Below are 54,863 nucleotides of genomic sequence, written 5' to 3' on the forward strand. Positions count from 1 at the left end.
CCATCATGACCATCATGGCAAAGATAATGTTAATCCGTGAGCCGGATCCAGGGGCGGGTTTCAGGCGCCGATCAGCCTTGGAAGGGCACGGTGCGGCCGGGCTGGCGCACCTGCTCGCGCGTATAGGCGACGCCGTGGACCTTGATGCCGCGCTGATCCAGCAGGCTGATGATGCCGCCACGATTGGACAGCGCCACCGGCGCGGTGACGCGGCAGCGCAGGGTCTCGCCCGGCGGCAGCCTGCCCGACAGCGGCATGGCGTTCTTCAGCCGGTCGCGGATCGTCCAGCCGGTCAGGTCGATCGCCACATCCGAGGTGTTGAGCAGCGTCACCCATTCGCGTTCCGGGCTGGCGGTGTCGTTGACCAGCGCCGCGATGATGCGCACCAGCCCGTCGGGCGTGTCGAAGGGCGGGATGGCATCGCCATCCACCGGCGCATCGCCCGCCACCCCGGGATTGGCCTCGGTGTCGTCGGAATGCCAGGCTTGGGTCTGGAACTTCAGGAACACCCCGACCCATTGCCTCTGGGCCGGGAACTGGAAGATCAGCCCGCCGTCCTGATAGGGTCCGTTGTCCTTGGCGAACTTGCCCGGCGGGTTGCCCTGGTTCATGTGGATGTCGTGGATGCCGCGGCCGGGCCGGAAGCCGAAATACTTGTCCGCCTTGTCCTCTTCGGGGCCCCAGGTCTCGCCGAAGGCATAGATCCAGGCATCCTCGTCGGCCATGGCGCGCTGGACATAGGCGTCGATCTTCTCGTTCAGGTCGTTGTCGGGTCCGGCGGCCGAGATCGGCAGCGGCTTCAGCTCCCATGGCTGCATCAGATTGCCGCGGATGAAGTCCAGCGCCAGGCCGCCGGGCCGGCTGGGCACGACATGCAGCCCCTCGGGCAGGTCCTGCAGCTGTTCGGTGATCGGATGCTGAAAGCGCGAACGCACGAGGAACTCGACCTCGCTGCCGTCCTGCGAGCGCACGTTGATGGCGATACGGTGCAGCGTCCCGTTCTGCGAGACGAGGACCTGGTAATGCGGGCTTGCCCCGGTGGCCAGGCGGTTGTTGATCGGGCGACCCTTGAGCACGGAATAGTTCTGGAGAGGCATGGCGAAACTCCAAAAACGCTTGCTGCATGAAATCGGCGGGCGGCAACAAATGCCGGTCCGCGGCCGGTGTCGGGTCCCGGCCTGGCCAAGGACCCGGCCCGATTATGTTTTCGGGACCGGGCCGGGGTCAAGCCCGTGCCGGCGGGGGCCGCGCATTGAAAAGGCGACCGCGGCATGGCCGCGGTCGCCTGTCGGTTCTGTCTTGCACCGGTCAGGGCGCGATCAGCAGCCCAGCTGGCTGCCGGCGGCAGCGCCGCCCACCGTCCCGGCGGCCGTGGCAATGGTGCGGCCCGAGCCGCCGCCGATATTGCTGCCCACACCGGCACCGATGGCCGCGCCGCCAGCGGTCGCGGCACCGCACTGGATGGCGGCCTGCTGCTGCGGGGTCGGGTTGCACGCGGCCAGCGCCAGGATGGCACCCAGGCCGATGATGGCGGTTTTGATCATGATTTCGGCTCCTGCCTGTCTGCTGCTTTCATACCCATGCTTGGTGCACGACCGGCATGACCGTTGTCAGTTCGTTCACGATTTCTTGTCGGCCGGGCGCCGGCGGGCCGGAACCCGGCCCGCCGCCGGCCTAATCGGCAAGGATGGTGCCGATACTGTCGAAGGTCACTCCGACCGCATCGAAGACAAAGCCCCCGGCGCGCCTGACACCGGTCACCGGATTGTTGGCATAGCTGGGCTGGTCGAGCCGCGGGTAAAGCGCGATCAGGCCGACAAAGCGGCTGTGCGCGATGCTGTCAGGCTGGATCGAGGAAATGTCGATCACCCGCATGCCGGATTCCTGAACCGCCTTTTGCACCCTTGGGTTGTTCAGGTCGATCGCGCCAACCCTCTGGCGCCGCGCCGAGAGCTTGGACGAAAGCGCCAGCGCCTTGTCATCCGTAGCGACCAGAACCGTCATCGGCTCGCGCATTGGGCCGATGACATTGGCCTGGCGGCGGAACACGTCCACGTCGATGTCGGGCGCGGCCAGGATGACCTCGAGCCGGTCCAGCACGTCCCCCCTGCCTTCCAGGCGCAACTGCCGCAGCGCCTCCATCGTCAGACGCGCGCCCATGCTGTGTGCCAGCACCCGCACCCTTCCGCCGGCCGGCCGCGAGCGGGCCAGCAGCGTCAGCGTGTCCACCAGACCGTCGCGGGCGAAATCCGCCGCATCCCGGTCGGCCAGATAGGACGAGAGATGGCCCTCGGAGGACCAGGAAAACAGGATCGGCTGCGCGCCAAGCGAGGAATCCGCGCCCATCTGCGCGGTGCGGAACAGCGCCTCCTGAAAGCTCTGGTTGAAGCCGTGGATGAAGATGCCCACGTTCTTGGCCTCGACCTCCTTCTTGAAGGTCTGGCGCGGCAGCACCTCCTGGCGCAGGGTGATGAAATCCTTCGCGGGATCGGGTTCGCCCTCGGCCCATTCGATTTCGCCACTGCGATGCGTGGGCGGGATCGAGATGTCGAAGCTGGCGAAAGTCAGCTCGGGCGCGCGGCCGGCGCCAAAGGCATAGGGCTGGCCCGGCTGACGTTGGCGCGTGGTCACGGCATGGACCTGCACGATCCGCGCCCCGGCCTGCGGGGCGGCGTTGGTCGGGGCCAGCACGCTGGCCGGCATGCGGTCCGAGCAACCCGCCGCGGCCGCGCAAATTGCCAGAATGAGAAGGCTTTTCCTGATCATGGAACGATTCCACCCGCAATCGGGGTCATGCCGGCGGGCCGCCCGCCCAAGGGACAGGCGGCGCCAGCCTGCCCCGACACCCGGCCGGGGCAGAAATTGCCGGACCCCGGTTGCGGTCAGCAGGCCATGTTGTGGCCGACGACCGCGCCGCCGACACCGCCGGCCGCGGTGGCGATGGTGCGGCCCGAGCCGCCGCCGACGAGGCTGCCCAGCCCGGCACCGACCGCGGCGCCGCCGGCGGTTCCGGCGCCGCAGCGCATGGCGGCCTGCTGTTGCGGGGTCGGGTTGCAGCCGGCCAGCGCCACAAGGACGCCAAGGCTGATGATGGCCGTTTTGATCATGGTTTTTGCTCCTGCCTCTTTGCGGTGATCGCGGCAAGGCCGCGCTCACTTGCCAAGTGCCGCAGCGGGGGCCTCTTGTCAACGAATCCCGGCGGCGGCCGGGTCAAAATCCCGGCAACCTCAGCCCAGCCGCGGGATCGCCTCCAGCAGCATGCGGGTATAGGGCTGGCGCGGGGCGGCAAAGATCTGCGCCGCCGGGCCCTCTTCGACGATCTCGCCGTGGCGCATGACCACCACCCGGTCGCAGAGGTGATGAACCACCGACAGGTCGTGGCTGATGAACAGAAGCGTCAGGTTCAGTTGCCGGCGCAGCTCCATCAGCAGGTTGATGACCTGCGCCTGGATCGAGACATCCAGCGAGGCCACCGGCTCGTCGCAGACGATGACCTCGGGCTGCATGGCCAGCGCGCGCGCAATGGCGATGCGCTGGCGCTGCCCGCCCGAGAACTGGTGCGGATAGCGGTTCGCCAGCGCCGGATCGAAAGCCACGGCGCGCAGCCAGCGCTCGACATAGGCGCGGGCCTCGGTGCGGGTGCACAGCCCATGCGCGATGGGCCCCTCGGCCACCGACTGAAAGATCGTGCGGCGCGGGTCGAGCGAGGCGAAGGGATCCTGAAAGATCATCTGCACGCGGGTGCCCAGCTTGCGCGCGCCCTCCATCACCGGCTGGCCGGCAACCCGGACCTCGCCGCCCGAAGGGGGGGTGATGCCGCACAGGATCCGCCCCAGCGTCGATTTGCCGGAACCGGATTCGCCGACCAGCCCCAGGATCTCGCCCCGCGCAATGGTCAGCGAGGCCGATTTCACCGCATGGACCTGCGCGGGTTCCCGCGCCAGCCCGGCCCGGATCGCCAGCCTGCGCAGCCTGCCGATGCGCGGCAAGAACCATTTGTCGACGTGGCTTGCGGTGACGAAACCGGGATCGGCGGGCGCACCCAGTGACGCCCCGCCCAGCTCGGCAAGCTCCAGCGCCCCCGCCGCTTCGGTGGCGCCCGAAGCCAGCAGTTCCCCCGGCTTTGAGCGCGACGGCAGCGCATCCAGCAGCGCCTGCGTATAGGGATGCTGCGGCGCGGCCAGGACCGCGCGCGCCGGGCCGGCCTCGACGATGCGACCCTGGCGCATCACCGTGATCTGGTCCGCGATCGAGGCCACGGTGGCCAGATCATGGCTGATCCAGATCAGCGAGGTGCCCATCTCGGCCACCAGCGCCTTGACCTCCTTGAGGATCTCGGCCTGAACCGAGACATCCAGCGCCGTCGTCGGCTCATCGGCGATGACCAGCCGCGGCCGGTGCAAAAGCGCAATGGCAATCGCCACGCGCTGCCGCATCCCGCCCGAGAATTCATGCGGATACTGGTCGACCTTGTGTTCGGGGTCGAGGATGCGGACGCGGGCGAGTGCATCAATGGCGCGGTGGCGGACCTCGGCATCCGAGGCCGGCTCATGCGCGCGGATCGCCATGCCGATCTGGTCGATGATCTTGACCACCGGATTGAGCGTCATCATCGGGTCCTGAAACACCATCGAGATGTCCTTGCCCCGGATCTCGCGCAAGGCGGGCGCGTCCATGCCGACCAGCTCGCGCCCGTCGAAGCGGATCGAGCTGCCTTCCTCGATCCGGCCGGGGCGGTCGATCAGCCCGATCAGCGAAAACCCGGTGATCGACTTGCCCGAGCCGGATTCGCCGACCAGCCCCATGACCTCGCCGCGTTTCAGCGAAAATGAGATGCCATCCACCGATTTCACGATGCCGCGGTCGGTGTGGAACCATGTGCGCAGGTCGCGCACCTCAAGCAGATCGGTCATTTGCGCAGCCTCGGGTTCAACTGGTCGCGGACCTGATCGCCGACAAGGTTGATCGCCATGATCAGGATGATCAGCGCCACCCCCGGATAGATCGCGATCCAGTAGCGGCCGGACATCAGGTATTGAAAGCCGTTGGCGATCAGCATGCCCAGCGAGGGCTCAGTGGCGGGCAGGCCGACGCCAAGGAACGAGAGCGTCGCCTCGAGCGAGATCGCCGAGGCCACCTGCACCGTCGCCACCACGATCAGGGGCGGCAGGGCATTGGGCAGGATGTGGCGGGTGATGACGAACCAGCCGCTCATCGGGACCGAGAGCGCGGCCTGCACATAATCCTTGCGGCGCTCGGCGGCGGCGGCGCCGTGGGCGGTGCGCACGAAATAGGCGTATTGCGCAAAGACCAGCGCGAGGATCAGCTGCTCCTTGCCCTGTCCAAGGATCGCGGCGACGACAAAGGCCAGCAGGATCGCGGGAAAGGACAGCTGGATATCGACGATGCGCATGATCAGCGCTTCCAGGCGTCCGCCGACATAGGCCGCCGAACAGCCGACCACGGCCCCGATGGCGAAGGCGATCGCCCCGGCCATCAGGCCCATCTGCAAGGAAATCCTGAGCCCGTAGATGATCGCAGAGAGCAGATCGCGGCCCTGACTGTCGGTGCCCAGAAGATGCAGCATCCCGTCGCGCCCGACATAGCCCGGCGGGCGGCGGGCGTCGCGCAGCACCAGCGATTTCAGATCGTAAGGGTCCTGCGGCGTGATCAGCGGCGCGAAAATCGCGGCCAGCAGGATCGTGACCAGCACCACCAGCGCCACCATGGCGACCTTGCTGCGGCGGAACTCGCGCCAGAACTGCGCGGCGGGAGACACCGACCCGGATGAAAGCGTTGTGGTCATCTCAGTGCCCCCCATGGCGCAGGCGGGGATCAAGGAAGGCATAGGCCAGATCCACGCACAGGTTGATGACCACGAACAGCGCCGAGACCAGCATCAGATAGGCCACCATCACCGGCCGGTCGAGCGAGGTGATCGAATCGACGATCAGCTTGCCAAGGCCGGGCCAGCTGAAGATGGTTTCCGTCACCAGCGCGAAGGCCAGAGTCGAGCCCAGTTCAAGCCCAAAGACCGTGACCAGCGGGATCGAGATCAGCTTCAGCACATGGCGGCGCAGGATGGTGCGCTCGGAAATCCCGGCGGCGCGGGCGAATTTGATCGTGTCGGTCAGCATGATCTCGCGCGTGCCGGCGGCAGCAAGGCGGCACATCATCGACATCTTGAAGAGCGAGAGATTCAGCGCCGGCAGGATCAGATGCGACCAGCCGTCCAGCGTCAGGAAGGAAAACGGCACCCCGAACAGATCGCGCGTCGCGCCGCGGCCGCCAGCGGGCAGGATGCCCAGCTGCACGGCAAAGACCATGATCAGCATCAGCCCGATCCAGAAGGTCGGCACCGAAAAGCCAAGGATCGACAAGGCCATGATCGCCCGCGCCGGGATGCTGTCGGGCCGGTAGCCGGCATAGACGCCCAGGGGGATGCCCACGGCGGAGGCGAAGAACACCGCGATCAGCGTCAGTTCCAGCGTGGCGGGCAGTTTCTGCGCGATCAGCGTGCCGACCGGCATGTTGAAGACAAAGGAACTGCCCAGATTGCCGGTCAGCAGCCTTTGCAGGAATTGCAGATATTGCTGCCAGATCGGCAAATCGAGGCCGTATTGCTCGATCACCTGCTGGCGGATGGCCTGCGTCGCATCGGGCGAGATCAGCACATCGACCGGGTTGCCGATCACATAGACGCCGGCAAAGACCAGCACCGACATGACCAGCAGCACGACCAGCGCCTGCGCAAACCTGTGGATGATGAAAGATGCCATGGCTGTCCTCCCCGATCAGCTGAGGCGTTCAGTGCCAGCCCTGTTCGATCTCAAGGCGGGTCTCCTCGACGCCGACCTGCCAGATCGCCAGCATGTCGGCGTCGGGGCGCTGGAACACGCCGTGGTAATTGCCCTCGGCGATGCGCTCACGCTTGCGCCAGGCATCGACCCGGGCCACGGCGGCGAAGTCGATCCGCTGCTTGGCGAAATTCGGCACCGGCGCATCGGCCAGCCGTGTCCAGGGGAAGTTTTCCATCCAGCTGGCGTGCGAGGCCGCCGGGTCGATCTCCATGACCTTGGCCATGGTGCGGGGCGCGCGCCACCAGTCATGCAGTTTCACGGAACTGTCGCGGTAATCGTTCAGCCATTCGCCGATCAGCGGCGCCACCGGCGCATTGCCGCCATGGCCGTTCACGATCAGGATGCGGCGGAACCCGGCGCGGTAAAGGCTGTCCAGCAGATCCTCGATCACCGCCAGATAGGTGCGCAGCCGCAGCGTGACCGTGCCCGGATAGGCCGCAAAGCCCGAGGCCATGCCATAGGGCAGACAGGGAAAGACCGGTACGCCCAAGGGTTCGGCGGCCTCGACCGCGATGCGCTCGGCCAGAATCATGTCGGTGGCGAGGCTCAGATGCGCGTGCTGCTCGACCGAGCCGATGGGCAGAACGCAGCGGTCGTCCAGCGTCACGCGCTGCTCGACCTGGCCCCAGTTCATGTCCTGAATGCGCATGTCGGCTGTCCTTTCGGGCTGGGGCCGTCGCGGCGGTTCCCCTTGGGTGAATCGCTGGTTGTTCGTTCCATAAGGGACCAAAATATTATTTGACGCAAGATAATTCTTTGTCATACCGTTCCAGATGGAACCGATGCCCGAATGAAAGGCACAGCAGATGCAAGCCGCGACAGATCAGGCGCTGCTCGAGGCGCGGGCCGGCAGGGACCGCGGCAGCCTCGATCGGTGGCTCGCCGATGACAGCCCGCTGCGCGCCCGGCTCTGGGACAATCCCTGCTGGCTGTCCTTCCGGCTGAACTATCTGACGCTGCGCTTCAACAACCCGGTTTACGGCCATGTCCAAAGCCGGCTCGACCTGCTGCGCCCGGATTTCGTGGTGCTGTGGTCGCTGTATCTGGGCGGCGAGATGGCGCAGACCGATGTCGTGCGCAGCTCGGGCTTTCCCAAGAACACGCTCAGCCGCGCGGTGAACAAGGTGCATCGTCTTGGCATGATCGCGCGCGAGACCGATCCCGCCGACCAGCGCCGGGTCATGCTGCGCCTGACCGACAAGGGCCGCGCCGCCGTCGAGGCGGTCAAGGGCGCGATGCTGGCGCAGGAACGGCTGATGCTGGACTGCCTCAGCCCGGCCGAGCGGCTGATCCTGTCAGACATCCTGACCAAGCTGGTCACCGCCTCGGCCGCATGGCCCGAGGCGCTGGAGGACCTGCCAGACTGACACGGCCATCCCGGGGAGGGGGCGGCCCGATTTCAACCAAGGAGGAGAGACATGAACCTGAAATCCACGCTGAAGGCGGCGCTGCTGGCCAGCGCGCTGGCGCTGCCGCTGTCCGCGCTGGCCGAGGATCTGGTGATCGCCACCAAATCCGGTCCGGCCTCGATGGACCCGCATTACACCGCCACCTCGGCCAATGCCGAGGCTACCAAGCAGATCTATGACACGCTGCTGCGCGCCGACAACAACCTGCAGGTGCAGCCCTCGCTCGCGACCGAATGGAAGGCGATCGACGACACCACCTGGGAATTCAAGCTGCGCGAGGGGGTGAAATTCCACGACGGTTCCGACTTCACCGCCGAGGATGTGAAGTTTTCCATCGAGCGCATCCCGAATGTGACCGGCCCCAACCCGACCACGATCTATGTCCGCCGCGTCGATGGCGTCGAGGTGGTCGATCCCCATACCATCCGCATCAAGACCAAGGGTCCGGCGCCGACGCTGCCCAACGACTTCGTGCGCCTGTTCGTCGTCTCGCATCAGGCGGCGGCGGATTACTCGACCAAGGAAACCTCTGCCGAGGGCTTCAACTCGGGCAAGGCGGCCATCGGCACCGGGCCTTACAAATTCGTCAGCTGGGCACCGACGCAGGATCTGGTGCTGGAAAAGAACGCGGATTACTGGGGCGGCGCGCAGCCCTGGGACAAGGTGACGCGCAAGGAGATCCCCAATGACGCCGCCCGCGTGGCGCAGCTGAAGGCCGGTCAGGTCGATCTGATTTCCAAGATCCCCGCGACCGATCTGGCCACGGTCGAGCAGGACAGCGCGCTGAAGGTGGTGAAGGCGCCCTCGGTCTTCATCCCCTATCTGGAGTTCGACTTCCGCGAGGATACGCCGCAGGTCTGGGACAATGCCGGCAAGAAGATGGCGAAGAACCCCTTCCTTGATCCGCGCGTGCGCGAGGCCTTCGACCTGGCGCTGGACCGCGAGACCATCATCGAATTCGCGCTGGAAGGCATGGGCGAGGTGGCGACGCAATTGGTGACGCCGAATATCTTTGGCTACAACCCCGACATCCCTGCCCCGGTCTTTGATGAGGACAAGGCCCTCGCCCTGATGGCCGAGGCGGGCTATCCCGACGGCTTCAAGGTGACGCTCGCCTATGCCAATGACCGCATGCCCACCGAGCTTGGCCCGACCATCGCGCAGATGCTCTCGGCGATCAACGTCACCGTCGATGTGCAGGGGGTGCCGGCGACGGTCTTCAACCCGGCCAAGACGCGCGGCGAATATTCGCTTTACATGGCGTCATGGGCCACGCTGACCGGCGAGGCGAACTATACGCTGTCCTCGCTCATGCACAGCAACGACCCGGAAAAATCGCTGGGCGCCTTCAACGTGCGCGGCTACTCGAACCCCGAGATGGACAGGCTGATCGAGGAGGCCGCCGCCGAGATGGACGAGGGCAAGCGCAAGGCGCTCTTGGAACAGGCCAACATGCTGGTCGCCACCGACCGCCCCGACCTGCCGCTGGCGGTGAACGTCTCGGCCTGGGGGATGAAGGCCGACAAGGTGACCTATGATCCGCGCGCCGACGAGGACACGCTGGCCATGGACATCCACCCGGTGAAATGACCGCTTCGGGCGGCGCGTCCCAAGGGTGCGCCGCCCCCTTTGCAAGGAGAGACCCATGGGCTTTGCCCCCCCCGAGACCCCGCCCCATGACTGGGACGAGCCGACCTGGCGCGGCCTGGTCGATTTCGTCCGCGCCGGCCGCTCGCTGAAACCCAAAAGCTGGCCGGGCGGCGCGCGCTGCGCCGTTGCGCTGAGTTTCGACAGCGACCATGAAACCAACGAACTCCGCGACGGCGGCCGCTCGATCGGGCGGCTGTCCTGGGGGCAATACGGCAACCGCCGCGGGTTGCCGCGCATCCGCGAGGTGCTGGACCGCTTTGGCGCCAAGGCCAGCTTCTTTGTCCCCGGCGTCGCCGCCGCGCTTTACCCCGATGAGCAGCGCTCGCTGGTGGATGACGGCCACGAGGTCGCCCTGCATGGCTGGATCCATGAGGTAAACACGCAGGTTCCCCCGGCGCAGGAACGCGAACTGATGCTGCGCGCCGCCGACACGCTGGAGCGCATCACCGGCACCCGCCCCGTCGGCATGCGCACGCCGTCATGGGATTACAGCCCGACCACGCTTTCCATCGCCGAGGAACTGGGGCTGGTCTATGACAGCTCGCTGTTTGCCGATGACGACCCCTATGAGATCGTGACCGAGGGCCGCCCGACCGGCATTGTCGAGCTGCCGGTGGAATGGATCCGCGACGACGCGCCCTATTTCATGATGAACCGCTTTGGCGGGCAGCGGCCCTATACGCCGCCGACCGCCGTTCTGGACATCTTCCTGCGCGAATTCGAAGGCGCCCATGCCGAGGGCGGGCTGTTCTTGCTGACCATGCACCCGCATGTGACCGGCTACCGCTCGCGCATCTTCATCCTCGAGGAGCTGCTGCGCCGGATCATGGACAAGGGCGATTGCTGGGTCGCCACCCATGCCGAGATCGCCCGCCATTGCGCAGACGCCGCCGGCCTGCCCGCGCGCGGCTAGGCACGGCACCAGGGCCTGCCCGATGGGCGGAATCGCGGCAGGCCTTGAAATCCCGAGGACAATCGCGATATGCAGCCATGCGCCGCCGCGCTGCCGGGCCCGCTGCATTTTGTCGAATTCTTATAACTGGATTAAAGAAATTCGATAAAGTCTTTCCACGATTTTGCCATTAGGTTCTGCCAACTCGTCGAGGAGGACAGATTTTTGGCGATCGGAGGGGAGATGACATTGAATTCTACGGACAATCCGCCGCAGGTGGCCGCGAGGCCCGAAGATGAAATGCTGAGCATCGGGGCGAATATCGTCTACGGGCTGCAACACATCCTGACCATGTATGGCGGCATCGTGGCGGTGCCGCTGATCGTGGGCCAGGCCGCGGGCATGAACCCGGCCGACATCGGCCTGCTGATCACCGCCTCGCTGTTTGCCGGGGGTGTGGCGACGATCCTGCAGACCATCGGCATTCCCTTTTTCGGCTGCCAGCTGCCGCTGGTGCAGGGCGTGTCCTTTGCCGGCGTGGCGACGATGGTCGCCATCTCGGGCAATGGCGGCATCCAGGCCATCCTGGGGGCGGTGATCACGGCCTCGTTCATCGGCTTGCTGATCTCGCCGCTGGTCTCGCGCATCACGCGCTACTTTCCGCCGCTGGTGGCGGGCATCGTGATCACCACCATCGGCCTGACGCTGATGCCGGTGGCCGGCCGCTGGGCCATGGGCGGCAATTCCAAGGCCGAGGATTTCGGCAGCGTTGCCAATATCTCGCTGGCGGCGGTGACGCTGGCCTTCGTGCTGCTGCTCAGCAAGATCGGCAATGCCACGATCTCGCGGCTGTCGATCCTGCTGGCGCTGGTGATCGGCACGGCCATCGCCTATGCGACCGGCATGACCAATTTCTCGCAGGTCACGAACGGGGCGGTCTTTGCCCTGCCCAGCATCTTTCACTTCGGCTGGCCGACCTTCAGCGTGGCCGCGACGGTCTCGATGACCATCGTCGTCCTGGTGATCCTGGTCGAGACCTCGGCCGACATCTTTGCCGTGGCCGAGATCGTCGATACCAAGGTGGATTCGCGCCGTCTGGGCGACGGGCTGCGCGCCGACATGCTGTCGAGCATGCTGGCGCCGCTGGTGGGGTCGTTCACGCAAAGCGCATTCGCCCAGAACGTGGGCCTGGTGGCGGTGACCGGCGTGAAAAGCCGCTATGTCGTGGCCACCGGCGGTCTGATCCTGCTGACGCTCAGCCTGTTTCCGGTGATCGGCCGCGTCGTCGCAGCCATCCCTCCCCCGGTTCTGGGCGGCGCCGGCATCGTGCTGTTCGGCACCGTGACCGCAAGCGGCATCCGCACCCTCGCCAAGGTCGAATACGCCAACAACATGAACCTGATCATCGTGGCGACCTCGATCGGCTTCGGCACGCTGCCGATCGTGCTGCCGACCTTCTATCACCAGTTCCCGGGCTGGGTTGAGACGATCTTTCATTCGGGCATCAGCTCGTCGGCGATCATGGCGATCATGCTGAACATCCTGTTCAACCACTTCACGGTGGGCAATTCCGACCAGCAGTCGGTGTTCGCGGCGGGAACCGAGCGCTCGATCCGCTACAAGGACATCGCCCTGATGCAGGACGGCGACCATTTCCGCGGCGGCAAGCTTTACGACGCCGAGGGCAACGAGCTGAAGCTGATCGCCTCGGACGGCCACTGAACCGGCAACCGGCTCTGCCGGATCGCAGCGCCGGCAATGAAAACGGCCCGCCCCCAAGGGGCGGGCCGCTTTTCTTGCTCTGCCGCGATCAGACCAGCTGGGCGCGCAGCTTGGTGTATTCCTCGGCCGAGATCTTGCCCTCGGACTTGAGCGCCTCGAGCTTGGCCAGCTCATCGGCGACGCTGAAGCCGACCACATGGCGCAGATGGTCGCGCGCCTCGCGGGCGGCCTCGACATCGCGCCGGCCCATGCCCGAGCCCTGCGACAGAAGATAGGCGAACACCCCCAGATAGGGCAGCAGCACCAGCAACACGATCCAGATGACCTTGGCGCCACCCCCGATGTCCTTGCGCCGGAACAGATCGGCAAAGACCGAGATCAGCAGCCATATCCACATGATGAACAGGAAGATGACGAAGACATCCACCAGAAAGTTCCAGAACGAGAAGCCACTGCTCATGACCATATCCAACTCCTTGCTACAACCTGCATCCGCGCCGGCTCCGCACCATCATGTGCCGACAATGACCCGGGCCGCAAGCGGTCCCCGGCAGGATGCGATCATATCGCGCCATTTGCCGCAGCACACATGCGTGAGGCGCTCAGCCCTTCTTGCCGATGCGCGGCTCGGTCCCTGCCAGGATGCGGGCGATATTGGCGCGGTGGCGCAGAAAGATCAGCGCCGCCATGAAGGCAGTCACCGCCGCCATGCGCCCGCCTTCCAGCCCTAGCGCCAGCAGCGGCGTCAGCGCCGCCGCGACCAGCGCCGACAGCGAGGAAATGCGCCCGACCAGCGCCGCCAGCAGCCAGATGCCGCAGGCGGCCAGCCCCAGCCGCCAATCCAGCGCAATCAGCGTGCCTAGAAAGGTCGCGACCCCCTTGCCGCCCTTGAATCCCAGCCAGACCGGGAACAGATGCCCCAGAAAGGCCGCGGCCCCGGCGATCAGCGCCGCCTCGGGCCCGGCCAGCCAGCGCGCCAGCAGCACCGCGACAGCGCCCTTGCCCGAATCCAGCAAGAGCGTCGCCAGCGCCGCCGGCCTGTTGCCGGTGCGCAGTACATTGGTCGCGCCGATATTGCCCGAGCCGATCTGGCGCAGGTCGCCCAGGCCCAGCGCCCGGGTGATCACCAGCCCGAAGGGGATCGCGCCCAGAAGATAGCCGATGCCGGCCCAGAGGATCAGGCTCATGCCGCGTCTCCATGGACGCGCCGGCCCGCGACCCAGGTGCCCAGCACCCGGCCCTGCATGCGCGCGCCGTCAAAAGGGGTGTTCTTGGATTTCGACAGCAGCCCGAAACGGTCCAGCACGAAAGGCGCGTCGGGGTCGAACAGCACCAGATCCGCCGGCGCACCCGCGGCGATGCGCCCGGCCGCCAGCCCCAGCCGCTTTGCCGGATTGAGCGACATCGCCCGCCACAGCTGCGCCAGGCCAAGCCCGCCCTGATGATGCAGGCGCATGGCGGCGGGCAGCAAGGTCTGCAACCCGACCGCGCCCGGCGCCGCCTCGGCAAAGGGCAGGCGTTTCGATTCCTCGTCCTGCGGCGTGTGAAAGCTGGCGATCACGTCGATCTCGCCCTCGGCCACCGCGGCGACCATGGCCATGCGGTCGTCCTCGGACCGCAGCGGCGGGGTAAAGCGGAAGAAGGTGCGATAATCGCCCACGTCGAATTCGTTCAGCGTCAGATGGTGGATCGAGACCCCCGCGGTCACGTCGAGCCCCGCCTTGCGCGCCCGCGCCAGCGCCGGCAGGCTGGCCGCGACGGTGATCTGGTCGGCGTGATAGCGCGCCCCGGTCATCGCCACCAGGGCAAGGTCGCGGTCCAGCCCCATGACCTCGGCCATGGGCGAGACCGCCGGCAACCCGTAAAGCGAGGCGAACTTGCCGCTGGTCGCCGCCGCGCCTTTGGACAGGCCGGGGTCCTGCGGATGCCCGACGATCAGCGCGCCAAGGCCGCGGGCATAGGTCATGCAGCGCGACAAAAGCCGGCTGTCCGCGACCACGCGCACCCCGTCGCTGAAGGCCACCGCACCCGCGTCCTGCAGGAATGACATCTCGACCATCTCGCGCCCGTCACGCGCCCGCGTCAGCGCCGCCATGTGGCGGATGTGCACCGGCGCATCCGCCGCGCGGCGGGCGGCAAAGGCCAGGGATTCCGGCGTGTCGATAGGCGGCAGCGTGTCGGGGCGCGCGATCAGCGTGGTGACGCCGCCCGCCGCCGCGGCCAGCCCGGCGCTGCGAAAGCTTTCCTTGTGCCGCTCGCCCGGCTCGCCCACTTTCACGCCCCAGTCGACCAGACCCGGGGCAAGGCACTTGCCGCCGCAATCGATCAGCTCCGCCCCTGCGGGGGCGTCAGTGCCCACGCCCGCGATCACGCCGTCGCGCACGGTCAGGCTGGTCTCCTCGACCACCTGCGCCTCGGGGTCGATCAGGCGGGCGTTCTGGAATTGCAGGATCATGCGATTTCCTCCAGTTCCAGGCGGCTGACGCGAGGACGAAATACACGGTCAAAGGCCAGAAGCTGCACCAGCAGCCAATCGTGCTGGCGCGGCCAGTCGGCCTCGTCGGTCGGATCGGCATCGGTCAGCGTCAGCCCGATCCGGGCGGATTGCCGATTCGGCATTGGATCCCAGTCCAGCGAAGCACCGATTTCGGCCTCGATCTGCGCCCGCTCGGCCTCAAGGCGGGCAAACCAGATTGAGGGCAACGGATCAGACGCGTTCAGGTAAAGCGAAACCCGCAGCCGCCGTGTCCGCTCGGTCAACTCCAGCCGGATCGTCACGCCGGTTTTGCCTGCGCTGTAGTCCATCCATTGCTTCGGCGCCGGCTTGCGGGGTCGGATGGTCCGGCTGGCGGCCGACAGTCTTTCGTTGAATGCCTGCCAGAAACCCAGGTAACCGGCCTTGAGTTCCGAGACCGCGCCTTCCTCGATGCCCTTCCTGCCCAGGGCCACCGCGGTGCTCCAATCGTTGGGCTTGCTGACGATGTTGAACTTGGGCGCGACGGGGCTTGGGCCGATGCGCCACAATTCGACCTCGAGGGCGAAGATGCGGATATTCTCGCTGGTGATCTCGTTCAGCCAGTCGCAGGCGGCGCGGTGTTCGTCGGCAAAGCGCGAGGCGATCCAGATGATCGTCACCGCCTGAAGCCCCGCCGCATAGGTCAGCAACTGGCCCAGATGGGTGTGGTCAGTGCGTTCAAGCTGGTTTTCGATCAGCACCCAACTGCCGTCCGCCATGTCCTTGCACAGGATGTCGGCCCGAAACGGCCCGACCGCGCGTTCCTGCGCCTCAAGCTCCAGTTCGATCCCCAGCGTCTCGCCCAGCAGCGCCAGGTTTTCCTCCTGCGCCAGCCAGGGGGTGAAATGCTGGGGCTCGCTGGCCCAGGCGGCGCGCAAGTCAACCCGTTCAAGACGGCCGAACCCGCTCATGCCATCATCTCCGCCGCCTTGGCGCCGCGTTCGGCCCGCAGGTTGCGCGCCAGCAGGTCCATCGCCGCCATGCGCACGGCGACGCCCATTTCCACCTGGTCCTGGATGACGCTGCGGTTGATGTCGTCGGCGATGGTGCCGTCGATTTCGACCCCGCGATTCATCGGCCCCGGGTGCATGACGATGGCATCGGGCGCGGCCAGCGCCAGCTTTTCGGAATCCAGCCCCCAGCGGTGGTAATATTCCCGCTCGGACGGGATGAAGCCGCCGTCCATGCGTTCCTTCTGCAAGCGCAGCATCATCACCACATCGGCGCCCTTCAGCCCCTCGCGCATGTCCTCATGGACCTCGCAGCCCCAGTCGCGCGCACCGGCGGGCATCAGCGTCGCCGGGCCAACCAGCCGCAGGCGGTTCTCCATCTTGCCCAGCAGAAACAGGTTCGAGCGCGCCACCCGGCTATGCGCGATGTCGCCGCAGATCGCCACGGTCAGCCGGTGCAGGCGGCCCTTGGCGCGGCGGATGGTCAGGGCGTCCAGCAGCGCCTGGGTCGGATGTTCGTGCCGCCCGTCGCCGGCGTTCAGCACCGCGCAATTCACCTTCTGCGCCAAGAGGTCCACCGCCCCCGACTGCGGATGGCGCACCACCAGCAGGTCCGGGTGCATGGCGTTCAGGGTCAGCGCGGTGTCGATCAGCGTCTCGCCCTTTTTCACCGAACTGGTCTGCATGGCCATGTTCATCACATCCGCCCCCAGCCGCTTGCCGGCCAGTTCGAAACTGGACTGGGTGCGGGTCGAATTCTCGAAGAACATGTTGATCTGGGTCATGCCGGCCAGCGCGTCGGAATGCTTGACCGTGCGGCGGTTCAGATCGACATAGGTCTCGGCCAGATCGAGAAGCGTGGTGATTTCGGCGGGGGCGAGCGGCTCGATCCCCAACAGGTGGCGGGCGCGGAACATGGCCAAGGAAACCTCCGGATCCTGACTGAGCCCTCTATGGCAAATCATTCCACAGCCGGCAAGCGCCGGAACCCCCTTGCCTTGCCTGCGATTTTACCCCATCGCGGGGCATGGACAGACGATTTGGCACGGTCAGCTTCGTTTCCTCGGGTCCCGGCGATCCCGAGCTGCTGACGCTCAGGGCGGTCAGGCTGCTGGGGGAATGCGACGTGGTGCTTTACGACGACCTCGCCTCGGGTCCGGTGCTGGACCGGGCCGGGCCGCAGGCGCTGCGCATCCCGGTCGGCAAGCGCGCCGGCCGACCCTCGGCCAAGCAGGAACAGGTGAACGCGCTTCTGGTCGCGCATGCCCGCGCCGGCCGGCATGTGGTGCGGCTGAAATCGGGCGATTCCGGCGTCTTTGGCCGGCTCGAGGAGGAAATTGCCGCGCTGCGCGCCGCCGGCGTCGGGTTCGAGATCGTGCCCGGCATCCCCTCGGCCATGGCGGCGGCCGCCGCCGCCGGCCTGCCGCTGACCCGGCGCCTGACGGCGCGCAGGCTGCAGTTCGTCACCGGCGCCGATGTCACCGGCGGGCTGCCCGCGGACCAGAACTGGGCGGCGCTGGCCGATGCCCATGCCACCACCGTGGTCTTCATGGGCCAGCGCACCTTCCCGCAGATGGCGGCGGCACTCATCGCGCATGGGCTGGCGCCGGAAACGCCGGCGCTTCTGGCCGAGGCGGTCGGGCAGCCGCAGCAGCGCCTGGTGCGCAGCACCGTCGCGGGCCTGGCCGCGCTGCTGGCCGCCGAGGGCCCCGGCCCGCATCCGGCGCTGATCCTTTATGGCCCGCTGGCCGATCAGGACCAGCCGGGCGCAAGCTGACGGTTGCCCCCGGCGCCGGCGCGATTATGCTGGCGCCCCGAAAAGGGGGGAAAACCATGCTCGGCTTCATCACCATCCAGGACGGCTCGGGCGCCGCCGACCGCTTTCTGGCCGAGACGGCGGATGCGCTGCAGGCGCAGGGCCTGCGCCTGGCGGGCGCGGTGCGCAGCGATCTTGACCGCATCGGCATGCAGGATTGCGACATGGAACTGCGCGTGCTGGGCGACGGCGCGCGCATCCGCATCTCGCAGGATCTGGGCAGCGGCGCGCAGGCCTGCCGGCTGGACCCGGGCGCGCTGGCCAGCGCCGCCGGCCGCGCCGAGGCGGTGCTGGCGCAGGGCGCCGATCTGGTCATCGTCAACAAGTTCGGCAAGCAGGAAGGGCTGGGCCAGGGCTTTCGCGCCGTGATCGCCGCGGCGGTGGCGCAGGGGGTGCCGGTGCTGACCACGGTGGCGCCCGAGCATCTGCCGGCCTTCCGCGACTTTGCCGGCGACATGGCCGAGCCGGTGCCGGCCGAAGCGGCGCTGGACTGGTGCCGCGCCCAGGCCCTCCCCGCCCGATGACCGAGCGCATCGACGCCCGCGGCCTGCTGTGCCCGCTGCCGGTGCTGCGGCTGCGCAAGCGCCTGCTGGACCTGCCGCGGGGCACGCGCGTCACGCTGCTGGCCACCGACCCGGCGGCGCTGATCGACGTGCCGCATTTCTGCGCCGAATCCGGGCATCGCCTGATCGCCAGCCGCCAGACCGTCGCCGGCGAGACCGAATATACCGTCGAGCGCGGCCCGGCCTCCGGCGACTGATGCCGACACTGCGATGCTGGCGATCTTTCTCAAGACCCTGCCCTTCTTTCTGGTGATTGCCATGGGCTGGCTGTCCGGGCGCAGCGGCTTCTTTCCGCCGGCAGCCACGGCCTGGCTGACGAAATTCGTCTTTTATTTCGCACTTTCGGCCATGCTGCTGCGCTTTGCCGCGACGCTGGACGTGGGGCAGATGTTCGACCCCGGTTTTGTCGCCGCCTATCTGGCCGGCTCGGTCGCGGTCTGGCTGCTGGGCTTTGGCGTGGCGCGCGGGCGCGGCCTGGCGTTGCCCGAGGCGGCGATGGAGGCGCATGCCGCCATGACCGGCAATACCGGCTTTCTGGGCGTGCCGATGCTGGTGGCGCTGATGGGACCGGCGGCGGTCGGGCCGGTGCTGATGGTGCTGACCATCGACATGGTGGTGTTTTCCACCCTGATCACGCTGATCGTCACCGCGGCGCGGCACGGGCGCATCGGTGCGGCGACGCTGCTGCCGCTGGTGCGCGGCATCCTGTCCAATCCGATGATCGTCTCGATGCTGGCGGGCCTCGGGTGGTCGGCGGCGGGCCTGCCGATGCCGGGGCCGCTGGATGAGTTCCTGGCGCTGCTGGGCGCCGCCGCCACGCCCGGGGCGCTGTTTGCCATCGGCGCCAGCCTGGCCGGGCGCGGGGCCGAACGGCCAGGCCCGGCGCTGTGGCTGACCGGCGCCAAGCTGGTGCTGCATCCGCTGGCGGTGGGCGTCGCGGCGCTTTCGGTCTTTGATGTCGCGCCCTATCCCGCCGGGGTGATGATCGCCGCCGCGGCGCTGCCGGTGGCCGGCAATGTCTATATCCTGGCGCAATATTTCGGCGTGGCGGTGCAGCGCGTCTCGACCGCGATCCTGTTTTCGACCGCGCTGAGCATCGTCACCCTTCCCGCCGTCATGCACTGGATCATGAAGGGCTGATCCCCGGTCAGTCCACCGGGCGGATCAGCTTTCTTTCCAGCACACGCAGCACCACCGGCAGGTCGTGGCCGCGCTTCAGGACGCGCCCGTCCATGGCGATCACCGCATATTGCCCCTGCGCCGCGCGCAGCCGCGGGCGTTTCTCGATGCGGTAAAGCGGGGTCTCGGTGGCGCGGCGAAAGACGGAAAACACCGCCACCTCGCGCAGAAAGGACATGGCATAGTCGCGCCATTCGCCGGCGGCGACCATGCGGCCATAAAGCGACAGGATGGCACCAAGCTCGGCCCGGTCGAAAGCGACGCGATCAAGGCCGGAAGAAGAGGCGAAAGGCGCGCTGGTCATGCCCGGATGGTGACACCGCCCCCGCGCACAAGCAATGGAAATCCCGCCGCGCCGGGTCCGGCGCCCGGCTCAGGCCGGAAAGCCGCTGGCGCGGCGCAACTCGCCGGTGACCAGCCCGCGCCAGTTGCGCTGCGGTCCGGTCAGGTATTTCTGCACCACCGGATCAGAGGCATCCAGCAGGCGCAGATGCACCAGCAGCGCGGTGATCGCCGCCTCGGCGCCGCGGGTGCCGCCATCGGTCACCTTCAGCGCGATGCCCAGGCCGCGCTCGGGGACGATGCCCACGAACACCGCCTCTGCCCCGGTCTTGACCGCGACGCGGCCGCCGGCGGCGCGCATGATCTCGGTGCAGGCGCGACCCTCGCCGGCGACCAGATCGGGATGGGCGATCATCGCCTCGACCAGGCGGCGCTGCGCCTCGCCGCGCTTGCCGGCGCCGGGGCGGGCAAATTGCGCCATGGCATGGGCCAGCCCCTCGACCGTGCAGGCGAAATTCGGCGCCGAGCAGCCGTCGATGCCCCAGCCGGCGGCGGTCTCGCCGGTCACCTCCTCGAAGGCGCGGCGCACCGAACGCTGCACCGGATGATCGAACTCGACATATTCCGGCCCGGCCTTGATGTGGCGGGTCAGGGTCAGAAACCCCGCATGCTTGCCCGAGCAGTTGTTGTGGATCTGGCAGGGCTGCTCGTCCGAGCAGATCAGCCGCCGGCTTTCCTCGGGATCGCGCGGCATGTGCGCGCCGCAGCGCAGGTCGCTGTCATCCAGCCGCAGCCCGTCCAGCCAGGCCGCGACACGGCGCAGATGGGTCTGCGCACCGTTGTGGCTGGCGCAGGCCAGGGCCAGTTGCTCGCGCCCGAGGCCGGCGGCATCGGCCGCGCCGCTTTCCACCAGCGGCAACGCCTGGATCATCTTGCACGACGAGCGCGGAAAGATCACCGTGCCCGGATTGCCCCAGGCCTCGACGACGCCGGTCGCGTCCGAGATCACCACATGGCCCAGATGCACGCTCTCGCGCAGGCCGCCGCGCCAGAGTTCGATGAGCTTTGCTGCCGTCATTCCCGGGTTTCCTCTGACAATCGCGCGATTTTCCGCAAACGGGGGTTTTTCCCGCCACCCTTTTCGCATTATCCTGCAGCCGGATGGTTGAAAATACCACCGTCATTCGGCAAAAGACCGACAAACCGGACAAGGGCAGGAGACCTGAGCATGTTGAAATCCGCGCCGCGCGCCGCCGCGGCCGCCGCCGTCATCGCGATCGCCGCGTCCACGTCGGTTTTCGCCCAGGACTCGACCAATGTGATCGGGACCGAAGGCGACTGGACGGTGTTCTCGGCCAAGAACCCCAAGGAATGCTGGGCCGTCTCGGCGCCGAAATCCAGCCAGAACACCGATGCCAGCGGCAAGCCCAAGGAGGTGACCCGCGGCGACATCCGCCTTTACGTCGCCTATCGCCCCGGCCAGGCCGGCGAGGTCTCGTTCTCGGGCGGCTATCCCTTTGCCCCCGATTCCGCCGTCGAGGTGAATATCGGCGGCAATGTCTTCAAACTGTTCACCGAGGGCGAAAGCGCCTGGACCGGCTCGCCCTCCGAGGATGCCAAGCTGGTCGCGGCGCTGCGCGCCGGCTCCTCGGCGGTGCTGACCGGGCGTTCGGCGCGCGGCACCATGACCAAGGACACATTCAGCCTTTCGGGCATCACCGCGGCGACGAACAAGGCGCAGGCCGCCTGCAAATAGGCGGCGCCCCGACGATCCGGCATCAGACAGGGGCGCGCGCCCCTGTTTTCTTTTGGGCCGGCCTGCCCTATATAGGCGCATTGCCCCCTGCCCCTGCCGGATTCCGCCATGACCGCGCCTGTCGCCGCCCCGATCACGCAAGACCTGTTGACCATCCCGCGCAAGCTGCCCGAGGCCGCGCGGCCGAACCTTGTCGGCCTGACGCGCGAGCAGCTGCTGCAGGCGCTGATCGCCGCCGGCACGCCCGAGCGCCAGGCCAGGATGCGCGTCGGCCAGATCTGGCAATGGATCTATCACTGGGGCGTGCGCGATTTCGCGCAGATGACCAACCTCGCCAAGGATTACCGCGCGCTTCTGGCCGAACGCTTCGAGATCGCCCTGCCCGAGATCGTCACCCGCCAGGTCAGCGCCGACGGCACGCGCAAGTATCTGCTGCGCATCAGCGGCGGCCATGAGGTCGAGACCGTCTATATCCCCGAGGAAAACCGCGGCACGCTGTGCATCAGCTCGCAGGTGGGCTGCACCCTGACCTGTTCCTTCTGCCATACCGGCACGCAGAAACTGGTCCGCAACCTGACCGCGGCCGAGATCGTCGGCCAGGTCATGCTGGCCCGCGACGATCTGGGCGAATGGCCCAAGCCCGGTGCGCCCAAGGACGAAACCCGCCTGGTCAGCAATGTCGTGCTGATGGGCATGGGCGAGCCGCTTTACAATTTCGACAATGTCCGCGACGCCATGCGCGTGGTCATGGACGGCGAGGGGCTGTCGCTGTCGCGCCGCCGCATCACGCTCTCGACCAGCGGCGTGGTGCCGGAAATCGCCAGGACCGCCGAGGAAATCGGCTGCCTGCTGGCGGTCAGCTTTCACGCCACCACCGATGCCGTGCGCGACGTGCTGGTGCCGATCAACAAGAAGTGGAACATCGAGGCGCTGCTCGCCAGCTTGCGCGACTATCCGCGGCTGTCGAACAGCGAACGCATCACCTTCGAATATGTGATGCTGGACGGGGTGAACGACAGCGATGCCGACGCGCGCCGGCTGGTCAGGCTGATCCGCGGCATCCCGGCCAAGATCAACCTGATTCCCTTCAACGAATGGCCCGGCGCGCCCTATCGCCGTTCAAGCTGGGAACGGATCGAAGCCTTCGCCGACATCGTGCACAAGGCCGGCTACGCCAGCCCGATCCGCACGCCCCGCGGCGAGGACATCATGGCGGCCTGCGGGCAGCTGAAATCGGCCACCGAACGCGGCCGCAAGACCCGCGCCCAGATCGAGGCCGAGACGGACGAGGACTGAGGGGCCGCGCGGCAGACCCCACGGCCCAAGGGCCCGCTGCCCGGCCGCGCCATCACCGCAGCAAGCGGCCTTGCTCGCGGCGCTCCTTGACGCGCAACCCGTCCTGCAGCATGCCCAACGCCTCGGCGCGGCCCAGCGCGCGGCTCGCCGCCTGCCGCGCAACCTCATAGGCCGGCAGCAGGCGCTGCAGATCACGCTCGGCGCGGCCAAGCGCGCGGCCGCAATCCCCGGCCAGGGCGTTGGTCAATCGCGCCTCGGCTGGCGAGAAGGCCCGCTCGGCCCGGTAGAGGCCTTCGATCTCACCCTCCAGTCGCGAGACGGTGGCACGCGCGGCATCGACATGGCCGCGCAGCGCGGCAAAGCGACGCATCTCCAGATCGGCCTTCAGCCGGGCGATGCGCTGCAGCTGCGCCAGCCCCTCGCGCTGGCGTGTCATCGCCCGCCACCCCCGCCCGGCGTCAGGCTCCAGCCGTCGCGCGCCTTCTTGCGCATCGCCTCGGAGAAGCGCACGGCGGCGGCCACCGCGGCGAAATGCTCGGCGCGGATTTCCTCGCCGATCTCGACGGCGGCATGGATGGCGCGGGCGCAGGGCGGATCGGACCAGATCGGCACCGCATGTTCATGCGCGCGTTCGCGGATGCGACGCGCCACCTCGTCGACGCCCTTCGCCAGGCAGACCGGAGCGCGGCCGCTACCGCGCTTCCATTCCAGTGCCACGGCGTAATGCGTGGGGTTGACGATGACCACATCCGCTTTCTGCACATCCGAGAGCATGGCGTTCAGCACGATGTCGACCCCCTTCTGCCGCCGAGCCGCCTTGAGATGCGGATCGCCCTCGCTGTCCTTGTGCTCATCCAGCATCTCCTGGCGCGTCATGCGCTGGCGGCGAAGGTATTCCAGCCGCTTCCAGAGCAAGTCGATCACCGCGAACCCCGCCCCGATCGCCAGGGCCAGCAGGATGGCCCGGCGCAGGATCTGCCCCAGACCGGCCACCCATTGCAGGTCGGCCATGCCACCCGCAGCCATCAGCTCGGGCAGCAGCGCGGCATAAAGAAACCAGCCGCCGACCCCGACCAGCAGCGCCTTGCCCAGCGCAAGGGCAAAGCCGACCAGCCCGCTCTTGCCGAATTTCTGCCCGGCATTGTGCAAAGGGTTGATGCGCTGCGCATCGGGCAAAAGCTTTTTCGGCGTCAGCACCAGCGATCTTTGCAAGGCGATGCCCAGCAGCACCGGCAGGGCGATGATCGCCACCCCGGCCAGCACCGCAAGGCCGGCCTGCAGGGCAAGGGCCCGGGCAAGATCGGCGACCGCCTGGCCCTCGGTGCTGGGCCAGGACGTGCCGTCAAGCGCGCCCGCGGCCCGGGTCGTCCAGGCCGGAATCGCCCACCCCATGGCGAATGCGCTGGCCAGCCAGAGGCCCAGATAGGTCAGTGCGGACTGCAGTTCCGGCGAGCGGGGGATGTCGCCCTGCTCCCGGGCCTTGCGCAGCTTGTTCTCGCTGGCCTCGAACTGCTTGTCGTCATTGCCCTCGCTCATCGCATGAGCCCCTCGGCCACGCCCAGGGTGGCATCGGCCCAGATGGACAGCACCACCGGCACCAGCACCGCCAGCGCCAGCAGCGCCAGCAGGATCGCGCCCGGCGCGGCGATGAAGACGATCGGCAGCGCAGGCATCACCTTGCTGATCATCCCCGACAGCAGCTGGAACAGGAACCCGCCCAGGATGAAGGGCGCCGCCAGAACCATGGCCAGGACAAAGCTCTTGCCCAGAAGCGCCACCGCCGCCGGCAGCAGCTCGGCGATCTGCGGCCAGGCGCCCAGCGGCCGCAGATCGAGGCTGGCGCGCAGCAGGTCGCAGACCAGCACGGGAAAGCCAAGCGCCATCAGCAGCGCCAGCCCACCCAGATGCATGACATTGCCGATCGGGTGCGGCGAATATTCATTTGCCGCCCCGACCAGCTGCGACAGCGAGGCGGTTGCGGCGATGGTCGTCGCCGCGACATCAAGCGCCGAGGCGAAAAGCCGCACCAGCCCGCCCAGGGCAAGCCCGGTCACCAGTTCGGCCGCGGCCAGGGCGGCAAGCTGCAGCAGCCCGCCGATCGCCGGCACCGGCCCGCCCTGCTCGGCCAGCAGCGGCGTGACCGCCATGGCCAGCGCGGCGCGCACCCGCAGCGAAAGCACCCGCTCCGAGAGCACCGGCAGCGCCAGAAAACAGGCCTGCACGCGCAGATAGGTCAGCAGCATGGCGGTCAGGACCGTCACCGTCTGCGCGTCGAGGCCCGCAAGGGTCATGCCGCCACCGTCCCCCGCAGCTGGATCTGCGCCACCGGGTCGATCTCATCGAGCCCCAGCACCGGCGTGGCGACCCCCGAGGCCGACAGCATCATGCGGATCAACCGGCGGCGATGGTCGGGCACGGCCAGCACCACCTCGCCCGGTGCCGGCAGGTCGCGCAGGCAGGTCTGCACCGCCTCGGCCAGGCGGCGCTGGATCTGCGGCACCGCGCTGGTGCCATTGCGCGCACCCTCGCTTTCGGCGCGGGCGATCTCGGCCTCCCATTGCGGGTGAAGCTGCAGGATGCCCAGGTCGCCCGATTCGTCCAGGAACTGCTCGGTGATCTGGCCGCGCAGGCGCTTGCGCACCTGTTCATAGATCGCCTCGGGCGTGGCGCCGCCCCGCGCCTCATGCACGGCGTCAGTGATCAGCACGAGGTTGCGCACCGAGATCCGCTCCTCAAGCAGACCGCGCAGCACCGCCAGCAGCATCTCGGGCGTGACCTTGTCGGGCACCATGCTGTCGAAGAAGCGCTGGTTGAGCTGCGCGCGATGTTCATCCGACACGCCGCACAGCTCGCGGATCATGCGCTGCATCGAGGCCAGAGACAGCAGGGCCGGCAGGTTGGACTTGACCACCTCCATCAGATGCGTCGACAGCACCTCCATGGGCGTGACCACGGTGGCGCCTGCGATGGCGGCATGATCCTGAAGATCGGCGCGGATCCAGCGGGCCGGGCTGCCATAAACCGGCTCGCGCACGCTGTCGCCGGCCAGCGATTCCAGCATCTCTCCGGGGCCGAGGGCCAGGACCGCCCTGGGTACCAGGCTGCCCTTGCCCCGCAACACGCCCTGAAGCCGGATGGCATATTCGCCATCCGCAAAGCCGGTGCCGTCGGTGATGCGCACATCGGGCAGGATCACGCCATAGCTGCGCGCCACATGCAGGCGCAGGTTGGTGATGCGCTGCCCCAGACCGCGCAGCGGATCCAGCGCATCGCCGACCAGACCCGCGCCGATCTCGACGCAGATCTCGTCCATGTCGAGGACATCGCCGATGCGGGCCGGCTCGGTTGCGGGTGGACGCGCCGCGGCCGGGGTCGCCTCTTGTGCGGTCGCCGCGATCTGGCGGTTCCGGATCGCCCAGGCCGCGAAGGCAAGCCCCGCCGCCAGCGCCAGAAAGATCGTCACCGGCATGCCCGGCACCAGGCCCACCAGCACCATCCCGATCGCGCAGACGAAGGGCACCTGCCAGTTGCGGGCGAATTGCTGCGACAGCAGATCGGCCGTGGTTTCGGTCGCGCCGCCGCGCGACAGCAGCAGGGCCGCCGCCATCGAGGTGATCAGCGCCGGGATCTGGGTCACCAGCCCGTCGCCGATCGTCAGTCTGGAATAGGTGTCCATGGCCTCGGCCACCGGCATGCCATGCACCAGCACCCCCGCCGCAAGCCCGACGCCAAGGTTGATCATGGTGATGATCAGCCCGGCGATCGCGTCGCCCTTGACGAATTTCGACGCCCCGTCGAGCGAACCGAAGAAGCTGATCTCGCGCTGCTCGCGGATGCGCCGGTGCTTGGCCTCCTCGTGATCGATGGCGCCCGAGTTCAGGTCGCCGTCGATGGCCAGTTGCTTGCCCGGCAGCGAATCCAGCGCGAACCGGGCCGAGACCTCGGCCATGCGTCCGGACCCCTTGGTGATCACCATGAAGTTCACCACCGAGATCACCGCAAACACCGTCAACCCGACCAGCAGCGACCCGCCGGCGACGAATTCGGCAAAGCCCTCGATCACATGGCCGGCCGCCGAGGGCCCGTTCTGGCCATGGGTCAGGATCAGCCGGGTCGAGGAGATGTTCAGCGACAGCCGGATCAGCAGCGACACCAGCAAAAGCACGGGAAACGCCTGGAAATCCGTCGGCTTCTCGACCAGGGAGGCCATCACCAGGATCAGCGTTGCCGTAGAGATCGAAAGCGCGATGCCAAGATCCAGCAGCCCCGCGGGCAGCGGGATCACCATCGACAGCACGATCAGCACCAGCAGGCCGGCAATGGCCAGCGGGCGCAGGGCAAGGCTCGTGTCGGAGGTGGCCTCAGCGCCGCTCATGGCGTGACCCCGGATGCGGGCGCGGGCGCGGCGGGGGCCAGCAGGCGCTCGGCGGGCCAGCCCGGCCCCGAGAGCAGCCCGGCGCGCCGCAAAAAGACCAGCACCCCGATCCGGTCTGCCGGGGCAAGCCGCATCAGCCGCGCGTCGATGTCGGGCGGCAGATCCTCGCCCGCCAGCAGCCGCTCGGTCGCATCGCGGATCAGCGCCTCGCGCGTCTCGGGTCCGGCCTGCGCCGCGGCAAGCGCCGAGGCCAGCAGCAGCGCCGCGATCACGACGCCCTCTTGAGTTCGCGCAGGGCGTTTTCCAGATCCCCGAAGGACGGGCGCACATGATCCGGAGCCGACTGGCGCCCCACCTCGACGCAAAGGTTGGTCGCATGCTGGTGCAGCCCGGCGATCAGGACCGACTTGATCACGTCATAGAAGGCTTGATCCTGCTTCAGCACCGCCATGAGCCGCTGTGCGAAGGGCGCGACGAGGGCATAGGCCAGGAACACCCCAAGAAAAGTGCCGACCAGCGCGCCGCCGATCATCTTGCCCAGCACCTCGGGCGGCTGGTTGATCGCGCTCATGGTCTTGATCACCCCAAGCACGGCGGCAACGATCCCCAGCGCCGGCAGGGCATCGGCCATGTTCTGCAGCGCATGCGGCGCGTGCATCGCCTCCTCGTTCAGCAGGCCGATGCGCTGCGAGAGCATCTCCTCGACCTGATAGGGATCGTCGTAATTCAGGCTGGCCGAGCGTAGCGTATCGGCGATCAGCGCCACGGCATCGCCATCGGCAAGGATGCGGGGATAGGCCTGAAAGACCGGCGAAGCCTGCGGATTCTCGATATGTTCCTCAAGCTCGACCGGGCTGGCGCGTGCGATGCGCAGCAGCTGGAACAGCAGGCACAGCACGTCACGCAGATCCGATTCGTGCCATTTCGGCCCCTTGAGCGAACGGCCGATGCCGCCCAGCGCCTTCCTGATCACCGTTGTGTCGTTCGAGAGCAGGAACGAACCCACCGCCGCGCCGCCGATCATCATCAACTCGAATGGCAGCGAATGCAGGATCACCCCCAGCTTGCCGCCGGCGAGGATATAGCCGCCAAAGACCATGGCAAAGGTCAGGACGATGCCGATCATGCCGAACATGTTTTCCCCCTATTTTCCGCCGGCCCGCAGGGCGCCCATGTATGAGGTGAGGATTGCCGCCTGCCCCGGCTCGACCGCGGCCATGATGCGGGCTCCGGTTTCGGGGCGGATGCGCGCCAGGATCTGCGCGGCGAATTCCGGCGGCAGATTGGCCAGCACCATCGCCGCCTGCTCGGGTTTCATCTGGTCGTATACGGCGATCAGCCGCGCGATGTCGTCATTCTGCGCCCGGCTGATGTCGCCGTTGCGCTCGGAGATCTTTCCCTTCAGCTTGCGCAGCTCGACCAGCCTTTCGGTCAGCTGTTTCTCGGCAAAGGCGATCTCGGCCTTGCGGCGATCCAGATCCTGCATGTAGCGCTCGATGCGCAGCGAGCGCTCATGCAATGTCGCGGCCAGTTCCACCGCCTCGGGAACGTCGGTGCAGCCGGCCATCAGCTCGGCGGGTTCGGCCCGGGCCGAAAGCCGCGACACGCCGTCGACCAGCATGACCGCCTGACCCGCCGCGGCGAGGATCATGATGCCGCCCAGAACGGACAGGACCGACCTACGCATGTGCAGCCCCCCCCTCCTTGCGGCGGCGGCGCAGCAGGCGAACCGGGCGCGGCGGTCCGGCCTCGGCAAATTTCTGCTGCAGCATCCAGAAGGCGCGCTCTTCCTTGGCGCGCGCGACCTCGCCCGCCAGGGCCTCGGTGGCCGACAGGGCCTCGGCCTTGGCCAGCAGGATGGCCTTCTCGAGGCGGTTGATCTCGCTGGTCATCACCGCGATCGCGCCCCCGAGGCCGGTTTCCAGGTCATTGAGCTTGCGCAGCCGCCGCGCAAGGCTGAAGCAGAAGCCCGAAAGGCCGATGGTAAAGGCGATCAGCGCCAGCTGAAGAAGATGCGCAAGCGTCATTGGACCCGGAACTCCGTGATCAGCAGGTCGGTGAAGGCATCCTTGCCCAGCACCAGCACCGCGCGCGTCGCCAGCTCGTCACGGATGATGTCGAGGATGCCGCGCTTCTCGAAGGCCGAGCCGTCGATGTCGCTCAGGAAACTGTTGAACATGTCCTGCAGCCGCGGCACCAGATGCTCGATCTCCTTGCGATGGGCGCCGTCGGTCTCAAGCTTGACGGTGATGACCAGCATCCGCGGCGCGGGGCCTGCCGTGGTCAGCACGATCTGGGGAATGTCGACGAATTCGATCCTCGGCCGGGCCGGATCGCCGGCCACGACCTGTTCATGCGCGCCGAAGGCCGGCAGGGTCACATGGCCGCGATAGGTCAGAAAGAACCCGGCCCCGGCCATGAGAACCGTCGGCAACAAGAGCAAAAGCAGGGGTCGCATGCCGCGGCCCGATCGCGGCCTTTCATGCGCCTCGGCGGCATCGGTCATGGTGATTCTCCCATCGGTTGAGAACGGGATAGCATGCCGGGGCTAACCAATTCTTAATCGCCGCCATGCCAGTCTGCTCCCGGAAGCTGTCGATTCGGGGGATGCTCTTGCTGAAACTGCAGGATTACTGGCGCGAGAGAAGCGCCCGGCAAAAGGCGGTGCTGGCTGCGGCATTCCTGCTTGCCTTCGCGGCCGTCGCAGGCCTGTCGGTGATGGCAAGCCGTCCGGGCATGGCGATGCTCTATTCCGGGCTTGACCCGCAGCAGTCTGGCGCGGTGCTGGCCGCGGTCGAGCAATCCGGCGCCCGCTACGAGATTCGCGGCAATGCCATCTGGGTCGAGGAAGCGCGGCGCGACGCCCTGCGCATGACCCTGGCGGGCGAGGGTCTGCCCTCGGCCGGCGGCACCGGCTATGAGATCCTCGACGGCATGTCCGGCTTCGGCACCACCTCGCAGATGTTCGACGCCGCCTATTGGCGCGCCAAGGAGGGCGAGCTGGCGCGCACCATCCTGGCGCTGCCCAACGTCAAGGCGGCGCGCGTGCATCTGGCGGTGCCCGGCGGCCGCGGCTATCGCCGCGAGGCCGACGCCTCGGCCTCGGCGACGCTGACCACCGACGGCGCGCAGATCAGCCGCGCGCAGGCGCGAGCGCTGAAATTCCTGGTCTCCTCGGGCGTTCCGGGCATGTCGGCGGATCGCGTGACGATCATCGACAGCGAACGCGGGGTGGTCTCCTCGGGCGACGAGGCCGCCAGCGAGGACCGCGCGACCGAGATGAAACGCAATGTTGAGCGCATCCTCGAGGCGCATGTCGGGACCGGCAATGCCATCGTCGAACTCAACCTCGATGTGGTCACCGAATCCGAACAGCTGACCGAGCAGCGCTTCGACCCGCAGGAACGGGCGCTGATCTCGCAGGAAAGCGAGGAATCCGCCGATCAGAGCAGCAATTCGCTGCGCGGCGCGGTGACCGCCGCCTCGAACCTGCCCGAGGGCCAGGACGAGGGCGGCGACAAGAGCCGCTCCTCGCGCACCGAGACGCGCCAGCGCGAGAATTTCGAGGTCAGCCGGACCACCCGCGCGGTCACGCGCCAGCCCGGCGCCACGCGCAGGCTGACGGTCGCGGTGCTGGTCAATGGCGTCGACCGGACGGGCGCGGACGGCAAGCCCGCGCTGGTTCCCCGCGACGAGGCGGAGCTGCAGGCGATCCGCGAACTGGTCGCCTCGGCGGTCGGATTCGACGAGGCGCGCGGCGATGCGATCACCGTCAAGTCGCTGCCCTTCGCGACCCTGGCCGAGGCCGGCACCCTGGCCAGCCAGGGCGGCCTGCTGACGCGGCTCGATCTCAACGGTTTCATCCGCATCGGTCTTGTCGGTCTTTTTGCCCTGGCGCTGGCGCTGTTCCTGCTGCGGCCGCTGCTGCACGCCCGGCCGGCGGCCGCGCCGGCCAGCCTGGACACTTCGGGCGCGGGCATGCGCGCCATCGAGGCCGCGCCGCCGCAGGGCGATGCCGGCACCGCCCCCCCGCCCAGCCCCATCGCCCAGATCGACTTTACCCCGCAGGATGACGGCGGCGATCCGGTCGCGCGGCTGCGGGAACTGATGAAATCGCGCAAGGACGAAAGCCTGAAGGTCATCTCGGGCTGGCTGGAACGTCAGGAGGACGCGACATGAAAGCTGCCCTGCGCCTTGAATCCTTCGCGACCAGCCACCCCGATGCCGCGGCCCTGGCGCTCTCGGCCGCCCTGGACGAGGCCTATCGTCGCGGTCATGCCGAGGGTCTCCGGGACGGGCGCGACGACGGGCGCGAGGCGCTGGTGCAGGCGCTGGAAAGGCTCTGCGGCGATCTCGAGGCCGCCGAGATCAACGCCATCGGCCAGCGCCAGGCGGTGCTCGCCGCTGTGGCGCCGATCCTGGCGCAGATCGTCGACGCACTGGCCCCCACGGCGGCGGTGGAACGGCTTTGCCAGGCCCTGACGCATGAACTGGCGCAACTGGCGCGGCAGGTTCCAGCCCGCAGCCTGACGATCAGCTGCCAGCCCGCGCTCCGCCCCGAGATCGAGGCCTGCCTCGCCCGCGCCGGTCTTGCCGGGGTCCGGCTGCAGGAGGTGGCACCTGGACAGGCGATGGCCGAGCTGAACTGCGGGCGGACGCGCATCCGCTTCGACCCGGCGGGCATCGTCGCCGAGATGAAATCCATTCTGGCAAGCATCACAGCCGAGGAGCACGCATGGACAACCTGACCAACCTGATTGCCACCGACCAGATCCAGGTCGAGATCACCATCCGCCTCGGCAGCACCCGCATGTCGGTGGCCGAGCTGTCACGCCTGCGCACGGACGACATCCTGACCCTGGCCCAGGACATCTCGGACGGGGTCGAGCTTTGCGTCGGCGACCGGGTGATCGCCCGGGGGGAACTGGTCACGGGCGAGGGCGACGACGACCGGCTTGGCGTGCGCATCCTTGCCCCGGCAGCCGCATCGTGATCCGCCTTGCCCTGATCCTGGCGCTGGCCGTGCTGCCGCAGGCGGTGGCGGCTCAGGATCTGCCGATGCCTGCTGCCGCAGGGGTCGATGCCCTGGCGAATGGCGTCGGCCGGCATACGGTGACCCTGCTCGCGGTGATGACCGCGCTGGCGCTGGCGCCCGGCATCGCGATCATGGTCACCTGCTTTCCGTTCATCGTCACGGTGCTGTCGATCCTGCGCCAGTCCATGGGCCTGCAGCAATCGCCGCCGAACATGCTGATCGTCAGCCTGGCCATGTTCCTGACCTGGTTCGTGATGAATCCGGTGCTGACCGAGGCCTGGAATGTCGCCGGCGCCCCGCTGCGCGACGGGCAGATCAGCGTCGAGGAGGCCTTTTCCCGTGGCATCCAGCCCTTTCGCGGCTTCATGGAGACTCGCACCGATCCGCAGATGCTGAGCGACATGGCCGGCATCGCCCCCGGTCGGGATGCCGCACCCGACAGGCTGTCGGTGCTGGTCCCGGCCTTCATGCTCAGCGAGATCCAGCGTGCCTTCGAGATCGGTTTTCTGGTCTCGCTGCCGTTTCTGATCATTGACCTCGTGGTTTCGGCGGTGTTGATGTCCATGGGGATGATGATGGTGCCACCGGCGGTCGTCGCCCTGCCCTTCAAGCTGGCCTTCTTCCTGGTGGTGGACGGCTGGGGCCTGATCGCCTCGGCGCTGGTGCGCAGCTATCAGTGACATGGTCGCGGCGCCGGGCGGCATCGGCCGCAACGTCAGTTCGCCAGGGACTTTCCAGCAGGGACGGATTAGGGCATCAGGATGCAAATTTTTGACGGGGCAGCCATGCCGCGCCAGGCAGCTATTCTTTTCCTTCTGTTTCTGCCGGCGCAGCCGGCCTGGTCCGAGATTCCCCTGCGCGTCGAATTCGTCCGCGTCGAGCGCGCGCCCCTGACCTATGAGGCGGCGCTGACCGGGACCATCCAGGCGGCCGACAGCGTCGAGGTCGGCTTTCGCCTGGGCGGGCGCGTGCAGGATGTCCTGGTGCATGAGGGCGACAGGGTGACCGGCGGCCAGGCGCTGGCCCAGATCGATCCGCTGCAGCAGCAGCAGGCGCTCAGGGTGGCGCAGGCCGCCGTGGCCTCGGCCGAGGCCGCCGAGGCCCAGGGCCGGCAGGCGGTCGGGCGCGCCGAGGCCATGCTGGCGCGCGGCGTCGGCACCCGCGCGGCGCTGGACGCTTCCATGCAGGCCATGTCGGCGGCCAGCGGTGCCCTGGCCCAGGCGCGCAGCGCATTGGGCCAGGCCGAAAGGGCGCTCGAGGACACGCTGATCCGCGCCCCCCATGACGCCATCGTCACCGCACGCCGGGCCGAGCCCGGCCAGATCGTGGCGCCGGCGCAATCCGTGCTGTCGCTGGCCTCGGCCACCGGGCGCGAGGCGGTGTTCCAGACGCCCGACACGCCCTTTCTGCGCCAGGCCATCGGCGCCGCGGTCAGCCTGACCGCCATCGACCTGCCGGCAACCGAGATGCGGGCCCGGGTGACCGAGATCGCGCCACTGATCGATCCGGCCACCGGATCGGTCACCGTGCGGGCGCTGATCGAGAACGCCCCCGCCAATATCGGCCTTCTGGGCGCGGCCGTGCGCGGCGCGGTGCATTACCCGGCGGGACAGGGCTTTGCCATTCCCTGGACCGCACTGACCAACCTGGGCAAGCAGCCGGCGGTCTGGCGGGTCGGCAAGGATGGCCGCGTCGCACTGGTCCCGGTGCAGATCAAGCGCTTTGGCAACGGCACCGTCATCCTGGGCGCGGGCGTCGAACCCGGGCAGACGGTCGTCGGCGCCGGTGCGCAGCTGCTTTATCCTGGGCGGCTGGTGGCCGACGGGGACGACGGGGGGCAGGGATGATCCGCACACCGGCCCTTGCCCTGGTCGCGCTCCTGGCCCTCCCCCCGGGTCAGGCCTGCGCCTTCACGCTGCCGTGGCGAACCCCAGCCGCGCCTCCCGAACCGCCGCGGCCGGTGGCCAGCCTGATCCTGGCCGATGATGCGGCGCCGGGCCATTCGGTGCCCGGCATTATCGCCGCCCGGCGCGAGGTGGTGCTGGGCTTTCAGACGCTTGGCCGCATCGCCGCCCGCGATGTCGATGTCGGCGCCGTGGTCCGGCAGGGCGAGCTGCTGGCGGCGCTGGACCCCGAGGATCTGCAGGGCGATGTCCGCGCCGCCCAGGCGGCGGCCGATGCCGCCGAGGTCGAATTGCGCACCGTGCGGGCGGCGACCGGGCGCACCCAGGCGCTGGCCCAGCGCAACGTCGCCTCGACCGCGCAGCTTGAGCAGGCTGAACGCGAGCTTGCCGCGGCCGAGGCCACGTCGCAGCAGGCCCGCTCGCAGCTGATCCGCGCCCGGGACGCCGCGGGCTTTGCGCGCATGACCGCACCCTTTGACGGCGTGATCAGCGCGGTCTTTGCCAATGCCGGCGCCATCGTCAGCGCCGGAGAGCCGGTGCTGACGCTCTCGGCCCAGGACGGCACCGAGGCGGTGATCGACCTGCCGGACGCGGTGGCGGCGGCGGTCGAACTGGACGATCCCTATGAAATCTGGTCCGAAATGGAGCCGGAGTTGCTGCTGCCCGCCCGGGTGGCGCGCATCTATCCGGTGGCCGATGCGGCGACGCGGACCCGGCGCATCCACCTGGCGCTGGCCGACGGCTCGCCCTTCCGTCTGGGCGCGCTGATCCGCGCCCGCCCGGCCCGGCCCGCGGTCGCGCGCCTGATGCTGCCGCAGTCGGCGATCCTCGGGGGCGAGGGCGGCGCACGGGTCTGGCTGATCCGGCGCGAGGGCGGCCGCGCCACCGCCAGCCTGCGCGCCGTCACCACCCTCGGCCCGGCGGTCAACGGCCTGATCGCCATCACTGCCGGCCTGCAGCCGGGCGACGAGGTGGCGATCCGCGGCATCCATTCCCTTGCCGAGGGGCAGGAAGTCGGGCGCAGCGTGACACCATGAACAGCCGGGGCTTCAACCTTTCCGACTGGTCGCTGCACCACAGATCGCTGGTCTGGTTCCTGCTGATCGTCTCGATGATGGCCGGGGCGTTCAGCTATGCCCGGCTCGGCCGCGAGGAGGACCCGAACTTCACCATCAAGGTGATGGTGATCGGCGCCGCCATGCCCGGCGCCACCATCGAGGACATGCTGGGCCAGGTCACCAGCCGCATCGAGACCAAGCTCGAGGAGCTGGACGAGCTGAATTTCACCCGCTCGGTCACAATGCCCGGCCAGGCGGTGGTCTATCTCGAGCTGGATCCCACGATCCGCGGCCCCGCCGTGCCCGAGATCTGGAAGCGCGTGCGCAACATGATGTCCGACATCCGCCCAGAATTTCCGCAGGAATTCCAGGGCTTCCAGTTCAACGACGATTTCGGCGGCGTCTTTGGCAACATCTATGCCTTTACCGCCGACGGCTTTACCCAGCGCGAGCTGCGCGACCGGGTCGAGGACATCCGCAAACAGGTGAATGCGCTGCCCATGGCCGGCAAGACCGCGCTTCTGGGCGTGCGCAAGGAACGGATCTATCTGGAATTCTCCTCGGCCCGGCTGGCGGCCATGGGGCTGAACCACAACCAGGTCGTGCAATTGCTGGCGCAGCAGAACGCCATCACCCCCTCGGGCATCGTGCAGGCCGGGCCGGAACAGGTGCTGGTGCGGGTCAGCGGCCAGTTCGACGACGCCGCCGCCATCGCCGCGGTGAACCTGCGCATCGGCGACCGCTATTTCAACATCGGCGACGTGGCCGAGGTCCATCGCGGCTATGAGGACCCGCCGGACGCGCTGTTTCGCTACAACGGCAAGCCGGCGATCGGGCTGCAGATCGGCATGCGCGACGGCGGCAACATCCTGGAATTCGGTGAAGATGTCGACCGGCTGATGGCCGAGGTGGCGCGCGATCTGCCCATCGGCATCGACATGGCCAAATTCGCCGACCAGCCTCATGTCGTGGATGAGGCCGTGAGCCATTTCATCAGGGCCCTGGCCGAGGCCGTGGCCATCGTGCTGCTGGTCAGCTTTGTCAGCCTCGGCCTGCGCGCCGGGCTGGTGGTGACGCTGACCATCCCGCTGGTGCTGGCCATCACCTTCATCGTGCTGGACATCTGGGGCATCACCTTGCAGCGCATCTCGCTCGGGGCGCTGATCATCGCGCTGGGGCTGCTGGTCGACGACGCGATGATCGCCATCGAGACGATGATCTCGCGGCTGGAGCTGGGCGAAAGCCTGGAACGCGCCGCCAGCCATGCCTGGTCCTCGATCGCCTTTCCGATGCTGACCGGCACGCTGGTCACCGTGGCGGGCTTCATCCCCATCGGGCTGAACAGTTCCGCGGCGGGCGAGTTCACCTTTTCGCTGTTCGTGGTGATCGCGGTATCGCTGATCGTCAGCTGGATCGTGGCGGTGCTGTTCGCGCCGCTGATCGGGGTGACGATGCTGCCCGCCCGCATGGCGCACAAGGCCGGGCGGGCCGGCTGGCCGCGGCGGCAGTTCCACCGCCTGCTGCTGGCCGGCATGCGCCACAAATGGCTGACCATCGCCGTGACGCTGGCGATGTTTCTCGGCTCGGTGCTGGGCATGCGCCTGGTCGAGCAGCAGTTCTTCCCGACCTCGGACCGCACCGAGATCATCCTCGACGTGACCGAGCGCGCCAATGCCTCGATCGCGCAGACCGACGCCACCATGGCCCGCATCGAGACCATGCTGGCCGGAGAGGAGGACGCACTGTTCTGGACCACCTACATCGGCCGCGGCGCGCCGCGTTTCGTGCTGTCCATGGACGTGCCGACCCCCGGCCCCTACATGGGCCAGATCGTGATCCAGACCGCGGATCTGGCGGCGCGCGACCGGCTGAAGGCGCGGCTGGTCGAATTCGGCCGGCAAGAACTGATCGGCACCGATCTTTACGTCAAGAACCTCGAGATCGGACCGCCGGTCGGCAAGCCGGTGCAATACCGCGTCTCGGCCTCGGACCCCGACCTGGCGCGGGACGCGGCGCGCGATCTGGCCGCGGTGCTGGCCGGCGAGCCGCGCCTGCGCGACATCACGCTGGACTGGAACGAGCCGGCGCGCGTGGTGCGCCTGCAGGTGAACCAGGACCAGGCGCGCCGGCTCGGCCTGAGCAGCGGCGACATCTCGGGGGCGCTGGCCGGCACCTTCAACGGCCGCGCCATCACGCAGCTGCGCGACGACATCTTCCTGATCGACGTGATCGCCCGTGGCGCCGAGGCCGACCGCGAGACGCTGGAATCGATCCGCAACCTGCAGCTGGCGACGCCCTCGGGCATGCCGATCCCGCTGGCGACGCTGGCCAAGCTGGAATACGGCATGGAACAGCCCCTGGTCCTTCAGCGCGACGGCATCCCCACCGTCACCGTCAAGGCCGCCATCGCCAGCAACGACCAGCCCGCCACCCTGGTCGCGGCCCTGGCACCCAGCGTGGCCAGGTTCCAGGCCGGGCTGGTGCCGGGCGTGCGCGTCAGCGTCGGCGGCACGGTCGAGACCTCGGCCGAAAGCCAGCAGCCCATCGCCGCGGTGGTGCCGGTGATGCTGCTGATCATGGCGCTTCTGGTCATGGTGCAGATGCAGGGCTTCCGGCTCAGCCTGATCGTCTTTGCCGCGGCGCCGCTGGGGCTGATCGGCGTGGTCGCGGCCTTGCTGCCTTTCGGCGTGCCGATGGGCTTTGTGGCCATCCTCGGGGTGCTGGCGCTGGTCGGCATCCTGATCCGAAACTCGATCATCCTGGTGCATGAGATCCAGGTGCTGACCGGCAAGGGCATCGGTGCCTGGCAGGCGGTCTACGAGGCCTCTGACAGCCGCGCCCGGCCGATCCTGCTGACCGCGGCGGCGGCCAGCCTGGCGCTGATCCCGATCTCGCGGCAGGTGTTCTGGGGACCGATGGCATATGCCATGATGGGCGGCATCATCGCCGGCACACTGGTGACGCTGATCTTCGTGCCGGCGCTCTATTGCGCGGTGTTCCGCGTCAGGCCGCCGGACTGACGCGGGCCGCGGCGCGCTCAGCCATAGGCGGCCTGGCGGCCGAAATGCGCGCAAAGCTGGTAATAGACCACGGCGCGATACTTGTGGCGGTTGCTGCTGCCGTATTGCGCCAGAACCTTGTCGATGGCGGCGTCCAGTTCCGGCCCCTCGGCAAGGCCCAGCTTGCCGATCAGGTAATTCTGGCGGATGCGCGCCACCTCGGTCTTGTCCGAGCCTGCCACGGTCTCGGCATCGGCGTCATAGATCGAGGGGCCGCAGCCGATCACCACCTTGCGCAGCAGGTCCATGTCGGGGCTGGCGCCGAATTTCTCCTGCATGTCGGCGGCGTATTTCGCGATCAGATCGTCACGTTTTCCCATGTGCTGCCCCTCCCCCGGGCGGTTCGTTCCGGGGGAAAGCCTAGCCGGCAACGATCAAAGATCAACCCGAACCTGCAATCAGTAGCGGTAATGCTCGGGCTTGAACGGACCCTGCGGCGTGACGCCGATATAGTCGGCCTGTTCCGGCGTCAGCGTGGTCAACCGGACGCCGATGCGGCCCAGATGCAGGCGCGCAACCTTTTCATCCAGCGACTTGGGCAGGATATAGACGCCGGGCCGGTATTCGCCGCTGCGGGTCCAGAGCTCGATCTGCGCCAGCACCTGGTTGGTAAAGCTTGCCGACATGACAAAGCTCGGGTGGCCGGTGGCATTTCCCAGGTTCAGCAACCGCCCCTCGCTGAGCAGGATGATGCGATGGCCCGAGGGCATCTCGATCATGTCAACCTGGTCCTTGATGTTGGTCCATTTGTGGTTCTTCAGCGCCGCGACCTGGATTTCATTGTCGAAATGGCCGATGTTGCCGACGATGGCCATATCCTTCATCGCGCGCATGTGCTCGATGCGGATCACGTCGCGGTTGCCGGTGGTGGTCACGAAAATGTCGGCGCTGGCGGCGACATCCTCCAGCAGCACCACCTCGAACCCGTCCATGGCCGCCTGCAGCGCGCAGATCGGATCGACCTCGGTGACCTTCACCCGCGCGCCGGCGCCGCGCAAGGACGCGGCCGAGCCCTTGCCCACGTCGCCGTAACCGCAGACCACCGCGACCTTGCCGGCCATCATCACATCGGTGGCACGGCGGATGCCGTCGACCAGCGATTCCTTGCAGCCGTATTTGTTGTCGAATTTCGACTTGGTGACGCTGTCGTTCACGTTGATCGCCGCGAAGGGCAACAGCCCCTTCTTGTGCAGGTCGTAAAGCCGGTGCACGCCGGTGGTGGTTTCCTCGCTGACGCCCCGGATGGCGTCGCGCTGCGCCGTGAACCAGCCGGGGCTGGCGGCCAGGCGCTGGCGGATCTGCGCGAACAGCGCCTCCTCCTCCTCGCTGGCGGGCGCCTCGATCAGCCCGGTCTCGCCGGCCTCGACGCGCGCGCCCAGCAGCACATACATGGTGGCGTCGCCGCCGTCGTCGAGGATCATGTTCGCCGTGCCCTCGGCGAATTGGAAGATGCGGTCGGTATAGGACCAGTATTCGGCCAGCGTCTCGCCCTTGATGGCGAATACCGGGATGCCCGCGGCCGCGATCGCCGCCGCCGCGTGATCCTGGGTCGAGAAGATGTTGCACGAGGCCCAGCGCACCTCGGCCCCGAGTGCCACCAGCGTTTCGATCAGCACCGCGGTCTGCACCGTCATGTGCAGCGAGCCGGCGATGCGCGCCCCGGCCAGCGGCTTTTGCGCCCCGTATTCGGCCCGCAGCGCCATCAGGCCGGGCATCTCGGTTTCGGCGATATCGAGTTCCTTGCGCCCGTAATCGGCCAGGGTGATGTCTCGGATGATGTGGTCGGTCATGGGGGTCCCGTGCGTCTGATGTCGTCGCGGCCTTAGCATTTCCGCGGCTTTCCTGCAAATCCGCCGCCGGGGCTGGCGCGGCCGCGGCGCCTGCCCTAGAAATGCCGCGTGACTGGGGCGGAGAGGCGCGGCCATGGCTATCCTGCTGGCGGATGTGGGCGGCACCAATGCGCGGCTGGCGCTGGCGCGGGACGGGGTGCTGGATCCGGCCAGCATCGCGCGCTTTCGCGGCGAGGATCACCCGGATTTCGACAGGGTGCTGCGGCTTTATCTTGACGCCCGCGGCCGGCCGGGGATCGAGGCCGCCTGCGTCGCCGTGGCCGGGCCGGTGCGCGCCGGATCGGCGCGGCTGACCAACCGCGACTGGAGCTTTTCCGAACCGCGGCTGGCGGCGCTGACCGGCGCCGGGCGCGCGCTGCTGATCAACGACATGATCGCGCTCGGCCATGCCGCGGCGGCGCTGCCAGAGGCGGATGCGGGCTTTCTGCGCCCGCCGCCGCCCGGCGCCGCCGGCAATGGCCAGCGCCTGGTGGTCAATGCCGGCACCGGCTTCAATGTCTGCCCGGTGCGGCTGATGCCCGGCGGCGCCGCCATCTGCCTCGAGGCCGAGGACGGCCATACCCGCCTGCCGCTGCCGCTGGCGGCGCTGCTGGGCGAGATCGCGGCGGGGTTCGATTCGGTCGAGGAACTCTTTGCCGGCCGTGGCCTTGCCCGGCTGCACGCGCTGCGCAGCGGCCAGGCGCCGGGCGATGCGCGGGTGGTCACCGAGGCCGCCGCCCGGGGCGACGCTTCGGCCGAGGCAAGCTGCACGCTGCAGGCCCGGCTGCTTGGGCTTTACTGCCGCGAACTGGCGCTGCGCTTCATGCCGCTGGCCGGCATCTTCCTGGCCGGCAGCGTGGCCCGGGCCTGCGCCGGACGCTTTGCCGCGTTCGAGGCCGGGTTGCTGCAAGATCCGCTGATGGCCGGGATCGTGCACGCAGTGCCGGTGGCGGTGATCGGCGACGATCTTGCGGCGCTGCATGGCTGTCTTGCCGCACTGGCCTGAAAATCGCCCCGCGCGCCGGCGCGCGTGCTGGATTTTGCCGGGACCGCCTGCAATCATGCACCAAACGAGGGAACGGGGCAGGCAATGAAAAGCTGGATCAGGTCAGGCATGGCCGGTGCCGTCATGCTGGGCGCCGCCGCCGTCATGCCGGGCGCCGGCGTGGTGCTGGCACAATCCTCGGGCCCCTCCTCATCGCCCTTCTCGGGCTGGTTTCGCGCCGACAAGGACAAGCCCGCCGCAACGGTCGATCTGGATTTCCGCATCGACGGCGGCGACGACCGGCTGCTGCCCGAGATCCGGCTGACCTCGCTGCTGGTCAATGCGCTCGACGACGGCCGCGAGACCGGCCAGGACATTCTTGCCGCGGCGCGCAGCGACTATGCCCGCATCCTGGGCGTGCTTTACGACCAGGGCTATTTCTCCAGCATCATCAACATCACCCTCGATGGCGTCGAGGCCGCCAGCGTGGCGCCGCTGGACGCGCCGCAAAGCGTGCGCAAGGTGCTGGTGGTGGTGCAGCCGGGGCCGCGATTCCATTACAGCCGCGCCGCGATCGCGCCGCTGGCGCCGGACACCGACCTGCCGCGCAACTACCGCAAGGGCGAGATCGCCCGCACCGGCGAGATGAAGGCCGCCGCCACCGCCGGCGTGGACGGCTGGCGCGGCATAGGCCATGCCAAGGCCGCGGTGGCCGAGACGGACATCATCGCCGACCACGCCACCAGCCTGGTGGACAGCCGCATCCTGCTGGCCCCCGGCCCCGAGCTGCGCTTTGGCAAGCTGACGATTCGCGGCGAGGAACGCATGGACCCGCGCCGGCTGCGCAAGATCGCCGGCTTTCCCGAGGGCGAGCGCTTCGATCCCGAAAAGCTTGAGGATGTGCGCAAGCGCCTGCGCCGCTCGGGGGTGTTCTCGGCCATCACCCTGACCGAGGCGGATTACATCAGCCCCGGCGACACGCTGGACGTGGAGTTGCAGGTGATCGAGCAGAAGCTGCGCCGTCTGGGCGCGGGCTTTGAATATTCCAACACCGAGGGGCTGGCGCTGACCGCCTACTGGATGAACCGCAACCTGTTTCGCGGCGGCGAAAGGCTGCGCGTCGACGCGGGCGTGTCGGGCATCGGCGGCGACACCGGGCGCGACTATCGACTGGGCCTGCGCCTTGACCGGCCGGCGACGCTGAACGCCGATACCACGGGCTATGTCGACATCAAGACCGAAAGCCTGCAGGAAGAGGATTACGACCTCGATTCCGCCACCTTCGGACTGGGCTTCACCTGGGTTCCCAGCGACCGGCTGACCGCCGACATCGCGCTGCAGTATCGCGCCCTGCGCGTCGAGGACGAGACCGGGCGCACGAATTTCCGCCTGCTCGCCCTGCCGGTCTCGGCCACCTGGGACCGGCGCGACAACACCAGCGACGCCAAGCGCGGCTACTGGCTGTCGGGCGCCATCACCCCCTTCGCCGGGCTGCAGGACGAGACCGGATCTGGCGCCCAGATCAGCGCCGAGGGCCGCGCCTACCACAGCTTCGGCGCCGAGGACCGCTTTACCCTGGCCGGTCGGGCGCGGCTGGGCACCGTGCTTGGCCCCGACCTGGACGAGACGCCGCGCGACTATCTGTTCTGGTCCGGCGGCGGCGGCAGCGTGCGCGGCCATCCCTTCGAATCGCTGGGCGTGCGCGTGCTGCAGGGTCCCGAGGGCCCGGTCAGGACCGGCGGCATGTCCATCGCCACCCTGACCGCCGAAAGCCGCATCCAGCTGCGCGAAAAGATCGGCCTTGCGGTCTTTGCCGACGCCGGCCGCGTCTGGGAGGAAGGCGGCTTTTCCGGCGCCTCGGGCTGGCAGGCCGGCGCCGGCGCCGGTATCCGCTACAAGACGCCGATCGGGCCGATCCGCTTCGACATCGCCACCCCGGTCGGCGGCGGCGAGGGCGAGGACGGCGGCGTGCAGGTCTATATCGGTCTGGGGCAGGCATTCTGATGCATCATCTGGTCTTTCGTCTGCTTCTTGCCCTGTGGCTGTTTCCTGGCCTGTGCCTGATCGCGCCGGCGCCGCTGCTGGCCCAGGACGGCGCCGCCGAAATTTCCAGCCAGGTCGAGGACGACCGCGGCTTCATCACCCGCTTTCTGGAAGAAAACCTCTCGGATTCCGGGCGCAAGGTCGAGATCGAGGGGTTCCAGGGCGCGCTGAGATCGCGCGCCACCTTCACCCGTCTGACCATCGCCGACGAGCACGGCGTCTGGATCACCCTTGAGAACGGCGCGCTGCAATGGACACGCAGCGCGCTGCTGGCCGGGCGCATCGAGATCAACGAGTTGTCCGCCGAACGCATCATCCTGCCGCGCCTGCCCGGCAGCGGCGGCCGACGCAGGCCGCAGGCCGAGGCACGCGAATTCGCCCTGCCGCAGCTGCCGGTGGCGGTGAACATCAACCGCATCTCGGTCGGCCGGGTCGAGCTGGGCGAGCCGATCATCGGCCAGGCCGCGGTGCTGGCGATCGAGGGCGCGATGAACCTCGCGGACGGTCAGGGACAGATGACGCTGGCCATCGACCGGGTGGACGGGCCGCGCGGCCATTTCAAGCTGGATGCCGGCTTTTCAAACGAAACCCGGGTGCTGCGGCTGGACCTGACGCTGGACGAGGACCGCAACGGCCTGTTCTCGAACATCGTGCGGCTTGACGGCCGCCCCTCGGTGCAGGCCGAAATCTCGGGCGAGGGACCGCTGTCGGATTTCGAGGCCAGGATCCGCCTGGCCACCGACGGCCAGCCGCGCGTCACCGGCACCGTCTCGGTCGGCGCTGCCGAGCAGGGCGGCCAGCCCGGGACCGGCTTTCGCCTGGATCTGGGCGGCGATGTCGCGGCGCTGGTGCCCGCGCAGCACCGGCCCTTCTTCGGCAGCCAGTCGCGGCTGGCGGCCGAGGGCTGGCGCGGCCGGGACGGCGCCCTGGTCCTGTCCTCGCTGGAGCTTGCGACCGAGGCGCTGAAGCTTTCCGGCTCGGTCGCCACCAACGCCCAAGGCGCCCCGCAAAGCGCGCATCTGACCCTGCTTCTGGGTGAGGATGCGGGGGCAACCCGGCTTCCGGTGCTGCTGCCGCTGGCCGACCGCACGACCACGGTGCGCTCGGGCAACCTGCGGCTGGATTTTGACGCGGCGCAGGGCGCGGGCTGGGTGCTGAAAGGCCGGGTGGGCGAGATCCGGCGCAACGACGTGGCGCTGTCGGAACTGCGGCTTGACGGGCGCGGCAGGGTCGGCACCACGCCGGACCTGGCGCTGGCCGAGATCCGCGGCTGGCTGGCCTTCGGCATGGACGGCATCGAACCCGCCGACCCCGCCCTGGCCGAGGCGCTGAGCGACAATCTGAACGGCGGGCTGAGCCTGGCCTTCACCCCCGGCACTGCGCTGCGGCTCTGGGGCATGAACATCAATGGCGAGGATTTCACCCTGAAGGGTGAGACCACGGTCTCGGGGCTGCGCTCGGGCATCACCCTGGCCGGCGACATCACCGCCGAGCACCGAAACCTGGCGCGGTTCTCGGCGCTGGCCGGGCGGCCGCTGGGCGGCAGCGCGCAGGCGCGGATCAAGGGCCGCTATGCCATTCTGGGCAACGGCTTCGACATCGAGGCCGAGGCGCTGGGACAGGACCTCAGCCTGGGACAGGCGCAGGCCGACCGCATGCTGGCCGGGCAGTCGCGCATCTCGCTGTCGGCGCTGCGCGACGCCTCCGGCATCGACCTGCGCCATCTGACAGTGAACGCGCAGAACCTGACAGCGCAGGCGCAGGGGCGGCTCGACAGCCATTCCTCGACCCTGCGCGCCGAGATCGCCATGCCCGACCTGTCGGTGGCCGATCCCGGCATGAGCGGCGCCTTTCACACCGAGGCGCGGCTGACCGGCGCCACCGGGGCGCGCGAACTGGCGCTGAGCGGCACCGCCCAGGACCTGGCGATCGGCATCGCGGCCATCGATGGCGCGCTGCGCGGCAAGACCGCGCTTGATCTGGCCGTCGCGCAGCAGGACGGCGGTTTTCAACTGCAGAGCTTTCAGCTGCATAACCCGCAGCTTGCCGCCGAGGGCCGGGGCAACTTCGCCAGCGGCGCCATGGATGCGAAGCTGAGCTTTTCGATGCCCGACCTCGCGGCCTTGGGCCTGGGGTTCTCGGGCGGCTTCACCGCCGAGGCGCAGGTGCTTGAACAGGACGGGCTGCGCCGCATCGCGCTGAGCGGCCGCGGCAACGACCTGCGCCTTGGCCGGCAGGATCTGGACGGCGCCCTGACCGGCACCACCGACCTGCGGCTTCTGGCCGAGCAGCAGGGAGAACAGATCACCTTGCATGAATTCGAGCTGTCGAACCGGCAGATGCAGGCCAGCGCCCGGGGCACGCTGGGTCCGGACGGCACCGATCTGACCGGAAGGGCCGACATCGCCTCGCTGGCGGCCTTTGGTCGCGGCTGGCGCGGCACGCTCAGCGCCGAGGGCAGCCTGCGCGACGCCGGCAGTGGCGCGCGCCGGCTTGAGATCACCGGCAGCGGCAGCGGCCTGGCCCTGGGTCAGCCAAGGATCGACCCGCTGCTGGCAGGCCCCACCAGCCTGTCGCTGTCGGCGCTGCGCCACGACGACGGCAGCTTCAGCGTCGAGCGGCTGCGGCTGCAGAACCCGCAACTCAGCGTCAGCGGCGATGGCGATCCGGCGGGCAGGCTGCAACTCGACGCGAGGCTGCATGACCTCGGGCTGTTGCTGCCGGCCTTCCCCGGCCCCGCGACGGTGCAGGGCAGCATCCGCAACGCCGGTGCGCATTACGAGCTCGACCTGAACGCCACCGGCCCGGGCGATGCCCGGGCCACGGTCGCCGGCTCGGTCGCGGCCAGCTTTGCCAGCGCCAATCTGGAGATCCGCGGCAGCGCCAATGCCGCCATGGCGAACACGTTCCTGCGCACGCGCTCGATCGAGGGGCCGATCGGTTTCGACCTGCGGCTGAACGGCAGGCCCTCGCTCGAGGCGCTGAGCGGGCAGGTGACGCTGACCGGCGGACGCCTGGCCGAGCCGCGCCTTGGCCTGGCCGTGGGCAATCTGAACGCCCGCGCCGATCTGGCCGGCGGTCGCATCGCGCTGGACATCCGCGGCGAGGTCGAGGCCGGGGGCACGATCACCGTCACCGGCCCGATTGCGCTGACCGGGCAGCGCTCGATCGACCTTGCCGTGCGCTTGGCCGATGTGGTGCTGCGCGATCCGAACCTGTATCAGACGCGGCTGAACGGCAATCTGACGGTCACCGGCACGCTGGGGGCGGGGCCGCTGGTCGCCGGCCGCATCGATCTTGGCCATACCGAGCTGCGCATCCCCTCGACCGGGCTGGGCGGCGCCCGCGCCATTCCCGACATCACGCATCTGAACGAACGCCCGCCGCAGCGCCAGACCCGCGCCAAGGCCGGGTTGCTGGAATATCCCAGCGACGCCTCGCGCGCGGCGGGCATGAGTGCGCCGCCGGCAACGCCGCCGGTCAACCCGGCGCGATTCGACCTGCTGATCTCGGCCCCCGGCCAGATCTTCGTGCGCGGCCGCGGCGTCGATGCGGAGCTGGGCGGCGAGATCCGGCTGCTGGGCAATGCCCGCCAGCCGATTCCCGTCGGCCGGTTCGAGCTGATCCGCGGCCGGCTGGACCTGCTGGGCCGGCGCTTTGACCTGACCGAGGGGCTGATCGAACTGCAGGGCAGCCTGATCCCGATGCTGCGCCTGGTGGCCGAGACCGAACGCGACGGCGTCACCACCCGCATCATCGTCGACGGCGAGGCGCGCGACCCCGAGATCACCTTCGAATCCTCGCCGGAACTGCCGCAGGAGGAGGTGCTGTCGCAGCTGCTGTTCGGCCGCGGCGTCGATCGCATCAGCCCGCTGCAGGCGGCGCAGCTGGCCAGTGCCGTGGCGACGCTGGCGGGCCGGGGCGGCGACGGCATCGTGGGCCGGCTGCGCGCCGCGACCGGGCTGGACGATCTGGACCTGACCACGGACAGCCGCGGCAGGGTCTCGCTGCGGGCCGGCAAATACCTGACCGACAACCTCTATACCGATGTGCAGGTCGGTGGCGACGGCACGACGCAGCTGAACCTGAACCTCGACGTGTCGCCGACGCTGACGGCGCGCGGCTCGGTCGACAGCGGCGGCGAAAGCACGTTCGGGCTGTTTTATGAGCGCGATTACTGAGGTTTGTCCGCAATTACCTGTCGGAAATCGCCTTGGCGCCACAAGTCGGGTCTTGCCTTTTGCCCGCGCCGGGCGCTGGCTGGGTCCAGCCGCAATGCGTGAAAGCCCGATGTCCGACCAGCCGCCCGGCCTGCTTGAATCCGTCCTGGACCTGACCCGCGCCCTGCGCGCCAGCTTTGACCGGCGCGGCGGGCGTCACGGCCTGACCTTCGCCCGCGCCCGGTTGCTGACCACCATCGCCCGCCATCCCGGCGTCAGCCAGGCCCGGCTGGCGGCCCTGCTCGAGATCGAGACGCCGACGCTGAAGCGGCTGCTGGACGCGCTCGAGGCGCAGGGCCTGGCCGAGCGCCGCCCGACGCCGGGGGACGCGCGCAAACATGCCATCCACCTGACCGCGGCGGCGCAGATCCCGCCGCTGCTGGGCTTTCGCGCCGAGGCCGAGCGCGCCCTGGCCGCGGGCATCCCGCCCGACGATCTGGAAACCACCCGGCGCACCCTGGCGCGCATGGCGCAGAACGCAGCCGGGATGGACGCCGCCCGAAAGTAGGACCGCGCCTCAGACCTCGGGGACCAGCACCTCGCGCTTGCCGACGTGGTTCGCGGGCGTGACGACGCCCTGTTCCTCCATCTGCTCGACCAGGCGCGCGGCCTTGTTGTAGCCGATGGCCAGCTTGCGCTGGATGTAGCTGGTCGAGCATTTGCGGTCCTTGGCGACGATCGCCACCGCCAGGTCGTAAAGCTCGGCGTCGCCGCCCTCGCCCGAACCAAGGCCCAGCACCTGGTCGATGCTGTCGGCACGTTCTTCGTCCGGCCCCTCGACGACGCCCGACATGTAGCTGGGCGGACCGAAGGATTTCAGGTGGTTCACCACCTCCTCGACCTCCTCGTCGGAAACGAAGGGGCCGTGGACGCGGGTGATTTTCGACCCGCCCGCCATGTAAAGCATGTCGCCCTGGCCCAGCAGCTGCTCGGCCCCCTGTTCGCCCAGGATGGTGCGGCTGTCGATCTTCGAGGTGACCTGGAAGCTGATCCGGGTCGGGAAGTTCGCCTTGATCGTACCGGTGATGACATCGACCGAGGGCCGCTGCGTCGCCATGATCAGGTGGATGCCCGAGGCGCGCGCCATCTGCGCCAGGCGCTGGATGCAGGCCTCGATCTCCTTGCCGGCGACCATCATCAGATCGGCCATCTCGTCGACGATGACGACGATATAGGGGAAGGTCTCGGGCTGGAATTCCTCGGTCTCGAACACCGGCTCGCCGGTATCCTCGTCAAAGCCGGTCTGCACGGTGCGCCGGAACAGCTCGGCCTTGTCAAGCGCCTCGCGCACCCGGGAATTGTAGCCCTCGATATTGCGCACGCCCATCTTCGACATGCGGCGATAGCGCTCCTCCATCTCGCCCACCACCCATTTCAGGGCGACGACGGCCTTTTTCGGATCGGTGACGACCGGGGACAGCAGATGCGGGATGCCGTCATAGACCGACAGTTCCAGCATCTTCGGGTCGATCATGATGAGGCGGCATTCCTCGGGCGTCAGCCTGAACAGCAGCGACAGGATCATGGTGTTGATCGCCACCGACTTGCCCGAGCCGGTGGTGCCGGCGATCAGCAGATGCGGCATCTTGGCGAGATTCGCCACCACCGGGCCGCCGCCGATGTCCTTGCCCAGCGCCAGCGGCAGCGGCTGCGTGCCGTCGCCATAGGCGCGCGCGGCCAGGATCTCGCGCAGCACCACCTTTTCGCGCCGCGCATTGGGCAGTTCGATGCCGATGACCGAACGCCCCGGCACGGTCGAGACCCGCGCCGAGAGCGCCGACATCGAACGCGCGATGTCGTCGGCAAGGCCGATCACCCGGCTGGCCTTCAGCCCCGGCGCGGGTTCCAGCTCGTAGAGCGTGACCACCGGCCCGGGGCGGACCTCGGTGATCTGGCCCTTGACGCCGTAATCGTCCAGCACCGCCTCCAACATGCGGGCGTTCTCCATCAGCGCCTCCTGGCTCAGCTGATGGCGCTCGACGGTCTGCGGCGCGGCCAGCAGTTCCAGCGGCGGCGGCTCATAGGGCGGGTGCTGCGCCTCGGGCGCCGGGCGCGTCGCCGGCAGGCCGGGGCGCGGCGCGGCGGGACGCGCAGAACCGCCCGCCAGCGCCGGGGCGGGCAGCTCGGCCTCATCCTCTTCGAGCGGCGGCGTCGGGCGCGAGCCGCCGGCCAGCCGCGCGGTCACCGCCGAGAGCAGGCCCTTGCCGGCCTCGGGGCGGTCGGCGCAATGGCGGATGGCGTCGCTGATGCGCGCCGAGACCTCGGTCTCCGAGGGCGGCAGGTCGTCCTCGGGGTAATGGGTCTCGGGCTCGATCAGCTCCGGCACCGGGACGAAATCCTCGGGCTGGCGGATGCGGATCTGCGGCTGGCGCGCGCCAGCGGCCTGCGGCAGGCTGGCCGAGCCGGCGCGAGTGACACGCTCGCGCCGCGCCTCGGCCCGGCTTTGCAGCTCGCGCGCCGCACCCGAGGACAGGCGCAGCCCGCGGTCCAGCCCCTGCAGCGCCAGCAGCCGGGCGGTGGCCAGGCCGCGGCCCAGATAGGCGCGGATCGCCGCCAGCTCCCTGCGGTCAAAGCCCAGTACATAGGCCAGCAGCGCCAGCGCCGCCGCCGCGGTCAGCAGCGCCAGGAACTTGATCGCCAGCGAGGCCCGCATCGGCATTGCCGACAGCATGCCGCCCATCAGCATGTCGCCCAGATGGCCGCCAAGGCCGAAGCTTTGCCGCCAGTCCGCCGGCGGCGCCAGCGAGGTCGCATAGACCGAGACCGCCACCACGCCAAAGGGCAGGAAGATGGCGCGCATCAGCCGCTCTTCACCCCGGTGCAGCATCAGCCGCAACCCCCAGACCCAGGCGCCCAGCACCAGCACCCAGGTGCCGTGGCCGGTGATCATGAACAGCGCCGAGGCGACATAGGCGCCCGGCCGGCCCAGATAGTTCTGCGCCGGCTGGTCGGTGGCCGACAGGACGCTGGGATCCTCGGGCGTATAGCTGAGCAGCATCATGGCGATCAGCACGCCCAGCAGCACCAGCCCGGCGCCCAGAAGTTCCTTGCCGCGCCGCTCGAGCGCCGCCTGCGTGGATTGGTCAAACAGCGGATCGCGCTGCTTTGCCTGCCAGCTCGCCATGCGTCACCCTCCCTGGTAGAGACAGTTCTTCAGGCGGTTCAGCGCCGCCTCGGTCTGTTCCGCCGGCGCCACCAGCGCCACGCGGATGAAATCGCGCCCCGGATTGCCGGCCAGGCCGTCGCGCGCCAGATAGGCGCCGGGCAGCACCTGGATGCCGGCCTCGGCCCAGAGCTTTCGCGCCGCCGCCTCGCCGTCGCCGATGCGCGCCGGCACCGGCAGCCACAGGAAAAAGCCGCCCGCCACCGGCTGATAGCCGGGCACATTGCCCAGCACCCGATCGGCAATGGCGTATTTCTGCTGATAAAGCGCGCGGCTCGCGTCCACATGCGCCTCATCGGCCCAGGCGGCGGCGCTGACACGCTGCACCGGCAGCGGCAAGGGCGCCCCGGCATAGCTGCGCAGCCGCCGCATCTGCGCGATCTGGCCCGCGCCGCCGGCGGCAAAGCCCGAACGCAGCCCCGGCAGGTTCGAGCGCTTGGAGAGCGAATTGAACATCACCACCCGGTCGGCCAGACCCATGCGCGTGGCCACCGCCAGCGCGCCGGGCGGCGGCGCCTCGCGCCATATCTCGGAATAGCATTCATCGGCAAGGATCAGGAAATCGTGGCGCTCGGCCAGGGCCAGCAGTTCCTCGAGATAGTCCTGCGAGGCAATGGCACCCTGCGGATTGGCCGGCGAGCACAGATAGGCCAGGCTGGTGCGCGCCAGCAGCGCCGGGTCCAGCGCGGCGTAGCGCGGCAGATGCCCGGTCTCGGGCGTGGCCGGGACAAAGACCGGCTCGGCGCCCACCGCCGCCGCCGCCACGGCATAGACCTGATAGAACGGGTTCGGAATCAGGATCGCCGGCCGCTGCCCGGCCTTGGATTCGGGGGCCAGCGCCAGGGCGGCGTTGAACAGCCCCTCGCGCGTGCCGTTCAGTGCCATGATGCGCTCGGGCGCGACATCCAGCCCGTGCCGGCGCCCCAGCCAGCCCGAGATCGCCGCCAGCAGTTCGGGCGTGCCCTCGTTCGGGGGATATTTGCCGAATTCGGCGATGCAGTCGGCCATGATCGGGCCGACGAATCCCGGCAGCGCATGGCGCGGCTCGCCGATGGTCAGGATCAGGGGATCGCCCCCGGGTTGAATGTCCGCAAGCAGTTTCCGCAGGCGCGGAAACGCGTAATCCGGCAGGTTCGAGAACCGCTCGGGAATTGCCATGGCTGCCTCTCAGTCGGGGTCGTCGCGCCCCGTTCGCCGCAAGATTACCGGCAATCCCCCGATGCGTCCAGAGTTTCGCGGGCAATTGCCGGCGCGGCCCGGTTCAGCGCAGCGCCGCCTCGGCCGCCGCGGCAGCGACCAGCAAGGCGCGGTCGCCCCCGGCCGGGCCCAACAGCATGATGCCGCAGGCCGGCTCTCCGGTCGGCAGGGTGATGGCCGGCAGGCCCAGAAGATTCGCCAGACGTGTGTTGCGCAGCGCCAGCAGGTTCTCGCGCGCAAAGAACTCGGGCTCGGCCAGCAGGCGGGCCGCATCCGGCGGCAGGTTCGGCACCGTGGGCAGGATCACCGCGTCGAATCCCGCCACCAGCCGCGCCCAGTCGGCGCGCAGCCGCGCCATTTCCTGCCAGCCGGCGACGTAATCCACGGCCAGGAAATCGCGCCCGCCGCGAAAGCGTTCGAGGATCAGCGGATACATCAGCTCGGGCGCGTCCTCGATCTGCTCGCGCCAGATGCCATAGGCCTCGGGCGCGAACAGCACCGGCGCAAGCGCCAGCGCCTCGGCGGCGCAGCCCGGCGCGGCGTGGCTGATCTGGGCGCCGGCGCGCGCCAGCCGCGCCATCGCCTCCTCGAAGGCCCTGACCGGCGCCGCGCGCGCCTGATCGAAGGGCAAGCCGTCCAGCACCATCAGCCGCAGCCCGCGCCCGGCCGCATCGGCCAGGTCGGGGGCGGGCTGGCCCAAGAGCAGCGCATGCAGCTCGGCGCAATCCTCGACGCTGCGGGCGATGGGGCCGGCCACGTCAAAGCGCTGGCACAGCGGCACCATGCCCTCGCTGCTGACCGTGCCATGCGTCGGCTTGAACCCCACCAGCCCGTTCCAGGCCGCCGGCACCCGGACCGATCCGCCGGTATCGCTGCCGATCGCCGCCGCCGCCAGCCCCAGGGCCACCGACACCGCCGCGCCCGAGCTTGAGCCCCCCGGGGCCAGCGCCGGGTCGATGCTGTTGGGCGGCGTCGCGGTCATCGGGTTCAGCCCCAGCCCGGAAAAGGCCAGTTCCGTCATATGCGTCTTGCCGAGGCAGACGGCGCCCGCCAGCGTCGCCCCGGCCAGGATCGCCGCGTCGCGCACCGGCACCCGGCCTTCAAGCAGGCGCGAGCCGGCCTCGGTGGCAATGCCGGCGCTGTCGATATTGTCCTTCCAGCTGATCGCCACCCCGTCCAGCAGACCGCGACGCAGGCCGGCGCGGGCGCGGTCATGCGCGGCAATTGCCTCGGCGCGGGCGCGCTCGGGTGTCAGCCGGGCATAGATGCGGCTGCCGTAGGGGTGGCGCGCCGCCGCGTCCAGATAGGCCTCGGCCTGTTCGACCGGGCTGATCAGCCCGGCCAGGATCGCCCTGCCCTGTTCCGCCGCCGATGCCCGAAGCCAGTCCATGCGCAGTCCCCCCAGTCATGCGATTGCCTGCGCCAAGCTAGACCCCGGCGCCCGCACCCGCAATGGTGCAGGGTTTCGCCGGTGGTGCATGGACGGTGGTGCATGGACATTGCCGCCGCGAAGGTCATAGTGCCGACCATGAGAACGGATTTCGACATCGTGATCGCGGGCGGCGGGCTGAACGGCCCGGCGCTGGCCCTGGCCCTGGCCGATGCCGGCCTTGCCGTCGCCGTGGTGGATGCACGCCCGGTGGACGCGCGCGCCGGCGACGCCTTTGACGGGCGCGCCTATGCGCTGGCGCTGGCCTCGCAGCGGCTGCTCTCGGCGCTGGGCCTGTGGCGCGACCTGGCCCCCGCGGCACAAGAAATCCGCCGCGTCGAGGCGACGCAGGGCGCGCCCGGCGACGGCCCCGGCCCCTTCGGCCTGCATTTCGACGCCGCCGAGATCGAGGAAGGCCGGCTGGGCTTCATGCTTGAGGACCGTTTCCTTTATCGCGCGCTGGTCGGGGCGATGGCAGGGCGGGTCACGCATCTGGCCGGGGTCGCGGTCAACGGCCAGCAGGCCGGCGCCGCCGGCATCGCGGTGGCGCTTTCGGACGGGCGCGAACTGACGGCGCGGCTGCTGGTCGGCGCCGACGGCCGGCAGTCGGGCGTGGCCGCGCGCGCCGGCATCCGCCGCATCGGCCATGACTACGGCCAGATCGCGCTGGTCGCCGCCGTCGATCACGACCTGCCCCATCATGGCACCGCCTATCAGTATTTCATGCCGACCGGGCCGCTGGCGATCCTGCCGCTGCCCGGCAACCGCAGCTCGATCGTCTGGTCCGAGGCCGCGGCCAGCGCCCGCGCCGTCATGGCGCTGGACGACGAGGCCTTCCTCGCGGCGCTGCGCCCGCGCTTTGGCGATTTCCTGGGCGAGATCCGCCTGACCGGGCCGCGGTTTTCCTATCCGCTGAACCTGACCCTGGCCGAGCGCTATGTCGCGCCGCGCCTCGCGCTGCTGGGCGATGCCGCGCATGGCGTGCATCCGATCGCCGGTCAGGGCCTGAACCTGGGGCTGCGCGACGTGGCCGCCCTGGCCGAGGTGATCGTGACCGCCCGCCGCCGCGGCGAGGATTTCGGCAGCGACCAGGTCCTGGCCCGCTATGAGGACTGGCGCCGGCCTGACGCCACGGCGCTTGCCTTCGGCATGGACGGGGTGAACGCGCTGTTTTCCAACGCCAACCCGCTGCTGCGCGCAGCGCGCGAACTGGGCATGGGCCTGGTCGACGCCATCCCGCCGCTGCGCCGCGGCTTCATGCGCCAGGCGGCCGGGCTGCGCCTGGCACCGATGCCGCGGCTGCTGGCGGGACGCCGGCTTTAGGCCATCACGAGGATGCTGGCCCTGCCCCGAAGCCACCCGGCTGCGGACAGGATGAAGGCCCGAGCGGTTGAGCCGGTCCCGGGAAGGAAGGCGGTGGCGGGCGGCAAGCACTGGGCCGATCCGTTTGAGCGTATGGGGCGGATGTAACCCATTGATTTTGGGCTGGGCAGGCTTGCAAGATGGGCTCGGAACCTGTTTGGAACTCACAAAGTGGTATTTGTGAGGTCATTTCCTGTCGTCAGCCGCCGCCATCCTCGCATAGGCCCACGGCATCAGTGGTTAGCGTCCACGGGCGTGGTGTAATTTCACCGGCGCTGCCGGTGTGATCCCTGTTGGCCATCGAGGTGTATGTT

At 68.7% G+C, this 54,863-nt stretch carries 51 protein-coding genes; 22 read left to right on the top strand and 29 right to left on the bottom strand.

Annotated elements, in window-relative coordinates; translation table 11 throughout:
- Nucleotides 1-71: 71 nt before the first annotated feature.
- The 8 genes from WMK75_RS08845 to WMK75_RS08880 all read right to left on the bottom strand — a co-directional run bounded on the left by WMK75_RS08845 (nt 72) and on the right by WMK75_RS08880 (nt 7,509).
- Nucleotides 72-1,097: a DUF2278 family protein gene (locus WMK75_RS08845; protein WP_347267315.1), complete on the bottom strand. Its 1,026-nt coding sequence runs from the start codon at nt 1,095-1,097 to the stop codon at nt 72-74.
- 222 nt (nt 1,098-1,319) lie between these two features.
- Entirely contained in the window at nt 1,320-1,544 is a 225-nt protein-coding gene (locus tag WMK75_RS08850; protein ID WP_347267316.1) for a glycine zipper 2TM domain-containing protein, read from the bottom strand.
- A gap of 130 nt (nt 1,545-1,674) precedes the next feature.
- Complete coding sequence (locus WMK75_RS08855; RefSeq protein ID WP_347267317.1) at nt 1,675-2,766, bottom strand: alpha/beta hydrolase; 1,092 nt, start codon at nt 2,764-2,766, stop codon at nt 1,675-1,677.
- Between the two features lie 116 nt (nt 2,767-2,882).
- Entirely contained in the window at nt 2,883-3,107 is a 225-nt protein-coding gene (locus tag WMK75_RS08860; protein ID WP_347267318.1) for a glycine zipper 2TM domain-containing protein, read from the bottom strand.
- Nucleotides 3,108-3,227: 120 nt separating this feature from the next.
- Nucleotides 3,228-4,913, bottom strand: a complete 1,686-nt coding sequence (locus tag WMK75_RS08865) for an ABC transporter ATP-binding protein (protein WP_347267319.1) — start codon at nt 4,911-4,913, stop codon at nt 3,228-3,230.
- Entirely contained in the window at nt 4,910-5,806 is an 897-nt protein-coding gene (locus WMK75_RS08870; protein ID WP_347267320.1) for an ABC transporter permease, read from the bottom strand. Before WMK75_RS08870 ends, WMK75_RS08865 begins: the two co-directional genes overlap by 4 nt.
- A 1-nt stretch (nt 5,807) precedes the next feature.
- On the bottom strand, nt 5,808-6,779 hold the full coding sequence (locus tag WMK75_RS08875; protein ID WP_347267321.1) for an ABC transporter permease: 972 nt from the start codon (nt 6,777-6,779) through the stop codon (nt 5,808-5,810).
- Nucleotides 6,780-6,807: 28 nt separating this feature from the next.
- On the bottom strand, nt 6,808-7,509 hold the full coding sequence (locus tag WMK75_RS08880) for a creatininase family protein (protein WP_347267322.1): 702 nt from the start codon (nt 7,507-7,509) through the stop codon (nt 6,808-6,810).
- Nucleotides 7,510-7,666: 157 nt separating this feature from the next.
- On the opposite strand from WMK75_RS08880, the gene WMK75_RS08885 reads away from it, so the two are divergent.
- The 4 genes from WMK75_RS08885 (at nt 7,667) to WMK75_RS08900 (ending at nt 12,533) form a co-directional block, all read left to right on the top strand.
- On the top strand, nt 7,667-8,227 hold the full coding sequence (locus WMK75_RS08885; RefSeq protein ID WP_347267323.1) for a MarR family transcriptional regulator: 561 nt from the start codon (nt 7,667-7,669) through the stop codon (nt 8,225-8,227).
- 51 nt (nt 8,228-8,278) lie between these two features.
- A complete protein-coding gene (locus tag WMK75_RS08890; protein WP_347267324.1) occupies nt 8,279-9,859 on the top strand; it encodes an ABC transporter substrate-binding protein in 1,581 nt (526 codons plus the stop codon).
- Nucleotides 9,860-9,914: 55 nt separating this feature from the next.
- On the top strand, nt 9,915-10,832 hold the full coding sequence (locus WMK75_RS08895; RefSeq protein ID WP_347267325.1) for a polysaccharide deacetylase: 918 nt from the start codon (nt 9,915-9,917) through the stop codon (nt 10,830-10,832).
- 222 nt (nt 10,833-11,054) lie between these two features.
- Nucleotides 11,055-12,533: a nucleobase:cation symporter-2 family protein gene (locus WMK75_RS08900; RefSeq protein WP_347267326.1), complete on the top strand. Its 1,479-nt coding sequence runs from the start codon at nt 11,055-11,057 to the stop codon at nt 12,531-12,533.
- Nucleotides 12,534-12,621: 88 nt separating this feature from the next.
- Here WMK75_RS08900 and WMK75_RS08905 read toward each other — a convergent pair whose 3' ends face one another.
- From WMK75_RS08905 to WMK75_RS08925, 5 genes are all read right to left on the bottom strand, one after another.
- Entirely contained in the window at nt 12,622-12,999 is a 378-nt protein-coding gene (locus WMK75_RS08905) for a PLDc N-terminal domain-containing protein (RefSeq protein WP_347267327.1), read from the bottom strand.
- A 136-nt stretch (nt 13,000-13,135) separates the two neighbouring features.
- Nucleotides 13,136-13,720 (bottom strand): glycerol-3-phosphate 1-O-acyltransferase PlsY, encoded by a 585-nt coding sequence (gene plsY / locus WMK75_RS08910; RefSeq protein ID WP_347267328.1) that lies wholly within the window; start codon nt 13,718-13,720, stop codon nt 13,136-13,138.
- Nucleotides 13,717-14,988 carry a dihydroorotase gene (gene pyrC / locus WMK75_RS08915; RefSeq protein WP_347267329.1) on the bottom strand — a complete coding sequence of 424 codons (1,272 nt, stop codon included), beginning with the start codon at nt 14,986-14,988 and terminating at the stop codon, nt 13,717-13,719. Before pyrC ends, plsY begins: the two co-directional genes overlap by 4 nt.
- Entirely contained in the window at nt 14,985-15,959 is a 975-nt protein-coding gene (locus WMK75_RS08920) for a DUF4268 domain-containing protein (protein WP_347267330.1), read from the bottom strand. Before WMK75_RS08920 ends, pyrC begins: the two co-directional genes overlap by 4 nt.
- Nucleotides 15,956-16,915 (bottom strand): aspartate carbamoyltransferase catalytic subunit, encoded by a 960-nt coding sequence (locus tag WMK75_RS08925; protein WP_347267365.1) that lies wholly within the window; start codon nt 16,913-16,915, stop codon nt 15,956-15,958. The genes WMK75_RS08920 and WMK75_RS08925 overlap by 4 nt, the downstream gene beginning before the upstream one ends.
- 110 nt (nt 16,916-17,025) lie before the next feature.
- Between WMK75_RS08925 and cobA the strand changes: the two genes are divergently transcribed.
- The 4 genes from cobA to WMK75_RS08945 are packed head-to-tail and all read left to right on the top strand — an operon-like array spanning nt 17,026 to nt 19,517.
- Nucleotides 17,026-17,775 carry a uroporphyrinogen-III C-methyltransferase gene (gene cobA, locus WMK75_RS08930; RefSeq protein WP_347267331.1) on the top strand — a complete coding sequence of 250 codons (750 nt, stop codon included), beginning with the start codon at nt 17,026-17,028 and terminating at the stop codon, nt 17,773-17,775.
- A 56-nt stretch (nt 17,776-17,831) separates the two neighbouring features.
- Complete coding sequence (locus WMK75_RS08935; protein WP_347267332.1) at nt 17,832-18,338, top strand: DUF2478 domain-containing protein; 507 nt, start codon at nt 17,832-17,834, stop codon at nt 18,336-18,338.
- Nucleotides 18,335-18,574 carry a sulfurtransferase TusA family protein gene (locus WMK75_RS08940; RefSeq protein WP_347267333.1) on the top strand — a complete coding sequence of 80 codons (240 nt, stop codon included), beginning with the start codon at nt 18,335-18,337 and terminating at the stop codon, nt 18,572-18,574. Before WMK75_RS08935 ends, WMK75_RS08940 begins: the two co-directional genes overlap by 4 nt.
- Nucleotides 18,575-18,587: 13 nt before the next feature.
- Nucleotides 18,588-19,517, top strand: coding sequence for an AEC family transporter (locus WMK75_RS08945; protein WP_347267334.1), 930 nt, complete (start codon nt 18,588-18,590; stop codon nt 19,515-19,517).
- Between the two features lie 7 nt (nt 19,518-19,524).
- On the opposite strand, the gene WMK75_RS08950 is transcribed toward WMK75_RS08945, so the two are convergent.
- Nucleotides 19,525-19,860 carry a DUF2794 domain-containing protein gene (locus WMK75_RS08950; RefSeq protein WP_347267335.1) on the bottom strand — a complete coding sequence of 112 codons (336 nt, stop codon included), beginning with the start codon at nt 19,858-19,860 and terminating at the stop codon, nt 19,525-19,527.
- A 69-nt stretch (nt 19,861-19,929) separates the two neighbouring features.
- Complete coding sequence (locus tag WMK75_RS08955) at nt 19,930-20,916, bottom strand: asparaginase (protein ID WP_347267336.1); 987 nt, start codon at nt 20,914-20,916, stop codon at nt 19,930-19,932.
- Nucleotides 20,917-21,066: 150 nt separating this feature from the next.
- On the opposite strand from WMK75_RS08955, the gene WMK75_RS08960 reads away from it, so the two are divergent.
- Both WMK75_RS08960 and rlmN read left to right on the top strand, forming a co-directional pair.
- The gene (locus tag WMK75_RS08960) at nt 21,067-21,594 is read left to right on the top strand and encodes an invasion associated locus B family protein (protein ID WP_347267337.1); all 528 of its coding nucleotides are present in this window, start codon (nt 21,067-21,069) and stop codon (nt 21,592-21,594) included.
- A 108-nt stretch (nt 21,595-21,702) separates the two neighbouring features.
- Complete coding sequence (gene rlmN, locus WMK75_RS08965) at nt 21,703-22,890, top strand: 23S rRNA (adenine(2503)-C(2))-methyltransferase RlmN (RefSeq protein ID WP_347267338.1); 1,188 nt, start codon at nt 21,703-21,705, stop codon at nt 22,888-22,890.
- Nucleotides 22,891-22,942: 52 nt separating this feature from the next.
- Here the strand turns inward: rlmN and WMK75_RS08970 are convergent, their stop codons facing one another.
- Genes WMK75_RS08970 through WMK75_RS09010 form a run of 9 tightly spaced genes read right to left on the bottom strand, consistent with a single transcriptional unit; the run spans nt 22,943 to nt 29,771 of the window.
- Nucleotides 22,943-23,326: a hypothetical protein gene (locus tag WMK75_RS08970; RefSeq protein WP_347267339.1), complete on the bottom strand. Its 384-nt coding sequence runs from the start codon at nt 23,324-23,326 to the stop codon at nt 22,943-22,945.
- Nucleotides 23,323-24,426 carry a flagellar type III secretion system protein FlhB gene (locus WMK75_RS08975; RefSeq protein WP_347267340.1) on the bottom strand — a complete coding sequence of 368 codons (1,104 nt, stop codon included), beginning with the start codon at nt 24,424-24,426 and terminating at the stop codon, nt 23,323-23,325. Before WMK75_RS08975 ends, WMK75_RS08970 begins: the two co-directional genes overlap by 4 nt.
- Complete coding sequence (locus WMK75_RS08980) at nt 24,423-25,181, bottom strand: flagellar biosynthetic protein FliR (protein ID WP_347267341.1); 759 nt, start codon at nt 25,179-25,181, stop codon at nt 24,423-24,425. The genes WMK75_RS08975 and WMK75_RS08980 overlap by 4 nt, the downstream gene beginning before the upstream one ends.
- On the bottom strand, nt 25,178-27,265 hold the full coding sequence (locus WMK75_RS08985; RefSeq protein ID WP_347267342.1) for a flagellar biosynthesis protein FlhA: 2,088 nt from the start codon (nt 27,263-27,265) through the stop codon (nt 25,178-25,180). The genes WMK75_RS08980 and WMK75_RS08985 overlap by 4 nt, the downstream gene beginning before the upstream one ends.
- The gene (locus WMK75_RS08990) at nt 27,262-27,537 is read right to left on the bottom strand and encodes a hypothetical protein (RefSeq protein WP_347267343.1); all 276 of its coding nucleotides are present in this window, start codon (nt 27,535-27,537) and stop codon (nt 27,262-27,264) included. The genes WMK75_RS08985 and WMK75_RS08990 overlap by 4 nt, the downstream gene beginning before the upstream one ends.
- Nucleotides 27,534-28,400, bottom strand: coding sequence for a flagellar motor stator protein MotA (gene motA, locus WMK75_RS08995; protein WP_347267344.1), 867 nt, complete (start codon nt 28,398-28,400; stop codon nt 27,534-27,536). The genes WMK75_RS08990 and motA overlap by 4 nt, the downstream gene beginning before the upstream one ends.
- A gap of 9 nt (nt 28,401-28,409) precedes the next feature.
- Nucleotides 28,410-28,952 carry a hypothetical protein gene (locus tag WMK75_RS09000; protein ID WP_347267345.1) on the bottom strand — a complete coding sequence of 181 codons (543 nt, stop codon included), beginning with the start codon at nt 28,950-28,952 and terminating at the stop codon, nt 28,410-28,412.
- Complete coding sequence (locus WMK75_RS09005; RefSeq protein WP_347267346.1) at nt 28,945-29,292, bottom strand: hypothetical protein; 348 nt, start codon at nt 29,290-29,292, stop codon at nt 28,945-28,947. Before WMK75_RS09005 ends, WMK75_RS09000 begins: the two co-directional genes overlap by 8 nt.
- Nucleotides 29,289-29,771, bottom strand: a complete 483-nt coding sequence (locus tag WMK75_RS09010) for a flagellar basal body-associated FliL family protein (protein ID WP_347267347.1) — start codon at nt 29,769-29,771, stop codon at nt 29,289-29,291. Before WMK75_RS09010 ends, WMK75_RS09005 begins: the two co-directional genes overlap by 4 nt.
- Before the next feature lie 101 nt (nt 29,772-29,872).
- On the opposite strand from WMK75_RS09010, the gene fliF reads away from it, so the two are divergent.
- The 7 genes from fliF to WMK75_RS09045 all read left to right on the top strand — a co-directional run bounded on the left by fliF (nt 29,873) and on the right by WMK75_RS09045 (nt 38,282).
- On the top strand, nt 29,873-31,444 hold the full coding sequence (gene fliF, locus WMK75_RS09015) for a flagellar basal-body MS-ring/collar protein FliF (protein WP_347267348.1): 1,572 nt from the start codon (nt 29,873-29,875) through the stop codon (nt 31,442-31,444).
- Complete coding sequence (locus WMK75_RS09020; RefSeq protein WP_347267349.1) at nt 31,441-32,013, top strand: hypothetical protein; 573 nt, start codon at nt 31,441-31,443, stop codon at nt 32,011-32,013. The genes fliF and WMK75_RS09020 overlap by 4 nt, the downstream gene beginning before the upstream one ends.
- Entirely contained in the window at nt 32,001-32,258 is a 258-nt protein-coding gene (locus WMK75_RS09025) for a FliM/FliN family flagellar motor C-terminal domain-containing protein (RefSeq protein ID WP_347267350.1), read from the top strand. Before WMK75_RS09020 ends, WMK75_RS09025 begins: the two co-directional genes overlap by 13 nt.
- Nucleotides 32,255-32,980, top strand: a complete 726-nt coding sequence (fliP, locus tag WMK75_RS09030; RefSeq protein ID WP_347267351.1) for a flagellar type III secretion system pore protein FliP — start codon at nt 32,255-32,257, stop codon at nt 32,978-32,980. Before WMK75_RS09025 ends, fliP begins: the two co-directional genes overlap by 4 nt.
- A gap of 105 nt (nt 32,981-33,085) precedes the next feature.
- Nucleotides 33,086-34,147, top strand: coding sequence for an efflux RND transporter periplasmic adaptor subunit (locus tag WMK75_RS09035; protein ID WP_347267352.1), 1,062 nt, complete (start codon nt 33,086-33,088; stop codon nt 34,145-34,147).
- A gap of 113 nt (nt 34,148-34,260) precedes the next feature.
- Nucleotides 34,261-35,241 (top strand): efflux RND transporter periplasmic adaptor subunit, encoded by a 981-nt coding sequence (locus WMK75_RS09040; protein ID WP_347267353.1) that lies wholly within the window; start codon nt 34,261-34,263, stop codon nt 35,239-35,241.
- Nucleotides 35,238-38,282 (top strand): efflux RND transporter permease subunit, encoded by a 3,045-nt coding sequence (locus tag WMK75_RS09045; protein WP_347267354.1) that lies wholly within the window; start codon nt 35,238-35,240, stop codon nt 38,280-38,282. Before WMK75_RS09040 ends, WMK75_RS09045 begins: the two co-directional genes overlap by 4 nt.
- 17 nt (nt 38,283-38,299) lie before the next feature.
- Here the strand turns inward: WMK75_RS09045 and WMK75_RS09050 are convergent, their stop codons facing one another.
- Complete coding sequence (locus WMK75_RS09050; protein ID WP_347267355.1) at nt 38,300-38,641, bottom strand: DUF2853 family protein; 342 nt, start codon at nt 38,639-38,641, stop codon at nt 38,300-38,302.
- A gap of 78 nt (nt 38,642-38,719) precedes the next feature.
- Nucleotides 38,720-40,111: an adenosylhomocysteinase gene (ahcY, locus tag WMK75_RS09055; RefSeq protein WP_347267356.1), complete on the bottom strand. Its 1,392-nt coding sequence runs from the start codon at nt 40,109-40,111 to the stop codon at nt 38,720-38,722.
- Nucleotides 40,112-40,244: 133 nt separating this feature from the next.
- Between ahcY and WMK75_RS09060 the strand changes: the two genes are divergently transcribed.
- The 4 genes from WMK75_RS09060 (at nt 40,245) to WMK75_RS09075 (ending at nt 47,906) form a co-directional block, all read left to right on the top strand.
- Nucleotides 40,245-41,156: a glucokinase gene (locus tag WMK75_RS09060; protein ID WP_347267357.1), complete on the top strand. Its 912-nt coding sequence runs from the start codon at nt 40,245-40,247 to the stop codon at nt 41,154-41,156.
- Nucleotides 41,157-41,240: 84 nt separating this feature from the next.
- Nucleotides 41,241-43,139, top strand: coding sequence for an autotransporter assembly complex family protein (locus WMK75_RS09065; RefSeq protein WP_347267358.1), 1,899 nt, complete (start codon nt 41,241-41,243; stop codon nt 43,137-43,139).
- Entirely contained in the window at nt 43,139-47,359 is a 4,221-nt protein-coding gene (locus tag WMK75_RS09070) for a translocation/assembly module TamB domain-containing protein (RefSeq protein WP_347267359.1), read from the top strand. The genes WMK75_RS09065 and WMK75_RS09070 overlap by 1 nt, the downstream gene beginning before the upstream one ends.
- Nucleotides 47,360-47,468: 109 nt before the next feature.
- A complete protein-coding gene (locus tag WMK75_RS09075; protein WP_347267360.1) occupies nt 47,469-47,906 on the top strand; it encodes a MarR family transcriptional regulator in 438 nt (145 codons plus the stop codon).
- Nucleotides 47,907-47,915: 9 nt separating this feature from the next.
- Here the strand turns inward: WMK75_RS09075 and WMK75_RS09080 are convergent, their stop codons facing one another.
- The 3 genes from WMK75_RS09080 to WMK75_RS09090 all read right to left on the bottom strand — a co-directional run bounded on the left by WMK75_RS09080 (nt 47,916) and on the right by WMK75_RS09090 (nt 53,148).
- Nucleotides 47,916-50,522 carry a DNA translocase FtsK gene (locus WMK75_RS09080; protein ID WP_347267361.1) on the bottom strand — a complete coding sequence of 869 codons (2,607 nt, stop codon included), beginning with the start codon at nt 50,520-50,522 and terminating at the stop codon, nt 47,916-47,918.
- A gap of 3 nt (nt 50,523-50,525) precedes the next feature.
- Nucleotides 50,526-51,719 carry an aminotransferase class I/II-fold pyridoxal phosphate-dependent enzyme gene (locus WMK75_RS09085; RefSeq protein WP_347267362.1) on the bottom strand — a complete coding sequence of 398 codons (1,194 nt, stop codon included), beginning with the start codon at nt 51,717-51,719 and terminating at the stop codon, nt 50,526-50,528.
- Nucleotides 51,720-51,822: 103 nt separating this feature from the next.
- Nucleotides 51,823-53,148 carry an amidase gene (locus tag WMK75_RS09090; protein WP_347267363.1) on the bottom strand — a complete coding sequence of 442 codons (1,326 nt, stop codon included), beginning with the start codon at nt 53,146-53,148 and terminating at the stop codon, nt 51,823-51,825.
- Nucleotides 53,149-53,286: 138 nt separating this feature from the next.
- Here WMK75_RS09090 and WMK75_RS09095 point away from each other — a divergent pair, with 138 nt between their 5' ends.
- On the top strand, nt 53,287-54,510 hold the full coding sequence (locus tag WMK75_RS09095; protein WP_347267364.1) for a UbiH/UbiF/VisC/COQ6 family ubiquinone biosynthesis hydroxylase: 1,224 nt from the start codon (nt 53,287-53,289) through the stop codon (nt 54,508-54,510).
- The last annotated feature ends 353 nt before the right edge of the window (nt 54,511-54,863 follow it).

Origin of the sequence: Paracoccus sp. (in: a-proteobacteria) (assembly GCF_039808215.1) — a bacterium.
Classification (GTDB): Bacteria; Pseudomonadota; Alphaproteobacteria; order Rhodobacterales; family Rhodobacteraceae; genus Paracoccus.

Excerpts from the sequence above, each read along its gene's own strand:
- WMK75_RS08845 (WP_347267315.1), bottom strand. The coding sequence starts at position 1,097 with ATGCCTCTCCAGAACTATTCCGTGCTCAAGGGTCGCCCGATCAACAAC.
- WMK75_RS08850 (WP_347267316.1), bottom strand. The coding sequence starts at position 1,544 with ATGATCAAAACCGCCATCATCGGCCTGGGTGCCATCCTGGCGCTGGCC.
- WMK75_RS08855 (WP_347267317.1), bottom strand. The coding sequence starts at position 2,766 with ATGATCAGGAAAAGCCTTCTCATTCTGGCAATTTGCGCGGCCGCGGCG.
- WMK75_RS08860 (WP_347267318.1), bottom strand. The coding sequence starts at position 3,107 with ATGATCAAAACGGCCATCATCAGCCTTGGCGTCCTTGTGGCGCTGGCC.
- WMK75_RS08865 (WP_347267319.1), bottom strand. The coding sequence starts at position 4,913 with ATGACCGATCTGCTTGAGGTGCGCGACCTGCGCACATGGTTCCACACC.
- WMK75_RS08870 (WP_347267320.1), bottom strand. The coding sequence starts at position 5,806 with ATGACCACAACGCTTTCATCCGGGTCGGTGTCTCCCGCCGCGCAGTTC.
- WMK75_RS08875 (WP_347267321.1), bottom strand. The coding sequence starts at position 6,779 with ATGGCATCTTTCATCATCCACAGGTTTGCGCAGGCGCTGGTCGTGCTG.
- WMK75_RS08880 (WP_347267322.1), bottom strand. The coding sequence starts at position 7,509 with ATGCGCATTCAGGACATGAACTGGGGCCAGGTCGAGCAGCGCGTGACG.
- WMK75_RS08885 (WP_347267323.1), top strand. The coding sequence starts at position 7,667 with ATGCAAGCCGCGACAGATCAGGCGCTGCTCGAGGCGCGGGCCGGCAGG.
- WMK75_RS08890 (WP_347267324.1), top strand. The coding sequence starts at position 8,279 with ATGAACCTGAAATCCACGCTGAAGGCGGCGCTGCTGGCCAGCGCGCTG.
- WMK75_RS08895 (WP_347267325.1), top strand. The coding sequence starts at position 9,915 with ATGGGCTTTGCCCCCCCCGAGACCCCGCCCCATGACTGGGACGAGCCG.
- WMK75_RS08900 (WP_347267326.1), top strand. The coding sequence starts at position 11,055 with ATGACATTGAATTCTACGGACAATCCGCCGCAGGTGGCCGCGAGGCCC.
- WMK75_RS08905 (WP_347267327.1), bottom strand. The coding sequence starts at position 12,999 with ATGGTCATGAGCAGTGGCTTCTCGTTCTGGAACTTTCTGGTGGATGTC.
- plsY (WP_347267328.1), bottom strand. The coding sequence starts at position 13,720 with ATGAGCCTGATCCTCTGGGCCGGCATCGGCTATCTTCTGGGCGCGATC.
- pyrC (WP_347267329.1), bottom strand. The coding sequence starts at position 14,988 with ATGATCCTGCAATTCCAGAACGCCCGCCTGATCGACCCCGAGGCGCAG.
- WMK75_RS08920 (WP_347267330.1), bottom strand. The coding sequence starts at position 15,959 with ATGAGCGGGTTCGGCCGTCTTGAACGGGTTGACTTGCGCGCCGCCTGG.
- WMK75_RS08925 (WP_347267365.1), bottom strand. The coding sequence starts at position 16,915 with ATGTTCCGCGCCCGCCACCTGTTGGGGATCGAGCCGCTCGCCCCCGCC.
- cobA (WP_347267331.1), top strand. The coding sequence starts at position 17,026 with ATGGACAGACGATTTGGCACGGTCAGCTTCGTTTCCTCGGGTCCCGGC.
- WMK75_RS08935 (WP_347267332.1), top strand. The coding sequence starts at position 17,832 with ATGCTCGGCTTCATCACCATCCAGGACGGCTCGGGCGCCGCCGACCGC.
- WMK75_RS08940 (WP_347267333.1), top strand. The coding sequence starts at position 18,335 with ATGACCGAGCGCATCGACGCCCGCGGCCTGCTGTGCCCGCTGCCGGTG.
- WMK75_RS08945 (WP_347267334.1), top strand. The coding sequence starts at position 18,588 with ATGCTGGCGATCTTTCTCAAGACCCTGCCCTTCTTTCTGGTGATTGCC.
- WMK75_RS08950 (WP_347267335.1), bottom strand. The coding sequence starts at position 19,860 with ATGACCAGCGCGCCTTTCGCCTCTTCTTCCGGCCTTGATCGCGTCGCT.
- WMK75_RS08955 (WP_347267336.1), bottom strand. The coding sequence starts at position 20,916 with ATGACGGCAGCAAAGCTCATCGAACTCTGGCGCGGCGGCCTGCGCGAG.
- WMK75_RS08960 (WP_347267337.1), top strand. The coding sequence starts at position 21,067 with ATGTTGAAATCCGCGCCGCGCGCCGCCGCGGCCGCCGCCGTCATCGCG.
- rlmN (WP_347267338.1), top strand. The coding sequence starts at position 21,703 with ATGACCGCGCCTGTCGCCGCCCCGATCACGCAAGACCTGTTGACCATC.
- WMK75_RS08970 (WP_347267339.1), bottom strand. The coding sequence starts at position 23,326 with ATGACACGCCAGCGCGAGGGGCTGGCGCAGCTGCAGCGCATCGCCCGG.
- WMK75_RS08975 (WP_347267340.1), bottom strand. The coding sequence starts at position 24,426 with ATGAGCGAGGGCAATGACGACAAGCAGTTCGAGGCCAGCGAGAACAAG.
- WMK75_RS08980 (WP_347267341.1), bottom strand. The coding sequence starts at position 25,181 with ATGACCCTTGCGGGCCTCGACGCGCAGACGGTGACGGTCCTGACCGCC.
- WMK75_RS08985 (WP_347267342.1), bottom strand. The coding sequence starts at position 27,265 with ATGAGCGGCGCTGAGGCCACCTCCGACACGAGCCTTGCCCTGCGCCCG.
- motA (WP_347267344.1), bottom strand. The coding sequence starts at position 28,400 with ATGTTCGGCATGATCGGCATCGTCCTGACCTTTGCCATGGTCTTTGGC.
- WMK75_RS09000 (WP_347267345.1), bottom strand. The coding sequence starts at position 28,952 with ATGCGTAGGTCGGTCCTGTCCGTTCTGGGCGGCATCATGATCCTCGCC.
- WMK75_RS09005 (WP_347267346.1), bottom strand. The coding sequence starts at position 29,292 with ATGACGCTTGCGCATCTTCTTCAGCTGGCGCTGATCGCCTTTACCATC.
- WMK75_RS09010 (WP_347267347.1), bottom strand. The coding sequence starts at position 29,771 with ATGACCGATGCCGCCGAGGCGCATGAAAGGCCGCGATCGGGCCGCGGC.
- fliF (WP_347267348.1), top strand. The coding sequence starts at position 29,873 with ATGCTCTTGCTGAAACTGCAGGATTACTGGCGCGAGAGAAGCGCCCGG.
- WMK75_RS09020 (WP_347267349.1), top strand. The coding sequence starts at position 31,441 with ATGAAAGCTGCCCTGCGCCTTGAATCCTTCGCGACCAGCCACCCCGAT.
- WMK75_RS09025 (WP_347267350.1), top strand. The coding sequence starts at position 32,001 with ATGGACAACCTGACCAACCTGATTGCCACCGACCAGATCCAGGTCGAG.
- WMK75_RS09035 (WP_347267352.1), top strand. The coding sequence starts at position 33,086 with ATGCCGCGCCAGGCAGCTATTCTTTTCCTTCTGTTTCTGCCGGCGCAG.
- WMK75_RS09045 (WP_347267354.1), top strand. The coding sequence starts at position 35,238 with ATGAACAGCCGGGGCTTCAACCTTTCCGACTGGTCGCTGCACCACAGA.
- WMK75_RS09050 (WP_347267355.1), bottom strand. The coding sequence starts at position 38,641 with ATGGGAAAACGTGACGATCTGATCGCGAAATACGCCGCCGACATGCAG.
- ahcY (WP_347267356.1), bottom strand. The coding sequence starts at position 40,111 with ATGACCGACCACATCATCCGAGACATCACCCTGGCCGATTACGGGCGC.
- WMK75_RS09060 (WP_347267357.1), top strand. The coding sequence starts at position 40,245 with ATGGCTATCCTGCTGGCGGATGTGGGCGGCACCAATGCGCGGCTGGCG.
- WMK75_RS09065 (WP_347267358.1), top strand. The coding sequence starts at position 41,241 with ATGAAAAGCTGGATCAGGTCAGGCATGGCCGGTGCCGTCATGCTGGGC.
- WMK75_RS09070 (WP_347267359.1), top strand. The coding sequence starts at position 43,139 with ATGCATCATCTGGTCTTTCGTCTGCTTCTTGCCCTGTGGCTGTTTCCT.
- WMK75_RS09075 (WP_347267360.1), top strand. The coding sequence starts at position 47,469 with ATGTCCGACCAGCCGCCCGGCCTGCTTGAATCCGTCCTGGACCTGACC.
- WMK75_RS09080 (WP_347267361.1), bottom strand. The coding sequence starts at position 50,522 with ATGGCGAGCTGGCAGGCAAAGCAGCGCGATCCGCTGTTTGACCAATCC.
- WMK75_RS09085 (WP_347267362.1), bottom strand. The coding sequence starts at position 51,719 with ATGGCAATTCCCGAGCGGTTCTCGAACCTGCCGGATTACGCGTTTCCG.
- WMK75_RS09090 (WP_347267363.1), bottom strand. The coding sequence starts at position 53,148 with ATGGACTGGCTTCGGGCATCGGCGGCGGAACAGGGCAGGGCGATCCTG.
- WMK75_RS09095 (WP_347267364.1), top strand. The coding sequence starts at position 53,287 with ATGAGAACGGATTTCGACATCGTGATCGCGGGCGGCGGGCTGAACGGC.